Origin of the sequence: Streptomyces monticola, from assembly GCF_042665355.1 — a bacterium.
Taxonomy (GTDB): Bacteria; Actinomycetota; Actinomycetes; order Streptomycetales; family Streptomycetaceae; genus Streptomyces; species Streptomyces monticola.
Map to the genome: position 1 here is coordinate 575,025 of NZ_JBHTCF010000001.1, position 55,240 is coordinate 630,264.

At 70.3% G+C, this 55,240-nt stretch carries 49 protein-coding genes, 1 pseudogene and 1 riboswitch (1 of these 51 running past the window's edge); of the genes and pseudogenes, 20 read left to right on the forward strand and 30 right to left on the reverse strand.

Annotated elements, in window-relative coordinates:
- Both ACFQVC_RS02320 and ACFQVC_RS02325 read right to left on the reverse strand, forming a co-directional pair.
- On the reverse strand, nucleotides 1–1,743 hold the 5' portion of the coding sequence (locus tag ACFQVC_RS02320) for a trypsin-like serine peptidase (protein ID WP_381825833.1). The gene continues 126 nt to the left of window position 1, outside the view; 1,743 of the gene's 1,869 nt are visible here — the first part of the coding sequence; its start codon is at nucleotides 1,741–1,743; its stop codon lies beyond the left edge, outside the window.
- Nucleotides 1,744–1,864: 121 nt separating this feature from the next.
- Nucleotides 1,865–3,457, reverse strand: coding sequence for a S1 family peptidase (locus tag ACFQVC_RS02325; RefSeq protein WP_381825835.1), 1,593 nt, complete (start codon nucleotides 3,455–3,457; stop codon nucleotides 1,865–1,867).
- Nucleotides 3,458–3,766: 309 nt separating this feature from the next.
- On the opposite strand from ACFQVC_RS02325, the gene ACFQVC_RS02330 reads away from it, so the two are divergent.
- Entirely contained in the window at nucleotides 3,767–5,383 is a 1,617-nt protein-coding gene (locus ACFQVC_RS02330) for an AMP-binding protein (protein ID WP_381825837.1), read from the forward strand.
- A gap of 316 nt (nucleotides 5,384–5,699) precedes the next feature.
- Here the strand turns inward: ACFQVC_RS02330 and ACFQVC_RS02335 are convergent, their stop codons facing one another.
- Both ACFQVC_RS02335 and ACFQVC_RS02340 read right to left on the reverse strand, forming a co-directional pair.
- Nucleotides 5,700–6,209, reverse strand: coding sequence for a GNAT family N-acetyltransferase (locus ACFQVC_RS02335; protein WP_381825839.1), 510 nt, complete (start codon nucleotides 6,207–6,209; stop codon nucleotides 5,700–5,702).
- A 60-nt stretch (nucleotides 6,210–6,269) separates the two neighbouring features.
- A complete protein-coding gene (locus tag ACFQVC_RS02340) occupies nucleotides 6,270–6,995 on the reverse strand; it encodes a hypothetical protein (RefSeq protein WP_381825841.1) in 726 nt (241 codons plus the stop codon).
- A gap of 282 nt (nucleotides 6,996–7,277) precedes the next feature.
- On the opposite strand from ACFQVC_RS02340, the gene gcl reads away from it, so the two are divergent.
- Nucleotides 7,278–9,065, forward strand: coding sequence for a glyoxylate carboligase (gene gcl / locus ACFQVC_RS02345; RefSeq protein ID WP_381825843.1), 1,788 nt, complete (start codon nucleotides 7,278–7,280; stop codon nucleotides 9,063–9,065).
- 177 nt (nucleotides 9,066–9,242) lie between these two features.
- Nucleotides 9,243–9,878 carry a Uma2 family endonuclease gene (locus tag ACFQVC_RS02350; RefSeq protein WP_381825845.1) on the forward strand — a complete coding sequence of 212 codons (636 nt, stop codon included), beginning with the start codon at nucleotides 9,243–9,245 and terminating at the stop codon, nucleotides 9,876–9,878.
- Nucleotides 9,879–10,266: 388 nt separating this feature from the next.
- Here the strand turns inward: ACFQVC_RS02350 and ACFQVC_RS02355 are convergent, their stop codons facing one another.
- The 3 genes from ACFQVC_RS02355 to ACFQVC_RS02365 all read right to left on the reverse strand — a co-directional run bounded on the left by ACFQVC_RS02355 (nucleotide 10,267) and on the right by ACFQVC_RS02365 (nucleotide 13,874).
- Nucleotides 10,267–11,724 (reverse strand): catalase, encoded by a 1,458-nt coding sequence (locus ACFQVC_RS02355; RefSeq protein WP_381825847.1) that lies wholly within the window; start codon nucleotides 11,722–11,724, stop codon nucleotides 10,267–10,269.
- 283 nt (nucleotides 11,725–12,007) lie between these two features.
- A complete protein-coding gene (locus tag ACFQVC_RS02360; RefSeq protein WP_381825849.1) occupies nucleotides 12,008–12,901 on the reverse strand; it encodes a 2-hydroxy-3-oxopropionate reductase in 894 nt (297 codons plus the stop codon).
- A 133-nt stretch (nucleotides 12,902–13,034) separates the two neighbouring features.
- Nucleotides 13,035–13,874 (reverse strand): TIM barrel protein, encoded by an 840-nt coding sequence (locus ACFQVC_RS02365; RefSeq protein ID WP_381825851.1) that lies wholly within the window; start codon nucleotides 13,872–13,874, stop codon nucleotides 13,035–13,037.
- Between the two features lie 125 nt (nucleotides 13,875–13,999).
- Here ACFQVC_RS02365 and ACFQVC_RS02370 point away from each other — a divergent pair, with 125 nt between their 5' ends.
- The 7 genes from ACFQVC_RS02370 to ACFQVC_RS02400 all read left to right on the forward strand — a co-directional run bounded on the left by ACFQVC_RS02370 (nucleotide 14,000) and on the right by ACFQVC_RS02400 (nucleotide 20,103).
- On the forward strand, nucleotides 14,000–14,254 hold the full coding sequence (locus ACFQVC_RS02370; protein ID WP_381825853.1) for a YkoF family thiamine-binding protein: 255 nt from the start codon (nucleotides 14,000–14,002) through the stop codon (nucleotides 14,252–14,254).
- Nucleotides 14,251–14,628: a helix-turn-helix domain-containing protein gene (locus ACFQVC_RS02375; RefSeq protein WP_381825855.1), complete on the forward strand. Its 378-nt coding sequence runs from the start codon at nucleotides 14,251–14,253 to the stop codon at nucleotides 14,626–14,628. Before ACFQVC_RS02370 ends, ACFQVC_RS02375 begins: the two co-directional genes overlap by 4 nt.
- Nucleotides 14,629–14,808: 180 nt before the next feature.
- Nucleotides 14,809–15,324 (forward strand): 2-oxo-4-hydroxy-4-carboxy-5-ureidoimidazoline decarboxylase, encoded by a 516-nt coding sequence (gene uraD, locus ACFQVC_RS02380; RefSeq protein ID WP_381825857.1) that lies wholly within the window; start codon nucleotides 14,809–14,811, stop codon nucleotides 15,322–15,324.
- Nucleotides 15,321–15,710 carry a hydroxyisourate hydrolase gene (gene uraH / locus ACFQVC_RS02385; RefSeq protein ID WP_381825859.1) on the forward strand — a complete coding sequence of 130 codons (390 nt, stop codon included), beginning with the start codon at nucleotides 15,321–15,323 and terminating at the stop codon, nucleotides 15,708–15,710. The genes uraD and uraH overlap by 4 nt, the downstream gene beginning before the upstream one ends.
- 5 nt (nucleotides 15,711–15,715) lie before the next feature.
- Nucleotides 15,716–16,639, forward strand: a complete 924-nt coding sequence (gene pucL, locus ACFQVC_RS02390; protein WP_381825861.1) for a factor-independent urate hydroxylase — start codon at nucleotides 15,716–15,718, stop codon at nucleotides 16,637–16,639.
- 251 nt (nucleotides 16,640–16,890) lie between these two features.
- The gene (locus tag ACFQVC_RS02395) at nucleotides 16,891–18,270 is read left to right on the forward strand and encodes an 8-oxoguanine deaminase (RefSeq protein WP_381825863.1); all 1,380 of its coding nucleotides are present in this window, start codon (nucleotides 16,891–16,893) and stop codon (nucleotides 18,268–18,270) included.
- A gap of 432 nt (nucleotides 18,271–18,702) precedes the next feature.
- Nucleotides 18,703–20,103: a nucleobase:cation symporter-2 family protein gene (locus tag ACFQVC_RS02400; protein ID WP_381827056.1), complete on the forward strand. Its 1,401-nt coding sequence runs from the start codon at nucleotides 18,703–18,705 to the stop codon at nucleotides 20,101–20,103.
- 128 nt (nucleotides 20,104–20,231) lie between these two features.
- Here ACFQVC_RS02400 and ACFQVC_RS02405 read toward each other — a convergent pair whose 3' ends face one another.
- Together ACFQVC_RS02405 and ACFQVC_RS02410 are read right to left on the reverse strand one after the other, a co-directional pair.
- On the reverse strand, nucleotides 20,232–21,053 hold the full coding sequence (locus ACFQVC_RS02405; protein ID WP_381825865.1) for a chitosanase: 822 nt from the start codon (nucleotides 21,051–21,053) through the stop codon (nucleotides 20,232–20,234).
- Between the two features lie 144 nt (nucleotides 21,054–21,197).
- Nucleotides 21,198–21,473: a hypothetical protein gene (locus tag ACFQVC_RS02410; protein ID WP_381825867.1), complete on the reverse strand. Its 276-nt coding sequence runs from the start codon at nucleotides 21,471–21,473 to the stop codon at nucleotides 21,198–21,200.
- Nucleotides 21,474–21,561: 88 nt separating this feature from the next.
- Here ACFQVC_RS02410 and ACFQVC_RS02415 point away from each other — a divergent pair, with 88 nt between their 5' ends.
- Complete coding sequence (locus ACFQVC_RS02415; RefSeq protein ID WP_381825869.1) at nucleotides 21,562–21,996, forward strand: SSI family serine proteinase inhibitor; 435 nt, start codon at nucleotides 21,562–21,564, stop codon at nucleotides 21,994–21,996.
- Nucleotides 21,997–22,042: 46 nt separating this feature from the next.
- Here the strand turns inward: ACFQVC_RS02415 and ACFQVC_RS02420 are convergent, their stop codons facing one another.
- From ACFQVC_RS02420 to ACFQVC_RS02430, 3 genes are all read right to left on the reverse strand, one after another.
- Complete coding sequence (locus ACFQVC_RS02420; RefSeq protein ID WP_381825871.1) at nucleotides 22,043–22,549, reverse strand: excalibur calcium-binding domain-containing protein; 507 nt, start codon at nucleotides 22,547–22,549, stop codon at nucleotides 22,043–22,045.
- Between the two features lie 137 nt (nucleotides 22,550–22,686).
- Nucleotides 22,687–23,208 carry a hypothetical protein gene (locus ACFQVC_RS02425; RefSeq protein WP_381825873.1) on the reverse strand — a complete coding sequence of 174 codons (522 nt, stop codon included), beginning with the start codon at nucleotides 23,206–23,208 and terminating at the stop codon, nucleotides 22,687–22,689.
- A 58-nt stretch (nucleotides 23,209–23,266) separates the two neighbouring features.
- Nucleotides 23,267–25,522, reverse strand: coding sequence for an alpha-N-acetylglucosaminidase (locus tag ACFQVC_RS02430; RefSeq protein ID WP_381825875.1), 2,256 nt, complete (start codon nucleotides 25,520–25,522; stop codon nucleotides 23,267–23,269).
- Nucleotides 25,523–25,771: 249 nt separating this feature from the next.
- On the opposite strand from ACFQVC_RS02430, the gene ACFQVC_RS02435 reads away from it, so the two are divergent.
- On the forward strand, nucleotides 25,772–26,884 hold the full coding sequence (locus ACFQVC_RS02435; protein ID WP_381825877.1) for a substrate-binding domain-containing protein: 1,113 nt from the start codon (nucleotides 25,772–25,774) through the stop codon (nucleotides 26,882–26,884).
- A 290-nt stretch (nucleotides 26,885–27,174) separates the two neighbouring features.
- On the opposite strand, the gene ACFQVC_RS02440 is transcribed toward ACFQVC_RS02435, so the two are convergent.
- The 3 genes from ACFQVC_RS02440 to ACFQVC_RS02450 are packed head-to-tail and all read right to left on the reverse strand — an operon-like array spanning nucleotide 27,175 to nucleotide 28,537.
- Nucleotides 27,175–27,558: a peptidase inhibitor family I36 protein gene (locus ACFQVC_RS02440; RefSeq protein WP_381825879.1), complete on the reverse strand. Its 384-nt coding sequence runs from the start codon at nucleotides 27,556–27,558 to the stop codon at nucleotides 27,175–27,177.
- Complete coding sequence (locus ACFQVC_RS02445) at nucleotides 27,555–28,115, reverse strand: hypothetical protein (RefSeq protein ID WP_381825881.1); 561 nt, start codon at nucleotides 28,113–28,115, stop codon at nucleotides 27,555–27,557. The genes ACFQVC_RS02440 and ACFQVC_RS02445 overlap by 4 nt, the downstream gene beginning before the upstream one ends.
- A complete protein-coding gene (locus tag ACFQVC_RS02450; RefSeq protein WP_381825884.1) occupies nucleotides 28,112–28,537 on the reverse strand; it encodes a hypothetical protein in 426 nt (141 codons plus the stop codon). The genes ACFQVC_RS02445 and ACFQVC_RS02450 overlap by 4 nt, the downstream gene beginning before the upstream one ends.
- 371 nt (nucleotides 28,538–28,908) lie before the next feature.
- Between ACFQVC_RS02450 and ACFQVC_RS02455 the strand changes: the two genes are divergently transcribed.
- From ACFQVC_RS02455 to proP, 6 genes and pseudogenes are all read left to right on the forward strand, one after another.
- Nucleotides 28,909–30,204 carry an ABC transporter substrate-binding protein gene (locus tag ACFQVC_RS02455; RefSeq protein ID WP_381825886.1) on the forward strand — a complete coding sequence of 432 codons (1,296 nt, stop codon included), beginning with the start codon at nucleotides 28,909–28,911 and terminating at the stop codon, nucleotides 30,202–30,204.
- 247 nt (nucleotides 30,205–30,451) lie between these two features.
- The gene (locus ACFQVC_RS02460; protein WP_381827058.1) at nucleotides 30,452–31,303 is read left to right on the forward strand and encodes a carbohydrate ABC transporter permease; all 852 of its coding nucleotides are present in this window, start codon (nucleotides 30,452–30,454) and stop codon (nucleotides 31,301–31,303) included.
- Entirely contained in the window at nucleotides 31,300–32,229 is a 930-nt protein-coding gene (locus tag ACFQVC_RS02465; protein WP_381825888.1) for a carbohydrate ABC transporter permease, read from the forward strand. Before ACFQVC_RS02460 ends, ACFQVC_RS02465 begins: the two co-directional genes overlap by 4 nt.
- Nucleotides 32,230–32,264: 35 nt before the next feature.
- Entirely contained in the window at nucleotides 32,265–33,251 is a 987-nt protein-coding gene (locus tag ACFQVC_RS02470; protein WP_381827060.1) for a hydroxyacid dehydrogenase, read from the forward strand.
- 17 nt (nucleotides 33,252–33,268) lie between these two features.
- Nucleotides 33,269–34,138, forward strand: a pseudogene (locus tag ACFQVC_RS02475) (alkaline phosphatase family protein); the annotation flags it as partial.
- Nucleotides 34,139–34,399: 261 nt separating this feature from the next.
- Nucleotides 34,400–35,860: a glycine betaine/L-proline transporter ProP gene (gene proP / locus ACFQVC_RS02480; RefSeq protein WP_381825890.1), complete on the forward strand. Its 1,461-nt coding sequence runs from the start codon at nucleotides 34,400–34,402 to the stop codon at nucleotides 35,858–35,860.
- A gap of 53 nt (nucleotides 35,861–35,913) precedes the next feature.
- Here proP and ACFQVC_RS02485 read toward each other — a convergent pair whose 3' ends face one another.
- The 6 genes from ACFQVC_RS02485 to ACFQVC_RS02510 form a co-directional block, all read right to left on the reverse strand.
- Entirely contained in the window at nucleotides 35,914–36,630 is a 717-nt protein-coding gene (locus ACFQVC_RS02485) for a polysaccharide lyase family protein (protein WP_381825892.1), read from the reverse strand.
- A 63-nt stretch (nucleotides 36,631–36,693) separates the two neighbouring features.
- The gene (locus tag ACFQVC_RS02490) at nucleotides 36,694–37,407 is read right to left on the reverse strand and encodes a heparin lyase I family protein (RefSeq protein WP_381825894.1); all 714 of its coding nucleotides are present in this window, start codon (nucleotides 37,405–37,407) and stop codon (nucleotides 36,694–36,696) included.
- Nucleotides 37,408–37,434: 27 nt separating this feature from the next.
- Nucleotides 37,435–39,867 (reverse strand): polysaccharide lyase 8 family protein, encoded by a 2,433-nt coding sequence (locus ACFQVC_RS02495; protein WP_381825896.1) that lies wholly within the window; start codon nucleotides 39,865–39,867, stop codon nucleotides 37,435–37,437.
- A gap of 242 nt (nucleotides 39,868–40,109) precedes the next feature.
- Nucleotides 40,110–41,795 (reverse strand): hypothetical protein, encoded by a 1,686-nt coding sequence (locus tag ACFQVC_RS02500; protein ID WP_381825898.1) that lies wholly within the window; start codon nucleotides 41,793–41,795, stop codon nucleotides 40,110–40,112.
- Between the two features lie 276 nt (nucleotides 41,796–42,071).
- A complete protein-coding gene (locus ACFQVC_RS02505; RefSeq protein ID WP_381825900.1) occupies nucleotides 42,072–42,494 on the reverse strand; it encodes an RICIN domain-containing protein in 423 nt (140 codons plus the stop codon).
- Between the two features lie 307 nt (nucleotides 42,495–42,801).
- Nucleotides 42,802–43,800, reverse strand: a complete 999-nt coding sequence (locus ACFQVC_RS02510) for a dienelactone hydrolase family protein (protein ID WP_381825902.1) — start codon at nucleotides 43,798–43,800, stop codon at nucleotides 42,802–42,804.
- A gap of 219 nt (nucleotides 43,801–44,019) precedes the next feature.
- On the opposite strand from ACFQVC_RS02510, the gene ACFQVC_RS02515 reads away from it, so the two are divergent.
- Nucleotides 44,020–45,285, forward strand: coding sequence for an FAD-dependent oxidoreductase (locus tag ACFQVC_RS02515; protein ID WP_381825904.1), 1,266 nt, complete (start codon nucleotides 44,020–44,022; stop codon nucleotides 45,283–45,285).
- Between the two features lie 68 nt (nucleotides 45,286–45,353).
- Here ACFQVC_RS02515 and ACFQVC_RS02520 read toward each other — a convergent pair whose 3' ends face one another.
- The 6 genes from ACFQVC_RS02520 to ACFQVC_RS02545 form a co-directional block, all read right to left on the reverse strand.
- Entirely contained in the window at nucleotides 45,354–45,971 is a 618-nt protein-coding gene (locus ACFQVC_RS02520; RefSeq protein WP_381825906.1) for a TetR/AcrR family transcriptional regulator, read from the reverse strand.
- A gap of 255 nt (nucleotides 45,972–46,226) precedes the next feature.
- Nucleotides 46,227–47,111, reverse strand: coding sequence for a bifunctional 5,10-methylenetetrahydrofolate dehydrogenase/5,10-methenyltetrahydrofolate cyclohydrolase (locus ACFQVC_RS02525; protein ID WP_381825908.1), 885 nt, complete (start codon nucleotides 47,109–47,111; stop codon nucleotides 46,227–46,229).
- Nucleotides 47,112–47,172: 61 nt separating this feature from the next.
- Nucleotides 47,173–47,264: riboswitch (ZMP/ZTP riboswitch) on the reverse strand.
- A gap of 61 nt (nucleotides 47,265–47,325) precedes the next feature.
- Entirely contained in the window at nucleotides 47,326–47,748 is a 423-nt protein-coding gene (locus tag ACFQVC_RS02530; protein ID WP_381825910.1) for an acyl-CoA thioesterase, read from the reverse strand.
- Nucleotides 47,745–48,944 (reverse strand): acyltransferase family protein, encoded by a 1,200-nt coding sequence (locus ACFQVC_RS02535; protein WP_381825912.1) that lies wholly within the window; start codon nucleotides 48,942–48,944, stop codon nucleotides 47,745–47,747. The genes ACFQVC_RS02530 and ACFQVC_RS02535 overlap by 4 nt, the downstream gene beginning before the upstream one ends.
- A gap of 94 nt (nucleotides 48,945–49,038) precedes the next feature.
- A complete protein-coding gene (locus ACFQVC_RS02540; RefSeq protein ID WP_381825914.1) occupies nucleotides 49,039–49,710 on the reverse strand; it encodes a hypothetical protein in 672 nt (223 codons plus the stop codon).
- 137 nt (nucleotides 49,711–49,847) lie between these two features.
- A complete protein-coding gene (locus ACFQVC_RS02545) occupies nucleotides 49,848–50,381 on the reverse strand; it encodes an HAD domain-containing protein (protein ID WP_381825916.1) in 534 nt (177 codons plus the stop codon).
- A 145-nt stretch (nucleotides 50,382–50,526) separates the two neighbouring features.
- On the opposite strand from ACFQVC_RS02545, the gene ACFQVC_RS02550 reads away from it, so the two are divergent.
- Nucleotides 50,527–51,132 carry an LppU/SCO3897 family protein gene (locus tag ACFQVC_RS02550; protein ID WP_381825918.1) on the forward strand — a complete coding sequence of 202 codons (606 nt, stop codon included), beginning with the start codon at nucleotides 50,527–50,529 and terminating at the stop codon, nucleotides 51,130–51,132.
- A 19-nt stretch (nucleotides 51,133–51,151) separates the two neighbouring features.
- Here the strand turns inward: ACFQVC_RS02550 and ACFQVC_RS02555 are convergent, their stop codons facing one another.
- From ACFQVC_RS02555 to ACFQVC_RS02565, 3 genes are all read right to left on the reverse strand, one after another.
- Nucleotides 51,152–52,300, reverse strand: coding sequence for a S8 family peptidase (locus tag ACFQVC_RS02555; RefSeq protein ID WP_381825920.1), 1,149 nt, complete (start codon nucleotides 52,298–52,300; stop codon nucleotides 51,152–51,154).
- A gap of 152 nt (nucleotides 52,301–52,452) precedes the next feature.
- The gene (gene aceB / locus ACFQVC_RS02560) at nucleotides 52,453–54,075 is read right to left on the reverse strand and encodes a malate synthase A (protein WP_381825922.1); all 1,623 of its coding nucleotides are present in this window, start codon (nucleotides 54,073–54,075) and stop codon (nucleotides 52,453–52,455) included.
- A 276-nt stretch (nucleotides 54,076–54,351) separates the two neighbouring features.
- The gene (locus ACFQVC_RS02565) at nucleotides 54,352–54,990 is read right to left on the reverse strand and encodes a nucleotidyltransferase family protein (protein WP_381825924.1); all 639 of its coding nucleotides are present in this window, start codon (nucleotides 54,988–54,990) and stop codon (nucleotides 54,352–54,354) included.
- Between the last annotated feature and the right edge of the window lie 250 nt (nucleotides 54,991–55,240).

Consider the following 55,240-nt stretch of genomic DNA (forward strand, 5'->3'; position numbering starts at 1 on the left):
GAAGGCGCCCACCGTCGTCAGCGTGGCCTGCCGCCAGGCGGAGCCCGGGGCGCGGAGCCGGTGCTCGGACTTGAGAGCGCCGGCCCCGATGTCGCCGTAGACCGAGACCTCGCCGTCGGCCCAGCGCACGAACAGGTCCTGCCCGGCGGCGCCCTGGCCGGTCCGGCTCTGCCCGGTGCCGGAGGCGGGTCCGAAGCTGCCCGCCGCGATGTCCCGGGCGTACGTCCAGGTCTTGTTGGGGGCGGCGAGGCGGCGCTCGGAGTGCGTGCCCTTCGTGTCGACGTCGGGGTAGAGGGTGACCTCACCGTCCGACCAGCGGACCACGAGGTCGTCGGCGCGTGTGCCGGCGCCGGTGAAGCGGCCCGCGGTGATGCCCTTCGCGTTCTTCCACAGCCGGTTCGGCGGCAGCAGCCGTATCTCGTTGCGGAGCTTGGTGGTGGCGTCGACGTCCTTGTAGAGGGTCAGTTCACCGTCGTACCAGCGGACGAGGAGATCGGACGTGCCGGTTCCGGTGAAGTCACCCGCGGTGATCACGTCGGCGTACTTCTTCCAGGTCTCGTTGGGCCCGATGAGCCGGATCTCCTTGCCGAAGCCGAACTTTCCGTCGCCCGGATACAGGGAGACCTCGCCGTCGAGCCAGCGCACGACCAGGTCGCTGTGCGGGCCGCCGGCCCCTTCCGGATGGAACCGCCCGGCGGTCATGGCCCTGGCCAGCTGCCAGGTCCTGGCATCGCCGAGCCCGCCGCCCGTGTCCGGCGTCGTATCGGTCACCGCCTGCCGGTAGAGCCGGGACACATCGTCGTCGAACTGCGAGGTGTAGGAGGTGTGGTCGTAGAGCCCGCCGGTCTTGTAGCCGCCGATGACACCGACCAGATCACCGCGACGGCCGTCGAAGTTCTCCAGGAACGGGCCCCCGCTGACGCCCGCACGGAATCCGTCGCACTTGATCTCCATGAACCGCCCCTGGAAGGCGGTCGTGTCGTTCGTGCACTGCAGCGGTGTCTTCTGACCGCCGGGATAGCCGGCGATCGTCACCTTCGCGCGCGCCAGGTGCGCGGAGTCCACGGCGGTGAGCGTGTTGCCCGGCCCGGTCGCCTCCTCCAGGAGCTGCCCACGGGAGTTCGGGCCCACCCGCAGGAAGGCGAAGTCCACGTCGTCGTCGGGCGCCGCGCGCAGATAGCGGCCGTCGATCCAGAGCTTGCCCGGCTTCATCGGGAAGATCCCGTACGGCGTCTCGCCGACCTGGCCCGCCTTCGAGGCACCGGCACGGTAGCCGGGCACGAAGGCGATATCGCGGGCACCACGACCGCCCTTGAGGCAGTGCGCCGCCGTGACCACCAGGCTCTTGGTCGGCGATGCGACGGCGCTCGCGCTGCAGAACTGGTCGGCGGTGGCTTCGCCGTCGCCGCCCCTGATCAGGAACACACCGACCGTGGGGATGCCCTCGGTGGTCGGGTGGCTCGGTGCGCGCAGCGAACGCTTGCCGCGCGCACCGGGCTCGTGGGTCTCCGTGCCAGGCGCCGTCCCCGTCTCCTTCTTGGCCCCGCCGTCCACGGCGTCGACCGAGACGGCACCGCGGATACGCTCCGGCGTCCAGTAGCTCTCCGCCTTCCTGGCCTCGCGGATCTCGTCCCGCGTCGCGCTCCTGCCGTCGGCTGAAGGGGCGGCCGCGGCGGGTGCGGTGCAGGCGATCGAGGCGCAGATGCCGAGGACGACGGCGCGCACCCATGGTGTTCGTCTCATGAGGACTGCTGCTTGCCTTCCTTGAGGTGGGGTGGGGTGGAGTGAGATGAGGTGGAGCGAGATGAGGCGACGGAGACGGAGACGGAGACGGGGACGGAGACGGGGACTGCGGGGTCCCGGGTCAGCCGGTGAGGCGGACCTCGCCGTGCGTACCGGCCGCGTCGACCCCCGGGTACAGCCGGAGCGAGTTGTCGGACCAGCGCACCAGGACGTCGTTCGGCCGCTCGTTGGCGACGAACGCACCGGCGTTCACCACGGTGGCCTTGGACCAGACGGACTTCGCCGGCTTGATCCTGACCTCGCCGTGGAAGCCGCCGCCGTCGACCCCCGGATAGATGGTGGTCTCGCCGTCGACCCAGCGGACCAGGAGGTCCGCGGTCTTCTTGCCGGTGAACTCGCCCGCGGTGACCTGAGTGGCGTACGTCCAGGTCTTGTTGGGCTTCTTCAGGGTCTTCTCGCCGCGCAGGGCGTTGGTGTTCAGGTCGGCGTAGAGCGAGACCTCGCCGTCGGCCCAGGTGACCAGGAGATCGTCGCGCTGGGCGTTGGCCGTGTAGCGGCCCGCGGTGATCTGCTTGGCGTACGTCCAGGTCTTGTTCTTGGCGGGCGCCAGCTTCTTCTCGCCGTGGAAGCCCTTCCGGTCGACGTGGGTGTACTGGGTCAGCTCACCGTCGACCCAGCGCACGACCAGGCCGTCCGAGCCGCCGCCGAAGCTCGCCCCGGTGATCTGCTTGGCGTGCTTGAAGACGCTGTTCGGGGCGGCTATGCGGTACTCGGCCGCGAACGGGTGCCTGGAGTTCTTGTCGTCCGCGCCCTGGTAGAGGGTGACTTCGCCGTCGACCCAGCGCACGATCATGTCCATGTGGCGCTTGCCGCCGGCCGAGCCGCCGGTGAAGTAGCCCGAGGCGATGTGCTCGGCGTACTTCCAGGGTGCCTTGGGGAACTCGGTGCGGTAACTGACCTTCTGCACCCAGGTGCTGAGGTCGTCCACGCGGGTGTCGACGGCGCCGCGCCTGGTCTCCGAGGGGTCGGTGCCCACGCAACCGGCCTGCCCGGAGGTGCTGTTGACGGCGACCAGTTCGGCCCGCCCGGCGCTCTCGCGGAACGCTGGTCCGCCGGTGTCGCCCTTGCAGACGGTCGCCCCGGCGGGGTCGGCGCCGGTCAGGCCGACCGATGAGGCCTGCACCGAGTCCACCGTGAACGCGGCCGTGTGCAGCTTGTCGGGCACCCACTCGGTGTGCGTACGGCCGTAGCCCGCGACCTTCAGCCGCTCACCCTTGGCGGGCGCCGTGGTCGCCACGGCCACCGGGGTGATGCCGGTGACCGGCTTGGCCAGCTTGGCCAGCACCACGTCGCGGCCCTCGTGCGGGACGAGCTCGACGACATCCGCCACGGTCCCGGCCGAACCGTTCAGGTCGGTACGCCCGATGGTCGCCGTCGTCTTCCACTTGGGCGCGCCTTCGGTGACCCCGGCGCCCTTGGCGGGGTCGTCCGCGAAGCAGCTTGCGGCGGTGAGCACCCACTGCTTGTCGACCAGGGCGCCCGAGCAACCGCGGGTGCCGGAACCGATGTCGAGCCGGGCGGTGAAGGCATGGCTCCCGTCCTCGGCGGCGGCGCCCTCGACGGCCTGGGCCGGGGCGGCGGTGAGCGCCCCGGTGGTGACGGCGGCGGCCAGAAGCCCGGTCATCCACGCGGTGCGCGGACGTCTGCTAAACACGTATTTCATTCCCTATCAGGTGCCGTATCAGTGCCCTTGAGGCGGAGTTCGGCTCGGAGAGCCACGGAAACGTAACACCGTAAACCGGCACTGATTTCGCCATAAAAAACCCGGAGAGCCGGTGGAGAGAATCCGGATAGCGCACGGATAGGCGGCTGATAGCGGGCCGATAGGGCGCCGAGAGTTCGGCAAAGAAGCGGACAAGTCGCGCTTCCCGAAGCAACGGTGGGAGCGTCTGTGTCATCCGCTGTGCCGTGCTCCCCTCACTCGGGGGTAGGCACCCGGGTGCCGTCGCGGCATCCTGGCGCCATGCCGCAGACGTCCCCGCTCTCGTACGCACACGGGGTGGTCGACACCCCGCTCATCGGCGACACCATCGGACGCAGCCTCGACCGCGCGATCGAGGCGTTCCCCGACCGGGAGGCCCTGGTCGATCTGCCCTCCGGTGCGCGCTGGACCTATACCGAATTCGGGGACGCCGTCGAGCGTTTGGCGCGCGGACTGCTCGGAATGGGAGTGGCCACGGGCGACCGGGTCGGGATCTGGGCGGTGAACTGCGCCGAGTGGGTTCTCGTGCAGTACGCGACCGCGCGGATCGGCGCGATCCTGGTGAACATCAACCCGGCCTATCGCGCCCATGAATTGGAGTACGTCCTGAACCAGGCGGGGATCTCGCTCCTCGTGGCCTCCCTGACCCACAAGGGCAGCGACTACCGGGCCCTGGTCGAGCAGGTGCGGCCGAACTGCGCCGGCCTGCGCTCCGTGCACTACATCGAGGACGGCTCCTGGGACGCGCTCCTGGACGCCGCGCGGACCGTCACCGATGCCCAACTGGCCGCCGTAGAGGCCGGGTTGAGCTGTAACGACCCGATCAACATCCAGTACACCTCGGGCACCACCGGCTTCCCCAAGGGTGCCACGCTCTCGCACCGCAACATCCTCAACAACGGCCACCGCGTGGGGGAGTTGATCGGCTACACGGAGCAGGACCGGATCTGCGTGCCGGTGCCCTTCTACCACTGTTTCGGCATGGTCATGGGCAATCTGGCGGCCACCGCGCACGGTGCCTGCATCGTGATCCCCGCCCCGTCCTTCGACCCGGAGGCGACCCTCGGGGCCGTCGAGCGGGAGCGCTGCACGTCCCTGTACGGCGTACCGACCATGTTCATCGCGGAGTTGGGCCTGCCGGACTTCGCGGCGTACGACCTCACGTCCCTGCGCACCGGCATCATGGCGGGCTCACCCTGCCCGGTGGAGGTGATGAAGCGGGTCGTCGCCGAGATGCACATGGAGCAGGTCTCCATCTGCTACGGCATGACCGAGACCTCCCCGGTGTCGCTGCAGACCCGGATGTCCGACGACCTGGAACGCCGCACCGGCACCGTCGGCCGCGTCCATCCGCACCTGGAGGTCAAGGTCGTCGACCCGGCCACCGGCGCGACCGTGCCGCGCGGCACCCCGGGCGAGCTGTGCACCCGGGGCTACAGCGTGATGCTCGGCTACTGGAACGAGGCCGCGAGGACGGCCGAGGCGATCGACAGGGGCCGCTGGATGCACACCGGTGACCAGGCGGTCATGCGCGAGGACGGCTATGTCCAGATCGTCGGCCGCATCAAGGACATGATCATCCGTGGCGGCGAGAACATCTATCCCCGCGAGATCGAGGAGTTCCTCTACGGCCACCCGAAGATCGCCGACGTCCAGGTCGTCGGCGTCCCGCACGAGCGCTACGGCGAGGAGGTCCTGGCCTGCGTGATCCTCCGGGAGGGTGCGGGGGATCTGACCCTGGAGGAGCTGCGCGAGTACTGCCGTGACCGGCTCGCCCACTACAAGATTCCGGCCCGGCTCCAGGTCGTGGAGGGCTTTCCGATGACGGTGTCGGGGAAGGTGCGGAAGGTGGAGCTGCGGGCGCGGTACGCGGGTTAGCGGGAGGCTTGCGGAGTTTCGGTCGGCACCGTCGGCCTGCGGGCCGTCACACCGCCCTACGGGCTTGTCCTCAATCGCCGGACGGGCTCTGTAGATGGCCGGACGGGCTCTGTAGATCGCCGGACGAGGTCCGTGGATAGCCGGACGGGCTCCAAGCGGCTCGGGGGAAGTCCAGTGCGGTTCGTCGTGCCCCGAAGGGGCGCGGGGCTGTGTCGATATGCGGCTCCGCCGCGCTGGGGGTACCCCCAGCGGTAGCTGGGGGAGCGACAAGCCACGACGCACCCGCAGATGATGCACCGGACTTCCCGCGGAGCGCTCAGGCGTAGCGGTGCATGCAGACCCGCTCCCAGCGGTCCAGGCCGAGTTCTGCTTCGTAGTCCCTGATTTTTCTCAGCCCGGGGGTGAGTTCCGCCTCGTCGAGGATCCGGAAGCCGATGCGTGCGTAGTACGGGGCGTTCCATGGCACATCGGCGAACGTCGTCAGGGTGAGGGCCGTGAGGCCCTCCGCGCGCGCCCGGTCCTGCGCGTACGCGAGCAGGGCCCGGCCCACGCCCCGGCGTGCGGCCGACGGGTGGACGGAGACCTGCTCGACGTGCAGGGCCTCGTCCACCGGCTCGCAGACGATGTACGCGACCGGCGCCCCGTCGTCGTCCGGGGCCGCCACCCAGGCATGCCCCGCCCGCCGGAAGGCGTCGAGCACGTCGAGCGCGGGCGGCTCGTCCTCGGCGATCTCCGGCATGCCGATCCCGCGGAACGGCTCACCGGCGGCGCGCTCGATGTCCCGCAGGACGGGGAGATCGCGGGGTGTGGCGGGGCGTATGCGCATGGGGACAGTCTTCCCGAAGGCGGCTCTCCGCGAGGGCCCTACGTCCGTGTCCCGCCCGCCCTATGCCCGTGTCCCGCCCTGCGCCCCCGTGCTCACCAGTTCGTCCGCGGGGCTGTTCACGGGCTGCGGGGTGCCCGTCAGATCGAGCACGAAGAGGGGGATGCGGAGCTCGTCCGCGCGGGCGCGGGCCTCGTCCGAGTAACCGGCCAGGGAGAAGTGGACGGCGATCGCGGACTGCGTGAGGGCGCTGAGCCACAGGCACTCCACGTCACGCAGTGAGGCGGGCCGGGTGGACGGCTCGACCTGGGCGACGAGGCCGGGTGCGTGCAGGCCGATGCCCGCCGGCGGGCGCTCCCTGGTGTGGCGGATGTCGCGGTAGCCGAGCCACTTCAGATACAGGGCCGCCGCCGTCACCGCGTCGCGAGCGGTGCGGATGGTCATCGGGTGGAACGCGGGGCGCGGCGTCGGCGCGGTCGGCGGCAGCGGTATGTGCAGGGGAGGGGCTGCGGGCGGCTGCGGCCCCGCCACCGAGCGCACGGGGATCCGCAGGACCGTGCCGCAGGCGCAGCCCAGCTCCGGCTGCGGCCACTGGTCCTGGCGCCCGCACGAGGGGCAGCGCACGCTGACCCAGTCCTCCGACCAGGTGTGATGGGTGATCGGGACGGCGTGCGCACCGCGGATGACGGGCGGGGTCACGGGGGCGCCGCAGGCGCAGGGGAAGGTCGGTGGCGCGTACACATGCTCGCGCCTGCAGACCGGGCAGCGCACCGGAATGCTCTCACCCATCACGGCCACCCCATCTCACGGCCGTCCATGTCCACGGCCGCCCTCTCGGCGTACCTGCGTTCCCCTGCCGCGGTCTCCATGGTCCATCAACCAGCGGCTCCTGTGGAGCCACTTGGCGAGGTTCCTCCCTGACCGGGCGCGGATTGGGCCTTGACGGCCATTGCGACCAGCTCTTACATTGCTTCCGTATCGCAGAACATAACTTTCGCATAGTGGAAACCGAGCGGAAATGGCCGCCGGTGGCCCGCGGGAGTGCCCGACAGGTCGACGCAGGAGTACTCGATGCCTCGAATGACAGCCGCCGCGGCGGCAGTGGAGATCCTCAAGCGCGAGGGCGTTACGAACGCGTTCGGTGTGCCGGGCGCCGCGATCAACCCCTTCTACAAGGCGCTCAAGACGGTCGGCGGTGTCGACCACACGCTGGCCCGGCACGTCGAGGGCGCCACGCACATGGCGGAGGGCTACACCCGCACCAACCCGGGCAACATCGGTGTCGCGATCGGCACCTCGGGCCCCGCGGGCACCGACATGATCACCGGTCTGTACTCCGCGATCGGTGACTCGATCCCGATCCTGTGCATCACCGGTCAGGCCCCGAGCCACCTCCTGTCCAAGGAGGACTTCCAGGCCGTCGACATCGCGTCGATCGCCAAGCCGGTCGCGAAGATGGCCGTCACGGTCCTGGAGGCCGCGCAGGTCCCCGGCGTCTTCCAGCAGGCCTTCCACCTGATGCGCTCCGGCCGTCCGGGCCCGGTCCTGATCGACCTGCCCATCGACGTCCAGATGGCGGAGATCGAGTTCGACCCGGAGACCTACGAGCCGCTGCCGGTCTACAAGCCCGCCGCGACCCGCGCCCAGGTCGAGAAGGCCATCCAGTTCCTGCTGGCCTCCGAGCGTCCGCTGATCATCGCGGGCGGCGGCATCATCAACGCCGACGCCTCCGACCTCCTGGTCGAGTTCGCCGAGATCACCAACACCCCGGTCGTGCCCACCCTGATGGGCTGGGGCACCATCCCGGACGACCACGACCTGAACGCGGGCATGGTCGGCCAGCAGACCGGCCACCGCTACGGCAACGCGACGTTCCTGGAGTCGGACTTCGTCCTCGGCATCGGCAACCGCTGGGCCAACCGTCACACCGGCTACAAGCTGGACGTGTACCGCGAGGGCCGCAAGTTCGTGCACGTCGACATCGAGCCGACCCAGATCGGCAAGATCTTCCCGCCGGACTACGGCATCACGTCCGACGCGCGCAGCGCCCTCGAGCTCTTCGTCGAGGTCGCCAAGGAGCTGAAGGCCGCGGGCAAGCTGCCCGACCGCTCCGAGTGGGTCGCCTCGCACCTGGAGCGCAAGGCCACGCTGCAGCGCCGTACGCACTTCGACGACATCCCGATGAAGCCGCAGCGCGTCTACGAGGAGATGAACAAGGCCTTCGGCCCGGAGACGCGCTACGTCACCACCATCGGCCTCTCCCAGATCGCCGGCGCGCAGATGCTGCACGTCTACAAGCCGCGGCACTGGATCAACTGCGGCCAGGCGGGCCCGCTCGGCTGGACCATCCCGGCCGCGCTCGGTGTCGCCAAGGCCGACCCGGAGACCCCGGTCGTCGCGCTCTCCGGCGACTACGACTTCCAGTTCATGATCGAAGAGCTGGCGGTCGGCGCCCAGCACCGCATCCCGTACGTCCACGTCCTGGTGAACAACGCCTACCTCGGCCTGATCCGCCAGGCCCAGATCGGTCTGGACATCAACTTCCAGGTCAACCTGGAGTTTGAGAACCAGAACTCGCCCGAGCTGGGTGTCTACGGCGTCGACCACGTCAAGGTCGCCGAGGGCCTCGGCTGCAAGGCGATCCGTGTCACCGACCCGAACGAGCTCGGCGACGCCCTGGAGCAGGCGAAGAAGCTCGCGCAGGAGTACCGGGTCCCGGTCGTCGTCGAGGCGATCCTGGAGCGCATCACCAACATCGCGATGAGCCCGACGGCCGACATCTCGGCGGTCAAGGAGTTCGAGGACATCGCCACGGAGTCCTGGCACGCGCCCACGGCCATCAAGACCCTCAAGAGCTGAGGCTCCTGAGTCTCCCTCACCGTAAGGGAGTTGGGGCGGTCCACCCGGAGGGGGGTGGATCGCCCCTTCGTCGTGTGCGGCCGGTGGATCACTCGTTCGGGTGCCCGAGTGGACGGCGGACGCGAGGGGGCGGGCCGTCCCACGGTGATGCTCTCGACACCACCACAGGAGGCCGCCATGTCTGCCGCAGCAGCTGAGCACCCGTTGTGCGACGAGGCACCGCTGACCCTGCTCAAAGAAGCCGACAGGCTCATCGGGCAGAACCCTGGGTACCGCGTCGAGATCATCGGCGGCCTGCTCCTCATGACCCCGCCCCCGGACGGCCCTCACGCCCGAGTGCCGACCAAGCTGATGCGCCCCTTGATCGACGCAGGCCTGGACGACGGGGAGACGGAGGTCCTGCAAGGAGTGGGCGTCCGGCTCCCCGGAGGCCCCGAGGAGTACGCGATCCCGGACCTCGCCGTGGTCGACGCCGACATCGACGAGCACCTCATCGAGTTCAACTGCTATGGCCCCTTGTCCTTCCGGCTCGTCCTGGAGGTCACCTCCAGCAACTACAACCAGGACCTGCGTACCAAGGCCACCGCGTACGCCAGGGCTCAGATCCCCGTATACGTGCTCGTGGACCGCAAGCACCAGCGCGTTCACGTCCTGACCGAACCGGACGGCGAGGCCTACGGCAGCCACCGCGTCCACGCGGCCGGCGAAGTGGCCGTGCTGCCCGACTCCCTGGGCGCCAAGGTCACCCTCGACGTGGAGGCCCTGCTGCGAGCTGGGGCGTTCAAGCCCGAGCCCGCGGCCGAGGACGGCTGAGCAACCGGCAACCGAGTGCACAAAGAACGCCGAGTTCACGGGACCGTCCGTGAACTCGGCGCTCTGGCTGAGGAGTTGGTGCCGTCCGACGGCGCAAGGCTGGCGTGACAGGACGTTCGCGCCGCCGGACGGAGTCTCGGTACTGCGGATACCGCTGGGACCGCGGCGGATGCGATGGAACCCGGACCACCCATCCCTCAGGTCGAGAAGGGCGCCGTGGAACCTTTACCACCGCACTGGCTCGCACACCGCCGCGGCCCAGTCGCTCGTCCGCCGGAGCGGACTGCCCAATCCACGTGACCACCCCTCATCCGGGTCCGTGGTTCGGGCTCTTGCGCCCGGGGCCTGACCTCCCGTCAGACCCCGTACGCAGTCTTGAGGTTGAACCTCAGTCCTCGCGCAGGGCGCGGACCGCTTCCTCGACGCGCTTGCCGTAGTCGGCGTCGGCGGCGTGGAAGTGGGCGAGGTTCTTCTCGATGACGTCGTCGCGGGAGACCTGGGACAGGCCGCCGGCGATGTTCGCCACCAGGCGCTTCTTCTCGTCCTCGGACATCAGCCGGAACAGCTCACCGGCCTGGAAGAAGTCGTCGTCCTTGGTGTGGGCCGGGGCCTCGTGGGTGCCCGTGTAGCCGTTGATGGCCAGCGGGGCCGACAGCGGCTGACCGGTCTCGGCCGGGCCGTCGTACGAGTTCGGCTCGTAGTTCTTGCGGTCACGGCCGTAGGCGTTGGACGCCATGACACCGTCGCGGCCGTAGTTGTCGGCCTTCGTCGCCTTGGGGGCGTTGACCGCGAGCTGGGTGTGGTTGACACCCAGGCGGTAGCGGTGCGCGTCCGCGTAGGCGAACAGACGGCCCTGCAGCATCTTGTCGGGCGAAGGACCGATACCCGGAACGAAGTTGTTCGGGGAGAACGCGGCCTGCTCGACCTCGGCGAAGACGTTGTCGGGGTTGCGGTCGAGGACCAGGCGGCCGACGCGCTGCAGCGGGTAGTCCTTGTGCGGCCACACCTTGGTGAGGTCGAACGGGTTGAAGCGGTAGTCCGCGGCCTCGGCGGCCGGCATCACCTGGACGTACAGGGTCCACGAGGGGTTCACACCGCGCTCGATGGCCTGCAGCAGGTCCGTCTGGTGCGAGTTGGGGTCCTGGCCCGCGAGCTCGGCGCCCTGCTCGGCGGAGAGGCAGCGGATGCCCTGGTTCGTCTTGAAGTGGTACTTGACGAAGAAGGCCTCGCCCTGGGCGTTGGTCCACTGGTACGTGTGGGAGCCGTAGCCGTTCATGTGGCGGTAGGACGCCGGGATACCGCGGTCACCCATCAGCCAGGTGATCTGGTGCGTGGCCTCGGGGGCGTGCGCCCAGAAGTCCCAGACGTTGTCCGGCTCCTGCTTGCCCGTGAACGGGTCACGCTTCTGGGAGTGGATGAAGTCGGGGAACTTCAGCGGGTCCTTGATGAAGAAGACCGGGGTGTTGTTGCCGACGAGGTCGTAGTTGCCCTCTTCGGTGTAGAACTTCACGGCGAAGCCGCGCGGGTCACGGACGGCGTCCGCGCCACCGAGGTTGTCCGCCACGGTCGAGAAGCGCAGGAACAGCTCGGTGCGCTTGCCGATCTCGGAGAGGAAGTCCGCCGACGTGAAGCCGGTGACGTCGTCGGTCACCTCGAAGTGGCCGTAGGCGCCGGAGCCACGGGCGTGCACCACACGCTCCGGGATGCGCTCCCGGTTGAAGCGGGCGAGCTTCTCGAGCAGGTGCTGGTCCTGCAGGAGGAGCGGGCCACCGACGCCGGCGGTGGCGGAGTTCTGATTGTCGGCGACCGGGGCGCCGGACTCGGTCGTAAGCACGCGCTTCGACATGGTGACCTTCCGTGCGGGAGCTACTGAGCGGAAAATCCGCGGATGGGCGGAGCTGGATCCGCGTACTGCGGAAAGACTTTTCCGCTGTGAGGTGGAGCGTAAGTTCGGCCTGAACCGAACGTCAACAGTTTGTTGAAGAAATGCGAACGGGGTTCGCCACAGACGATGTGACCTGCGTCTGAGCAGGAGTGTGACCCGGGCGGCGCCCGCGCCTGGGCGCGACAGGACAGGTGTCAGCGCGGGCGCCACCCGGAGATCAGGGGGCTGCGGCCGGTCAGGGCCGTCAGGCGACCGGCTGGCCCGAGAGGCGCTCGACGGCGCGCAGCAGCGCGGAGTGGTCGAGACCGCCGTCACCCTGCGCACGCAGGGACGCGACCAGCTGGGCCACGACGCCGCCGACCGGCAGCGAGGCACCGACATTGCGGGCGGCGTCGGTGACGATGCCCATGTCCTTGTGGTGCAGGTCGATACGGAAGCCCGGCTTGAAGTCGCGGTTGAGGAAGTTGTCCTTCTTGCGGGTCAGGACGGTCGAACCGGCCAGACCACCGTTGAGGACGTCGAGCGCGGCCTTCAGGTCCACGCCGGACTTCTCCAGGAAGACCACGGCCTCGGCGCAGGCCTGGATGTTGACCGCCACGATCAGCTGGTTGGCGGCCTTCACCGTCTGGCCCGAGCCGTGCGGACCGCACAGCACGATGGTCTTGCCGAGGGCCTCGAGGAGCGGCTTGGCGGCGTCGAAGTCCGCCTGCTCGCCACCGACCATGATGGACAGGACGGCCTCGATCGCGCCGGCCTCACCACCGGAGACGGGGGCGTCCAGAACGCGGATGCCCTTCTCCTTGGCGGCCTTGGCCAGGTCGACCGAGGTCTGCGGGGTGATCGAGGACATGTCGACCAGGAGCGCGCCGGACTTGGCGTTCTCCAGGATGCCGTCGGGGCCGTACGCGATGGCCTCGACCTGCGGGGACGCGGGCACCATCGTGACGACCACATCGGCGTCCTTGACGGCCTCGGCGATCGACTTGGCCGCGGTGCCGCCGGCGGCGGCGAGGCGGTCGAGCTTGTCCTGCTCCAGGGTGAAGCCGGTGACGTCGTAACCCGCCTTGATCAGGTTCTCGGACATGGGGGAGCCCATGATGCCGAGGCCGATCCATGCGATCTTGGGAAGGTTGCTCATGAGGGTGCCTCTCTCAAAGCTTTTGGTACGTCGGTGAGTTGCCGCCCGCCGCACAGCCGGGCGGCAACAGGCGCGTGCGGAACGCGCGGCGCGTACGGGACGCGCCGGGCGTACGGCACACGCCGCGGAAGCCTCAGCGCGCGGCGCGGGCCTCGGCGGGCAGCCAGTCGAAGGACTCGGCGCTCGGCTTGTCGCCGGCCTTGTACTCCAGGCCCACCCAGCCCTCGTAACCGGCCTTCTTCAGCTGGTCGAGCAGGGCTTCCAGGGGCAGGTCGCCGGTGCCCGGGGCGCCACGGCCCGGGTTGTCGGCGATCTGGACATGTCCGGTCTTCTCGGTGTACTGCTCGATCACCGAGGGCAGGTCCTCGCCGTTCATGGACAGGTGGTACAGATCCATGAGGAACTTGGCGTTGCCGAGCCCGGTGGCGGCGTTGACCGCGTCCACGATCTCGATCGCCTTGGGGGCGCTCACGATCGGGCACTTCGGCGACTCGGGCGCGTTCAGCGCCTCGATCAGCAGGATGGCGCCGATGCGGTCGGCCTCGCGGGCGGCGAGGACGAGGTTCTCCAGGGCGAGCTTGTCCTGCTCGGCCGGGTCGACACCGTCGACGCGGTTGCCGTACAGGGCGTTGAGCGCCTTGCAGCCGAGGGAGGCGGCGAAGTCGGCGGCGACCTTGAGGTTCGCGCGGAACTTCTCGGACTCCTCGCCGGGGATGGACAGCGCACCGCGGTCCGGGCCCGGCAGCTGGCCGGCGTAGAAGTTGAGGCCGGTCAGCTGGACGCCGGCGTCCTCGATGGCCTTCTTCAGGGCATCGAGCTCGGCCTGGTCAGGGGTGGGGGCGTCGACCCAGGGCCACCACAGCTCGACCGCGGTGAAGCCCGCCGCGGCAGCGGCCGCGGGGCGCTCCAGGAGCGGGAGTTCCGTGAAGAGGATCGACAGGTTGACGTTGAAGCGCTGGTCCGTGAATCCCATGAGGGGCAGGCGCTCCTTCCGTATTGCGGAAGTTACTTTCTACTTGATGGAAGATTGCCTTCGGCCCTGGTCGGCTGTCAAGTGGGGGCTGCCGAAAAACCGATACGGCTCGGTAGGTTGACCCCGTGCGATTGAGAGTGGAGTTCACGACCGAGCCCTTCGACCTCGACGAGGCGCCCACCCATGCGGTGGTGGCCCGCGAGGTCATCCAGGGGGCCGCGCTCGACGCCGTCGACGTGGGCCCCTTCGGAAACACCGCGGAGGGCGGCGCCGACGAGGTGCTCACCGCGGTCGACGCGCTGCTGCGCAAATCGCTTGCCGCCGGAGCCACCCGTGTCTCGCTGCAGGTGAATGTCGTCAGAGAGGGGGAGGAGCGGTGACCGAGCCCCGCGATCACCCCTTCGTCACCGCGGTCAAACCGCTGGTGGACGCCATGGGCGGCGAGCTGCTCGCCCCCGGCGAGGCCGAGGGCGACGATGTCGTCCTGTCCTGGGAGGGCGAGGACGTCCTCGCCGTACGTCTGCCGCAGCTGGCCGATTCCCTCGAGCACATCCTGGCCGCCCTGCAGCGCAAGCACGGCAGGCCGCTCTCCGAGCTCGACCGCAAGTCGAAGCAGGAGGTCGTACGTCTTCTCGAGGCCCGTGGCGCGTTCTCCGTACGGCATGGCGTGGAGACCGTGGCGGGCGCCATAGGCGTCTCGCGCTTCACCGTGTACAACTACCTGAACAGGCAGAACACCGCCAAGAGCGAGTAGCGGCGCGGGTAGCGCCCCACCTGCCGGTCACCCACCGTGGAGAAACCGTCACCCGAAATGTCGGGTGGCGGTTTCTTTGTTCAAGAGATTTCAACAAAGTGTTGACGCGGTGTTGCCGAAGGTCTTAGCTAATCCCAGCCCGTCCAGCACAAGGCCACTTCCGGCCACCGGAGGCTTCCCGTGACTTCCAGTACGACACCGGGCCTCGCCCGGTTCAACACCTCCGAGGAGACCGCGGCCACCGCGGAACTCCACGAGGTGTGCGCCAGTTCGGCGTGGGGGAGCAAGCTGCTCGCCCAGCGCCCCTTCGCATCCACCGACTCCCTCTTCGCCGCAAGCGACGCCGCCATGGCCGAACTGACCAGCGCGGACCTGGAGGAGGCGATGGCGGGGCACCCGCCGATCGGACGCCCGAAGCCAGGGGATCCGACCTCGGCCCGTGAACAGCGGGGCATGGCCGGAGCCTCCGAGGAGCTCAAGGCCGAACTGCTCGAACTGAACCTGGCCTACCAGGAGAAGTTCGGACATGTCTTCCTCATCTGCGCGACCGGCGCGACGGCCGAATTCATGCTCGGCCAGATCAAGACCCGGATCGAGAACGCGCCCGAGCAGGAGCGGGAGATCGTCCGCGCCGAGCTGGGCAAGATCAACCGCATCCGGCTGACCCGCCTCGTAGAAGAAGGAAGCGACGCATGAGCACCGACACCACTGCTTCGGTGTCCACGCACATCCTGGACACCAGCATCGGACGCCCCGCCGAAGGCGTCGCCATCTCGCTCGCGGCCCGCGCCGGCTCCGGTGCGGACTGGGTGGCACTCGGCGGTTCCAAGACCGATGCGGACGGGCGCTGCAAGGACCTGCCGGCGCTGCCGGAGGGCACCACCCACGTGCGTCTCGACTTCGAGACCGAGGCGTACTTCTCAACCAAGCAAGCCGAAGCCCAGCAGGACGCCCCCGCGAATCGGGACAGCGGTGCGTTTTTCCCGGAGGTGGCGATCACGTTCGCCGTCAAGCCGGGCGAGCACTACCACGTACCGCTGCTGCTCAACCCGTTCGGCTACTCCGTTTACCGAGGGAGCTAGCAGACATGCCCACGATTCTGGGACAGAACCAGTACGGCAAGGCCGAGAACCGCGTCGTGAAGATCACGCGCGACGGCGACACGCACCACATCAAGGACCTGAACGTGTCCGTCGCCCTGTCCGGCGACATGTCCGATGTGCACCTCACCGGCTCCAACGCCAACTGCCTGCCGACCGACACCACCAAGAACACGGTGTACGCGTTCGCCAAGGAATACGGCATCGAGTCCGCCGAGCAGTTCGGCATCCACCTCGCCCGGCACTTCGTGACGAGCCAGGAGCCGATCCACCAGGCGCGGATCCGGATCGAGGAGTACGCCTGGGACCGCATCGCGACCTCGGACGCCAACTCCAAGTTCATCGGCGCCGACGAGGTCAACCACTCCTTCGTCCGCAAGGGCCAGGAGACCCGCGTCACCCAGATCACGTACGACGGTGAGAAGTGGGAGGTCATCTCCGGCCTCAAGGACCTCATCGTCATGAACTCCACCAACTCGGAGTTCTGGGGCTACGTCAAGGACAAGTACACGACGCTGCAGGAGGCGTACGACCGCATCCTGGCGACCCAGGTGTCCGGCCGCTGGCGCTTCAACTGGAGCGACGACGAGCAGCGGATGCCCAACTGGGAGAAGTCCTACGAGCAGGTCAAGAAGAACATGCTCGAGGCATTCGCGGAGACCTACTCCCTGTCGCTGCAGCAGACCCTGTACCAAATGGGTTCGCGCATCATCAACAGCCGTTCGGAGATCGACGAGGTCCGCTTCTCGCTCCCGAACAAGCACCACTTCCTCGTCGACCTGGAGCCGTTCGGCCTCAAGAACGACAACGAGGTCTACTACGCGGCCGACCGTCCCTACGGACTGATCGAGGCCACCATCCTCCGCGATGGCGTCGAGCCGCAGATCCCGGCCGACATGACCAACCTCTGACCGTTCCACGCCAGGAACGCGCCAGGCCCTGAGAACCTCCGACGCGTATGCGCCGGCGTCACCCCCGGGAGCTTCCGCTCCGCGGAAGCACCCGGGGGCCAGGAGGGGAGCGGGGGCATCTGCGCAACACCCGCACGCCGGACGCGACGAAGCGTTCGCACCGTGCACCACGGACTCGGTCGTCACCCCGCTCGACCCCCGGGTCCGTACAAGCCGGGCTGCAAAGCCCGATGTCAGGAAGAGGAACCGCCATGGCGGCTTCGCGCATCGTCATCGAGAACTGCGCCATCGCGACGGTGGACGCCGACGACACCGAGTACGCCTCGGGCCACCTCGTCGTCGCGGACAACCGGATCGAGTCGGTGGGTGCGGGCAGGGCCCCGGAGAACCTGCAGAACGTGATCCGCCGGATCGACGGCACCGGCCATCTGCTCACCCCGGGCCTGATCAACACGCATCACCACTTCTACCAGTGGATCACCCGCGGTCTCGCCACCGACCACAACCTCTTCAACTGGCTCGTCGCCCTCTACCCCACCTGGGCGCGCATCGACGAACCCATGGTCAGGGCCGCCGCGCAGGGCTCCCTCGCGATGATGGCCCGCGGTGGCGTGACCACCGCCATGGACCACCACTACGTCTACCCGAAGGGCTCCGGCGACCTGTCGGGCGCGATCATCGGCGCCGCCCGCGACATGGGGGTGCGCTTCACCCTCGCCCGCGGCTCCATGGACAGCTCCGAGAAGGACGGCGGCCTGCCGCCCGACTTCGCCGTCGAGACCCTCGAAGGCGCGCTCGCCGCGACCGAGGAGACCGTCGGGAAGCACCACGACGCCTCCTTCGACGCGATGACCCAGATCGCCGTCGCACCCTGCTCGCCCTTCTCCGTGACCACCGAACTCCTGCGTGAGGGCGCCGAGTTGGCCCGCCGCCTCGGGGTGCGCCTGCACACGCACGGCTCGGAGACGGTGGAGGAGGAGAAGTTCTGTCACGAGCTCTTCGGCATGGGCCCCACCGACTACTTCGAGTCCACCGGGTTCCTCGGCGAGGACGTATGGATGGCGCACTGCGTCCATATGAACGACTCCGACATCGAGGCCTTCGCCCGTACGAAGACCGGTGTCGCGCACTGCCCCTCCTCCAACGCCCGCCTCGCCGCCGGGATCGCCCGTGTCCCCGACATGCTGGCGGCCGGCGTCCCGGTCGGCCTCGGCGTGGACGGCACCGCCTCCAACGAGTCCGGTGAACTGCACACCGAGCTGCGCAACGCGCTCCTCATCAACCGCCTCAACACCCAGCACCGCGAGGCCGCGCTCAACGCCCGCCAGGCACTGCGCCTCGGCACCCACGGCGGCGCCCAAGTGCTGGGCCGCGCCGCCCAGATCGGCTCACTCGAGGCCGGCAAGCTCGCCGACTTCGTGCTCTGGAAGGTCGACGGACTCGGCCACTCCACGATCGCCGACCCGGTCACCGCCATCGTCTTCGGTGCCGCCGCTCCGGTCACCGCTTCCTTCGTCAACGGCAAGCAGATCGTCGAGAACAACCGGCTGCTCACCGTCGACGAGGAATCCATCGCACGTGACGCCCGCGCGGAAGCACAGCGTCTCGCGCGGATCACGGCCCAGGCCTGATCCGCGTTGATCCAGGGCCCGCGATCCGGGCCGGGATCTCCAGGAGTCCGGCTGAGGGGGACGGCCCTCGGCCGGTAGCCGTGGACCCGAGCGGGGTCCACGGCAGCCGGAGCCGGCGGGCGGGGGCCAAGAGTGCCCGCGCCTGCCGGTGACGGTGAACCGTCGTGCCCGGAAGGGGCCTTGAGCCTCCCTCCGGTGTCCGTACGAAGCACCGCGACCGCACATCGCACCCTTCGGCACCCGCACAACAGGAGACCGAGCAGTACCCGTACGACCGCACCACCGCACCATCGCCGTTTGCACCTCATGTACGACCTCCATGACACCGCGTCGCTGGCGACGCGCATACCGACCGGAGGAACCGCCGTGGCAGCAACGCCCAGGGTTCGAAAAGCAGTCGCCGTGCCAGAGGACGACAACGTCCGCGACCAGATGCCCGAAAAGCACCCGGTCGACGAGAAGTTGCCCCCTCTCAAAATGATGACCAGCGGCCTACAGCACGTGGCCGCCCTGTACGCGGGTGTGGTCGCCCCGCCGCTCATCGTCGGCAAGGCCTGCGGCCTGTCCGCCACCGAGCTCACCTTTCTCACCGGGGCCAGCCTGTTCACGGCCGGTCTCGCCACCCTTCTGCAGACGCTCGGCATCTGGAAGATCGGTGCCCGGCTCCCGTTCGTGAACGGCGTGACCTTCGCGGGTGTCGCCCCCATGGTGGCGATCGCCAACCAGACCAAGGACAAGAGCGATGCGCTGCCGATCATCTTCGGCGCGATCATCGTCGCGGGCCTGCTCGGCTTCATAGCCGCCCCGTACTTCTCCAAACTGGTCCGGTTCTTCCCGCCCGTCGTCACCGGCACCGTGATCACCCTGATCGGTGTCTCGCTGATGCCGGTGGCCTTCGGCTGGGCCCAGGGCCCCGATCCCGCCGCCAAGGACTACGGCGCGGGCAAGTACCTTGCCCTGGCGGGTATTTCGCTGGTCGTGGTGCTGCTGATCCGCCGCTTCACCCATGGCTTCGTCAAGCAGATCGCCGTTCTCCTCGGCCTCGTCGTCGGCACCGTCATCGCCATCCCCTTCGGCGTCGCGGACTTCAGCGCGCTCGGCGACGCGGACCTCATCGGCTTCCCGACACCGTTCCACTTCGGCGCCCCGCAGTTCGCCGCAGCGGCCATCGTGTCCATGTGCGTCGTGATGGTGGTCTCCATGACGGAGTCCACCGCCGACATGCTCGCCCTCGGTGAGATCGTCGAGCGGCCGGCCGACGAGAAGACCATCGCGGCGGGCCTGCGCGCCGACACCCTCGGCTCGGCCATCTCCCCGCTGTTCAACGGCTTCATGGCCAGTGCCTTCGCGCAGAACATCGGCCTGGTCGCGATGACCAAGATCCGCAGCCGTTTCGTGGTCGCGGTCGGCGCCGGCTTCCTGATCCTGATGGGCCTGTGTCCGCTCGCCGCCTCGCTGATCGCCGTGGTGCCGCCGCCGGTGCTCGGCGGCGCGGGCATCGTGCTGTTCGGCTCGGTCGCGGCCAGCGGTATCCAGACCCTCGCCAAGGCGGGCCTGGAGAAGGACAACAACGTCCTCATCGTGGCCGTCTCCATCGCCGTCGGCCTGATCCCGATCGCTGCGCCGACGTTCTACCACGCGTTCCCCGACACCGCGATGATCATCCTGGACTCCGGGATCTCCACGGGCTGTGTCACCGCGGTCGTCCTGAACCTGGTCTTCAACCACATCGGCAAGAGCAAGGACGCTGCCGATGTGACCCACCCGATGGAGGGCGGCGAGGATCTCTCGGGCGGGGTGCCGACGCAGCGCAGTGGCGCGGCAGTGCACTGAGCCTCCGGCGGTTCCAACGGGCGTGGCGCGTACGGCAGTTGTCTGCCGTACGCGCCACGCGCCGTTTGCGCGGCGGCTGTTCGGGGTTCGGGATGCGGGGATCGGGGTGTGGGGATCGGGGTGCGAGGTCAGTCGATGTGGTAACTGTCCCCGTACACCTGCCAGTCGAGCGGCGGGTCCAGGTTCAGATTGCCCGCGTCGAGGAACACCCGCTGCGCGGTGTCCACCCGGCTGGTGTCCTCGTGCGCCTCCTCCTGCTGCATCGCCCACACCCGGGCGTCGAGGAAGGCGTGCAGATAGGTGGTCTCGTCCCCGCCCTGTGACGGCGGCTCGGCCCGGTCGAGCGCACGCTCGCGGATGCTGCTGAAGCTGGTGGCGTCGGAGCCGTCACCGTGCATGACGATGGCGTCGTAGTACGCGAACTGCCCGAGCGTCCCGATTCCGTCGGCCTTTCCCCGCTTGACGGCCGGGTTGAAGTAGACCCGGTCGCGCTCGTCGTTCTGGGCCTGCTGGAACCCGGGGTCCCTGGCCGCCTTCTCCCAGTCGCCGGTGAAGGTGGGGTCGAGCCCCTCGTGGGAGTCGGTGCCGTCGACCTCGCGCAGCGCGGGCAGGTACTTGGCGAGGATGTTGCCGGGCTCGCGGGCGGTGTAGAGCTCGACCAGGTCCAGCATGTCGCCGGTGCCGGAGCAGAAGCCGATGATGCCCGCGGTGTAGCCGCGGCCGTCGCCTATGTCCTCGATGTAGTCGTACTGCTCCTTCCAGTCGAGCGAGGAGTTCTCGGCGCTGGAGACGATCTGCATCGCTATCTCCTTCTTCTCCGGGTCATCGAGCCCGGAGGGCGCCGCGCTCGCGGAGCCCTGTACCTGCAGCACCAGCAGGGCGAGCCCGAGCAGGGCACCGAGGAGAGCGGTGATACGACGCGCTGACGTGCGTTTGTGGGGGGTGTGCACGTGTCCTCCTAGGGGGAGTACGTCCTTCCGCTGTTCTGTTAGGAAGCTTTCCTATCAGGGTTGGAAGTTGACGTATACCCGTCAGGAGGCGGGGAGTTGGGGGTGGGCGAGCGGGCGGGCGAGCCGGAGCGGGCGGTCAGTTGCTCAGGGGAGGGCCCGGTATGCGGCCGAAGGACCATCGAGTTCCGGGTGCGTGACCCGGTAGCGGTCCCCGTGGATGCGCAGCATCGCCCAGTGCCAGGCCTCGTCGTGGAAAACGAGACCGCGATACGGAGCGTCGGCCGGCTCGTAGGGGTAGTCGTCGAGGGCCGCCGCCCCGGCCGCGTCGGGTGTCATTCCCCCGTGCTCCCGCAGCACCCACGCGTAGTTGAGCCGCTCCTGTGCCAGGTAGGCGAGGTACTCGGCTTCGCTCCAGGTCATGGCGGCACCCTGGAGCGGGCGGGTGCGACACGCTTCGGGTGGGTGAGGGTCGCCGTGCGGGCGGCGGTGGGCGGCTACACGTTGGCGTATGACCGTACGTACTTCACGCGTGGGCCTGGCCCTCGCCACCGGCGCCCTGGTGCTTGCCGGTTCGCCCGCCGCCTCCGCCGCCACCACCGCGGCCGTGCCGCCGCCGCCGTCCGAGCCCGGCTCGAAGCTGATCCTCATGCACCACGAGGGCACCGCCGACGAGGTGCCGTCCAAGGCGTCGTTCGCGCTTCTCGCCTGCGATCCGCCCGGCGGCACCCACCCGGCGACCCAGGCCGCGTGCGGCCGGCTGCGCGAGACCAACGGCGACATCGAGGAACTCGACGCCCACCCGGACCGGGTCTGCACCAAGGAGTACCAGCCGGTCACGGTGCACGCCTACGGCCACTGGAAGGGCGCCACCGTCCACCGGTCGAAGACCTTCGGCAACGCGTGCCAGGCCGAAGCGGCCACGGCCGAGGTCTTCGGCTTCTGAGCCGTCGGGTGCCGTGCCCTCGGGTGCCGGATCGCGGATCGTGGGCCTACTCGCAGGCCACGCCGTCGCCGTCCCGGTCCAGGTGCCGGGCGTAACCGGGCTCGCCGCGGTACAGGGGTGCCTTGCCCGCGGCGCGTACGGCCGAGCAGTTCTTGTAGGAGACGCCGCTTCCGCTGCCGCTGTCGCTGTCCGAAGAGCTGCTCCTGCTGCTGTCCGAAGAGCCGGTGCCGCTGCCGGTGCCGCTGCCGACGGGAGCCGCGGTCTCCGTGACCGTGATCGTCTCCGTCACCGTGGGGGTGGCGGTGGGCTCCGCGGTCCTGGTCACCGTGACCGTGGGCGCGGGGGACGGGGTGACGGTCTCGGTCACGGTCGGTGTCGCCGAGGCCTCGCCGGCCGCCGCCGAATCTCCGCCGCCGGAGACCGCGCCGAGGGCGAACATCACCACGGCCCCACCGGCCGCGAACACGGCCCATCCCCGCTTGCCGATGCCGCGCCCGGCCTGGGACGCGGAGCCGCCGTCGTGTCCGTCGCGGTTCCACTGCGGTGCGCTCATGCCGTTGCTGCCCTGTGCTCTCTTGCCTGTAAGGGGGAAGTAAGAAGACCCGCTTCGAACCGTAGAACCGGGCGCCCCCGGGCGGGCAGAGGCCTGTGACTCCTCCGGGCGGGGCGAAGGTCCCGGGCCGAAGACGGTCAGAGCCAGACGTCGCGATGGGAGACGGGCGGCTGGCCGCCGTCGAGATGTCGGTTCGCCGCGGAGACGAAGGCCTCGATGGGGCGGTCGTGCGCGCCGGTCTCCTCCAGGTGCGCGACGGAGTCGAGCAGTCCGGTGTCCTTCGGGTGTCCGGGCGCGAAGGTCGCCTCGTGGAAGGCGTTCTTCGCGCCGCGGACCGCCGCCGCGAGCTCGGCCACGGGCTCGGGTCCCGCCAGGGCGACGCCCCTGACCCAGCGGTCGATGGCCCAGTACGTCTCCTGGTAGCGCTCCCCGAGTTCCCGGGGGGCGACGCCCACGTACCGGCGCATCGCCGCGCGCTGGAAGTCTTCGTAGGCCATCACCAGGGACTGGTACGCGTCCTGCTGGTGCTCGCCGCGCCAGCGAGTCTGCGTGCCCGCCTCCGAGGCCCGCGCGCCGCGGTGCGCGAGAAGCGCCGCGCCCCAGCCGCCCGCGGCGCCCACGCAGGCCGCCACCGCCGAGGATATGACGGCTGGACCCATGCGCAGAGCCTGTCCATGCCGGGAGCGTACGACGCTTCTCTACGCGGCGTGCGCCTCTCTACGCGGTGTGACGCAAGGCCTCACGTACCTCCAACGCCACCTCGTATACGTCTCCTTGAGGGGCCGTCAGCAACCGGCCGGGGCTGCGTGTCCAGGTGTTCTCCAGGGCGAACCAGTCGATGCTCCGCGGCGGTCGCCCCTGCGTCAGGGCGGCCGTCAGCTCGTCGAAGTACGTCTGCCAGCGCAGCCGGTACAGACCGCCCACCAGGCCCGCCCACTCCCGGTTCGCGTAGTCCCGCAGGCCCTCGTCCGCGCCGGCGCGGGTGCCCCACACCGTGAGCAACGACGTGGCGTCATAGGCCAGTCGACCGCGTTCGGCGTCACTCGCGCCCCAGGTCATGGCCTCCTGGCGCCAGCGGCCGAGCAGCTGCGTGGAGTCCGTGGCCGCCAGGCGGTCGAGCAGGTCCATCAGGTCGAGCCAGGTGGCGGTGAGCGTGCCGAAGCGGTCGCGCTCCGCGCCCGCGAAGGCCTTCTTGATCTGCGGGAGCAGGACGCGGCTGCGTTGGGAGAGGCACTGGCGGGCGACGTCGAGGAGGTCGCGACGGTAGGCCGTGCTGGTGCGCAGGCCCGGTGCGACCTCCAAGAGGTGGGCCAGGGCGGGCTCGAACTCCTCCGGTGTGTAACGGAGTTGGCGGGGTGACCAGGACGCCGCCGACCGCACCACCAGATCCGGGCGCGCCCCGAAGAGGCCGTCCGCGCCCTCGCTCCACTCGTCGGCCCGCGTGGTGCCGTACACGGTGCGGCGCAGGGTGTCCCAGGCGGCCTCGGCCCGCCGGTCGCGGCCGCCGTAGCGGGAACGCGACCACGCCTTGAACCAGCCGTCGAGATCGCCGCGTTCACCCGGACCCTCGCTCCAGGCGAGTTCGGAGAACAGCTCGAAGGCCGCCGGGTTGTTGTCCGCGGCCTCCGGCAGCAGGGCGATACCGCGCAGCGCGCTGCCCGGCTTCGTGCGCCACTTCTCGTACAGGGACGCCCAGTCGGGGGTGTTGGCGCCGAGGGCCGAGTGGCCGCCGAAGTTCCAGATCGAGCCGAACGCGTACGGCGTGCCGCCCCAGTCCGCCTCCCGGTCGGTGACCTTCGTGAAGCGGTCCGAGAGGCCGTCGAGCACCAGCATCCGGGACTTGTCGACGGCGTCGACGATCGCCCGCGGCGGATTGTGGCGCCAGCCGAGGATCGCCCAGACGGCATCGGGACGCGCGGTGCGCAGGGCCTTCTCCACGGCCCGCGCGGCCGCGCCGACCGGTACGTCGCCGGGGCTGCCGCCCTCGTGCAGGAGGTCCATCTTGTACATCGACGACGGCCCGAACATCTCCTCCTGGACGCGGTAGAACGCCGCCGCCACCCGCTCGAAGTGCGGGCCGCGCGGATCGAGCCAGTCGGGGCGGCGCAGGCCCATCCAGTCGCCCTGAGGCACCACGCGCGCCCCGGGATTGCGGTCCGCGAAGCCCGGCGGGACCGTACCGAAGCAGCCGGGCAGAACCGGTGTCATGCCGAGCGCGCGCAGCCGGTCCGCGATCCGCCGGCCGAGCGCCGCCCTGGCCCGCAGCACCCCGGCCGGCACGGGATGCGGGGACCCGGGAGTGCCGGACATGTTCTGCAGCAGCCACCACGGCTGGTGCGCGGGCGCCGGGATCCAGCCGCGCAACTCCCGCTCTCCGTAGCCGAACTCCTGGAAGAGGCGGTGGTAGAGGGCGTCCGCGCCGACGGAGACGAAGACCTCGTTGTAGCCGTGCAGGGCGAGCACGTCGAGCTCGTGCTCCCAGTACGTCCAGTCGCGGTACGGGCCCGTGTAGCCGTCGTTGGTGTCGTTCAGGGCGAAGCGGTGCGGGACGTCGGCATGGCGGGTGACCGTCCTGCGGGGAGCCGGGAGACGGGCGGGCAGCGCGTCCGTGCAGCTGCCCGCCCAAGTGATGTTCGCGTGCGTCTCGTGCTTCAAGTACCAGTACAGACCCCGGAGTTGGACCGCTGGTGTGGTGCCCTCGATGGTGATGCGGCCCGGTTCCCCGGAGACGGTGAAGGTGTCCGCCGGGCTGTGTGCTCCGCCCGCCCCGCCCCGCGGATGCGTGCGGAAGGTGAGCTGGCGCCAGTGGTGCGGGAGCAGCCGGCGGGCCGCGGCCGCCGCCGCGCCCGTGTCGGGGCCGGGGCCTTGTGGCGGGGCGCCCGACGCGGCGTCTCCGGCACAGCCGCCGAGGCCGAGCACGGCGGACCCGGCGACGGCGGCGCTGAGGAAGGTACGGCGGCCCAGGGGCGGCATGGCGGCTCCGGTGTGTCCGGTGAGTGGTGACGCGCGTTCCCGCAGGGATACCCGGACCACCCGCGCGGGCAGGCGTCCGCTGGGCCACGTGGAGGTGTCGGACAGCGGAACGGGAACGGCAGGACGGCGCGCAGAGGGCGTCGGCCCGCCGCGTAAGGACGTCATGGAGCCGCGACGGACTGATCGTATTGATCGGACCCGATCGTTATGCTTACGTCGTCGGAGTCACCGGCACGGAGGGGAGAGCCCATGCGGCTGCATGTCGACCAGCGTCACGAGCGCGTCCTGGCACTGGTCAGGGAGCGTGGCAGCGTACGCGTCGCCGAACTCGCCGAAGAGCTGGGGGTCTCGGCCGTGACGCTACGGCGCGACGTCGAGGCGCTGGCCGCGCAGGGACGGGTGCACCGGCTGCACGGCGCGGTGGTGTGGCCGGGGGAGCGGGAGCGGGTGCCGGGACCGCGCACCGCCGCGGACGGCACCGACGGACTGGTGCTCGGCATGGTCGTGCCGACCACCGGCTACTACTACGCCGAGGTCGTGCAGGGCGCCCGCGAGGCGGCCGAGGCGCATGGCGCACGCCTGGTCGTCGGCCTGTCCCACTACCTGCCCGACGAGGACGCCCCGCAGGCCGAGCGGCTGCTCTCCACCGGCGCCGACGGACTGCTCCTGACGCCCAGCTGGGAGCGCAGCGCCCCGGGCCCCGGCGCCGGCGGCTGGGTCGGGGAGCTGAGCGTGCCGACCGTGCTCGTGGAGCGCTGGGCGCCGCACGGCCACCCCGCGGCGGAGCTCGACCGGGTCAGATCGGACCATGCGTACGGAGCGGCGAAGGCGGTGCAGCACCTCGCGGCGCTCGGCCATCGCAAGGTGGCGCTCGCGGCCCAGGAGAGCCCGCACCAGGAGCAGTTGAGGGCGGGGTACGCGGCGGCCGTGGAGAGCCTCGGGCTCGAACCCGCCCCCGTGTCCCCGCTGGATGCCGAGCCGTCGCTCTCGGAGGCCGACCGCTTCGAGCGCACCCTCGCCTATCTGTGCGAGGCGGTGGGCGAACACGGCGTCACGGCCGCCCTGGTGCACAGCGACGCCGACGCCATCGTGCTGATCCCGCGGCTGCAGGCACGCGGGGTGCGGGTGCCGGAGGACCTGGCGGTCATCGCGTACGACGACGAGGTGGCGCCGCTCGCCGACGTACCGCTGACCGCGGTGGCCCCGGCGAAGCGCGCGGTCGGCGCCCAGGCGGCCGAGCTGCTGCTAGCCCGCCTGGCCGACCCGGTCGCGCCGCGCCGCCATGTCGACCTGCTGCCGGAGCTGAAGGTGCGCTCGTCGTGCGGGGAGGACCAGGGCGCAGCCGGGGGTGACCCAATTTGAGCCTGTCCGGCGGCGATTGAGGACGGCCCGGCCGCGCCGCGCCGTCATGTCGGGAGGGCCCGGGCGCGGCCGGGGGGTGACGCAATCCGAGCCCGTCCGGCGATTGAGGACGAGCCCGGAGGGCGATTACGTCAGCCGAGCTGCGGGGTGCGAAGAGCTCTCAGCCGCGCTGCGGGGGTGCGAAGAGCCCTGAGCCGCGCTGCGGGGGTGCGAAGAGCCTTGAGCCGCGCTGCGGGGGTGCGAAGAGCCCTCGGTCACGTGACCAGACCCTCGGCGAGCAGGGCCGGGCTTCAGCAGCCCATGGCCCACACATGCGCGTCGCCGCGGTCGTTGGCGGCGCTGTTGAAGCGGACCTCGTCGCCGGGGCGGAGGCAGATCGTCACGGCGCCGCCTTGCGAGGGGAACTGGATGGCGCTCTCGTGCACCTTCACGTGGTCCTTCACGCCGGGCCCCGAGATGCCGTGGTTGGCCCAGGAGGAGTCCGCGTCGGCGATCCAGCTCTCCCACCATTCGTCGTCGCCCGAGGCGTTCATCCGCTGTCCGCCGTAGTCGGCATCGGTCCATACGCAGAAGTTGCCGCTGGGACAGTCCACGGCCGTGGCGGGCGTGGTGGTGGCCAGGGCGGCGGCCGCGGCCAGCAGTGCGGCGGCGATCAGGGCGATGGGGTGCTTCATGGCAACTGCCTTTCCTTGCAGGTGAGTTGACCCGAGCCGCGGGTGGTGAGCTGACCGCTGTCACCGGTGACGAGTTGAGTGCCGAGCAGGGTCCTGGCCTCGGTGAGTGCGCGGGCGCGCAGCTCGCGGTAGGCGGCCTGGTCGCGCCGTGGCGCCTTCGCCTTGAGGTTGTTGACGTGGGTGGTGGCCCGGAACCAGGCGCGCTGGTCCCCGTAGAGCCGGCGTTCCGCGGCGGCCAGGCAGCCGTCGGTGTGGTGGCCGACGACATGGCCGCCGGGCAGAGTGAGGGTCAGCTCGGCGGGGCCGGTGCCGAACAGGGCGCGTTCCACGTGGCGGGCCTCGGCGGTGCTCCCCGGCGCCGCGCCGGGGCGTGGCGGGGTGAGGCCACGTTCGGTCAAGCAGCGGTCGGTGAGCAGGAGTTGGGCGGCCTTGAGGGTGTCGGCCGGGGTGAGCGAGACGGTGGGTTCACGGGGCCCGGCGCAGCCGGCCAGGACCGTGAGGACGCATACGCAGGCCGCGGCGATGAGCCACCGGCCGGGGGCCCCGGCGCGGTTCACCCGGCCTCGCAGTCGGCATGCCGGTTGGTGTCGACCGCGTCGAGTCTGTTCCACCACTCCCAGTTCCCCGACCAGTCGCCGCCGTGGATGGTGCGTTGCAGGCAGGGCCCCTGGCCGGGGAAGTGCAGGGCGTACACGGTCTTGTCGACCTGTGAGGCGAAGGACTTGGCGTGTCTCAGGACGCGGGCCTCGGGTTCCGCGAAGCCGCCCGGTGTGGGGTTGTAGCACCATCCGCCGCCCGGTCCCGTCTCGCCGGGCTCGGGCCAGAAGCAGACGTATCCGGGCAGGGCGGCCGCACCGGCGGGCGCGGTCGTGGTCACGGCCGAGGCCGGGGGAGCGGTGAGGGTGAGGGCGGTGAGCGCGGCCGTGGCGACTGCGACGGCGGTGACGGCGGTGACGGCGGAGGGGAACGGGCTACGCAAGTGGGCCTCCCAGTGCGGTGGTCGGACTATGCAGGCGCTCCCCTTTCCAGGCGTTGTCGCAGGTAAGCGCGGTGGCCCTGGGCTGTCACCCGCAGTGGTGACGGGGCGCGCCGCAGGTGTCCCTGGCGGCACACGCACCCCGCACAGGGCACGGGATTTGAGCCCGCGCACCACCTGCGGGCGCGACGGGCGCCGACCCTGACGAAGTGTTCCTCAACGATCGGTAGCCGATCGTTTTGATTGAGTTGTTCGTTTGCTCTTGACCGGCGATCGGTCTGGCGCAAATGATGACCCCCGTTCGCCTCTTCTTTCCCAAACTGCCGCGCGCAGTAGCTGCCCTGTGCAGTCCGAGGTCTCGTAGGAGCCGTGCCATGCCCCGCATTTCCCGAATAGCGCTCACCGCATCGCTTGCCTCCCTGACGCTGCTCGCCACCGCGTGCGGCGGTGGCGACGAGGGGTCGGGCAAGGCCGGCGCCGACGGCCCGGTCACGCTCACCTACTGGTCGGCCACCAACGGCGCCAAGGAGACCGTCGAGGCGTTCAACAAGAGCCAGAAGAACATCAAGGTCAGGTTCTCCCTGATCCCGGCCGGGCCCGAAGGTGTCACCAAGCTCTCCAACGCGGTGAAGGGCGGCAACGCCCCCGACGTCGCGACGATGGACTACTCGGCGCTGCCCGAGTACGCGAGCGAGGGCAATCTGGAGGACCTCAGCGAGGTCGCGGGCAGCACCGTGGAGAAGCAGTTCCCGGACAACATCAGGTCCCTGGTGAACCTCGGCGGCAAGACCTGGGCCGTGCCCTTCGACGTGACGCCGATCGAACTCTTCTACCGCAAGGACATCTTCAAGAAGCACGGCGTCGAGGTCCCCAAGACCTGGGACGACTACCGCAAGGCCGCCGAGAAGATCAACAAGGCCGATCCCGAAGTGAAGATCACCAACTTCGGCGGCGGCGACCCGGCGCTGCTCGCCGGCCTCTCCTGGCAGACGGGCGCCAAGTGGTACGGCACATCGGGTGATGCCTGGAAGGTCGACATCGACGGCGCCGCGTCCAAGAAGGTCGCCGCGTACTGGGACGGTCTGCTCAAGGACGGCCTCGCCTCCAAGACCCCGCTGTGGGGCGAGGGCGAGGCCAAGGAACGCGCCACCGGCAAGGTCGCCACGATCGTCGGCGCGGCGTGGAGCGCGGGGAACTTCTCCACCAGCTACCCCGACAGCAAGGGCAAGTGGGGGATCGCCCCCATCCCCACCTGGGACGGCAAGCCCGCCACCGGAATGTACGGCGGTACGTCGTTCGTCGTCCCCAAGGGCAGCGAGAACACCGAGGCCGCGGCCGAGTTCATCAAGTGGGTCACCACCGACCCGGCCGCGATGACGGCCCGTCTCAAGTCGCAGAAGACGCCGAGCAGCGCGCTGCCCGCGAACGAGGCCATGCGGGCCGTCGCCGCCAAGGAGTTCGACGGCTCGTACTTCCCCGGCCAGGACGTCTACAAGCTGGCCGGCGAGGCCGCCGACTCGATCGTGCCCGGCTGGACCTGGGGCCCGGTGCAGGCCAAGGTCATCCAGGCGCAGACGACCACCGGCGCGAACCACACGCGGGCCCTCACCGACGGGCAGAGCGCGGGCGAGAAGGCGGTCAAGGAGCGCGGCCTGAAGCTCACGAAGTGAGCACCACGCCCTCCTAGAGCCAGTCAGACCCGGAGGGCCCGGCGTCCGTGGGGGAAGTCCGGGCCCTCCGTATCTCCCGTCGACGGCCCAGGTCTCCCGTAGACGACCCAGGTCTCCCGTCAAGCGAAGGAGCCCATCGGTGGCCATACCGCTCACCAGCCATGCCAAGTCCCGTACCGCAGCGGGCGGTTCAGGCGGCGCCAGGTCGGCGCGGCGCCGCAAGGAACACGGGGCCGCCGCCCTGTTCATGGTCCCGTTCTTCGTCCTGTTCGCCGCCGTGACGCTCGCCCCGCTCGGCTACGCCGCCTGGATGAGCCTGTTCCGCGAGGAGTCGTCGGGGCTCGGATTCGGCGGCACGGAAAGGGTGTTCGCGGGGATCGGCAACTTCACCGAGGCGCTCACCGACCCGGCGTTCCTCGCCTCCTTCGGGCATATCGCCGTCTACTGCGTCCTCTACATCCCGGTGATGATCGGCGGCGCGCTCGCCCTGGCGCTCCTGGTGGACTCGGCCCTCGCGCGGGCCAAGCGGTTCTTCCAGATCGCCTACTTCATGCCGCACGCGGTGCCCGGCCTGATCGCCTCGCTGATCTGGCTCTACCTCTACACCCCGGGCCTGAGCCCGGTCACCGAAGCCCTGCAGGCCCTCGGCGCCGAATGGAACTTCTTCGGCACCGACGAGGCGCTGTTCTCCATCGTCAACGTCTCGGCCTGGCAGTGGATCGGGTACAACATGATCATTTTCTACGCGGGGCTCCAGGCCATCCCGCGCGAGACCCTGGAGGCGGCCACCGTCGACGGCGCGGGCGGTATCCGTACCGCCCTGAAGATCAAGGTGCCGATGATCCGCTCGACGGTCGTGCTGACCCTGCTCTTCACCTGCGTCGGCGCCATCCAGCTCTTCGACGCCCCCAAGCTGATCCAGCTGCGCGCCACGGAGCTCGGCGAGGAGTGGTCGCCCACCATGTACATCTTCTCGCAGGCCTTCCAGGGCCACGACTACGGCCTGGCCGCCGCCGCGTCCCTGCTGCTCGCCCTCTTCGCCGGCCTGCTCTCCTTCGTCGTCACCAAGCTCGGCAACCGGTGGAAGGCGGCCGCATGAGCATCCAGACCGCACCGAAGCCGGCCTCCGCACCGGAGACCGCCGAGCGCGGCACCGCCCTGGCCGCGCCGCAGCAACGCCCGCGCACGCCACGGCAGTTCACCTCGAAGGCCGTCGTCCACGGGATCCTGATCGTCTTCGCCCTCTACACCCTGATGCCGCTGACCTGGCTGCTCGTCGCGGCCACCAAGAACTACCGGGATCTGTTCGCCACCAACCCGTTCGCGCTCGGCGACTTCAACCTGTGGCACAACCTCACCGAGCTGTTCGCGCACAACGACGGCATCTACCTCCGCTGGATGGGCAACAGCCTGCTCTACACCGTCGTGGGCTCCCTGCTCTCCACGCTCATCTCGGTGGCCTGCGGCTACGCCTTCGACAAGTACCACTTCCGCGGCAAGGAGAAGCTGTTCGGGCTCGTCCTGGTCGGGGTGCTCATCCCCGCCACCGTCACCCAGCTGCCGCTGTATCTGCTCGCCTCCGAAGCCGGTCTCGTCAACACCTACTGGGCCGTCCTGATCCCCAGCCTGGTCAACCCCTTCGGCGTCTATCTGGCCCGGGTCTTCTCCGAGGGCTACGTGCCGGGCGAGGTCCTGGAGGCGGCGCGCGTCGACGGCGCGGGTGAGCTGCGGACCTTCGCCTCGGTGTCCCTGCCGATGCTCGCACCGGGCTTCATGACGATCTTCCTGTTCTCCTTCACCTCGGTCTGGAACAACTTCTACGGCGCCCTGATGATGCTCAACGACGAGCAGCTCTACCCCGTCAACCTCGGCCTGTACGCCTGGCAGAAGAGCGTCTACCAGCAGCCCGAGCTGTATCCGCTGGTGATCGTCGGATCCCTTGTCGCCGTTCTGCCGCTGATCGTCGCCTTCCTGTGCCTGCAGCGCTTCTGGCGCTCCGGCCTGACCGCCGGAGCCGTCAAGTGAGCCTCCCCGCACCGCGCCCCCGCACCGTGCTCGCCATGAGCGCGGAGACCAGGGACGCGGTGTTCGACGCCGTCGCCCTGCGCAGGCTCACCGAGATCGCCCAGGTGGACACCGGCCTGCTCGTCACCGACTTCGGTGTCCAAGTGCCCGTGCAGACAAGGCAGTTGCGCGAGGCCGACGTGCTGCTCACGGGGTGGGGCTGCCCGCCCCTCGACCGGGCCGCGCTGCGCCTCATGCCGCACCTGAAGGCCGTGGTGCACGCGGCCGGAAGCGTCAAGGGCCATGTGACAGAAGCCTGTTGGCGCCGCGGGATCGCCGTCACCACAGCCGCCGCCGCCAACGCCCTGCCCGTCGCCGAGTACACCGTCGCCGCGATCCTCTTCGCCAACAAACGGGTCCTTGACGGCGCCCACGCCTACCGCACCGCCCGCTCCCGGGTGAACCTCATCGAGCGCTTCCCCGGCGTCGGCAACTACCGGCGCACCGTCGGCCTGGTCGGCGCCTCCCGGATCGGCCGCCGTGTCATCGAACTCCTCGCCCCCTTCGACCTGCGGGTCCTCCTCCACGACCCCTATGTCACCGACGCCGAGGCCCGCGCCCTGGGCGCCGAACCCTGCGGCCTCGACGAACTCGTCCTGCGCAGCGACGTCGTATCGATCCACGCGCCCGAACTGCCCGCCACACGGCATCTGTTCGACGCCGCGCGGCTCTCCCTCATGCCGGACGGCGCCACCCTGGTCAACACCGCCCGCGGCTCCCTCGTCGACACCGCGGCGCTCACCAAGGAACTGCAGGCAGGGCGCCTGCACGCCGTGCTCGACCACACCGAACCGGAGGTGCTTCCGGCCGGCTCGCCCCTCTTCGATCTGCCGAACGTGCTGCTCACCCCGCACCTCGCGGGCTCCATCGGCGGCGAGCTGCACCGCCTCGCGGACACGGCCATCGACGAACTCGCGCGCTACGCCCAGGGGCTGCCGTTCCAGTACCCGGTCGACCCGCAGACGCTGTCCCACTCCGCCTGACCTCAAGGAGGGCTGCCGTGCCCCTGTCCGCATCCGAACGCCGCCGCCGTGTCCTCGTCGCAGGCATCGACGGAGTACGTCTCGACACCCTGCGGTCGGCGCCGACCCCGCATCTGGACGCCCTGGCCGCCGACGGCTTCCTCGCGCCCGTCACCGTCGAAGCGGGCACCCCCACCATGTCCGGGCCCTGCTGGGCGACCGTCGTCACCGGCGTGGGCATCGACAAGCACGCCGTGTGGAGCAATGACTTCACCGGCCACCGCCTGGCCGTCTTCCCCGACTTCTGCACCCGCCTGCACCGGCAGGACGGCCGCCGCACCTATGTCGCCGCGGGCTGGCAGCCGCTCCTCACCGTCGCGGACGGCGGCCCGCTGTTCCGCGAGCCGGCCCGGTCCTCCTTCGCCGCTGCCCGCGCCGACACCCCTGAGGCCTGGGAGGCGGCGGACGAGCAGATCACCGCCCAGGCGGCATGGGTGCTCGGTGAGGACGACCCGGAGGTCTCCTTCGTCTACCTCGGCGCGGTCGACGAGACCGGTCACGTCCTGGGCTGCGGCGCCGCGTACGAAGAGGCGGTCACCCGGGCCGACACACGGCTCGGGCGCCTGCTCGAAGCGATCCGCGGCCGGGACACATACGACCGTGAGGAGTGGACGGTCATCGTCGTCACCGACCACGGCCACCGCGACGAGGGCGGTCACGGCGGCCGCTCCGCCGCCGAGACCACCGCCTGGATCGCCTGCGCGGGCCCCGGCATCCCCGCGGGCGGCGAGCCGCTCGGCCCGCTGCGGCACCAGGACGTCGCCGCCCACGTGTACGCCGCGCTCGGCCGGGAACCGGACTCGCACTGGACCCTGGACGGACGCCCGTTCACCTGCGCGCCCAGAGCGGCGGCAGCCATCGGATAGCGGCCGGGGCGCTCGGTCAGGGAGCCGCGGGCGCTCGTGGTCAGGCGGCCGGGACGGCCCTCAGGCCGGGGACTTTGGTCCGTCTTTGCGGCGGAACGGGACGTAAGTCCTGAGGAAAACGGGCCGAATGCGCCGGACGACTGGGGACTTGCGGCAGCGCACGGCGCATGATCCGCTGCGGTATTTCTGGATCTCTGTACCTCTGTACAAACCTTTACATCCGTACGAGCCAGAGAGTCCGCCGTGCAGCAAGAAGAAGAGGTCGCCTACCCCGACCGCGAAGCGATCGGCCGCCACCGCGCCCTGTTCCGCGCAGTCCACCGGCGCAAGAACCCCCGGCTGCGCCAGAGCGACATCACCGTCACCGAGGAGCAGGCGGTCAAGCGGGCGGTGAAGGCGACCGCGCTCGGCAACGCCATGGAGTGGTTCGACTTCGGCGTCTACGCCTATCTCGCCGTCATCATCGGTCAGGTCTTCTTCCCCTCCGGCAACCCCACCGCGCAGACCCTCTCCTCGCTCGCGACCTTCGCCGCCGCCTTCCTGGTCCGGCCCATCGGCGGCATGGTCTTCGGACCGCTCGGCGACAAGGTCGGCCGTAAGAAGATCCTCGCGCTCACCATGATCATGATGGCCAGCGCGACCCTCGCGATCGGCCTCATACCCGGCTACGCCACCATCGGCATGTGGGCACCGGCCCTGCTGATCCTGTGCCGCATGGTGCAGGGCTTCTCCACCGGCGGCGAGTACGGCGGCGCGGCCACCTTCATCGCCGAGTACGCACCCGACAAGCGCCGTGGGTTCTGGGGCTCCTTCCTGGAGTTCGGCACCCTGATCGGCTACACGGCCGCGGCGACCCTGGTCACCGTCCTCACCATGACCCTCAGCTCCGACCAGATGCACTCCTGGGGCTGGCGCATCCCGTTCCTGGTCGCGGGCCCGCTCGGCCTGATCGGCCTGTATCTGCGGATGAAGCTCGACGAGTCCCCGGCGTTCCAGAAGCTGGAGGAGGGCGGCGGCCCCGGCGACGCCCGCGAGAAGAAGTCCTTCAAGGACTCCTTCCTCGGCCAGTGGCGCGCGATGCTGCTCTGCATCGCCCTGGTCGCGGCCTTCAACATCACCGACTACATGCTGCTGTCGTACATGCCGACCTACCTCACCGAGCTGGGCTTCGGCGAGACCGGCGGCCTGATGTCCATCGTCGTCGTGATGGTGATCCTGATGGCCCTGATCAACTCGGTGGGCCGGCTCTCCGACCGCGTGGGCCGCAAGCCGGTCCTGATGACGGGCTCCCTCGGCTTCGTCGTCCTCGCCATCCCGAGCTTCCTGCTCATCAAGCACGGCGGCACCTTCCCGGTCTTCGCCGGGCTGCTGCTCCTGGGCCTCGCCCTGGTCTGCTACCTGGGCGCGATGTCCTCCTCGCTGCCGGCGCTCTTCCCCACGGATGTGCGCTACAGCTCGCTGTCGATCGGCTTCAACATCTCGGTCTCGCTCTTCGGCGGTACGACCCCGCTGGTGGTCGCGGCCCTGATCAGCAAGACCGGCAACGACCTGATGCCGGCGTACTACACGATGCTCGCCGGACTCATCGGCTTCATCGCGGTCCTCGCGATGAAGGAGACGGCCCGCCAGCCGCTCGAAGGCTCCCCGCCCTCGGTGGCCACCGACGAGGAGGCCCGCGAACTGGTGGAGGCGCAGCGCGGCTGACCACCGCGCCACGCCCCTTCCCCTGCCCCTTCCTTCGGCGGGTTCCGGGCCGGTCAGTCCACGTCCCCGTAGGTCGTGCCGACCCTGAGCCCGTCGATCCAGTTGATGACGCGCTTGTCCTTGACCTCCGCGCCGTACGTGCCGAACCGGGTGTCATTGCCCAGGTCGTCCCAGGTACGGCCGGAGAACTCGGCGACCTTCGTCCCGTTGTAGAAGGCGGCGACCCACCCGCTCGACGCGTCGTCCGAGGTGTGTATCCCGAGCACGATCCGCTTGTACGTGCTGGTGGCCACGGGAGTGGACCACTTCAGGTGCCAGTTCTCGCCGGTGGTGATGTGGAACAGCTTGAGCTGCCCGCCCTCGACCTTCATGAGGACGGGGTAGTTCTGCTGGTGCTGGTCGTTGGTCCCGTAGGACTTCCACTGGAAGATCGTCCCGGCGTCCGGGGTGTTGGTCGAGGTGTCCCAGCCGATCCAGTACGTCGAGTCGTTCTTGAAGGTGTACCGGGACCCGCCGACGCTGATCCCGTGAGCCTCGCAACGCTCAAGACCCAGCGGCTTGTTGAACTTGAAGACCTGCCCGCGCCCGTCGTTGTTGTCCTGTGCGCTGACGCTGCCGGGCGAGTCGCAGAGCGTCGAGGAGAACACCCCGGTCCCGCCGGACGCGTCCCCGTCCCAGATGACGGAGGCTTCGGCGGGCGAGGCGGTGAGCAGGGCCAGGGCGGCCAGGGCGGGAGTGGCGCTCAGTGCGGTGGCTGTGCGGTTGCGCATGAGGGGACTCCTTTGGGGAGGAGGGAGGAGGGGCTCCGGTGTGGGGAGGGGCTCCGGTGCGCGCTACGGCGCCACGTCGGCGTAGGACGTGCCGACCTTCAGGTCGTCCACCCAGTTGATGGCCCGTGAGCCCTCGATCTCCGCTCCGTAGGTGCCCCACTTGGGCTTGTTGAGGGTGTCCCAGGTGCGTCCGGTGAAGCGGGTGGAGCCGTTGGCGAAGGTCTGCTTGGCGCCGTTGTAGGAGAACTCGATCCAGCCGCCGCTCGCCGAGTCGGAGGTGTGGATGCCGAGGGCGAGATGCTTCCAGGAGTCGGTGGCGACCGGCTTGGACCAGATCAGCTGCCAGACCTGGCCCTGCTTGATGTGGAACAGCTTCAGGACACCGCCCTCGATCTTCATCAGGACCGGGTAGTTCTGCTCGCTGTTGGGATACGACTTCCACTGGAAGACGGTCCCCGCGTCCGGGGTGTTGGTCGAGGTGGACCAGCCGAGCCAGTACGTCGAGTCGTTGGCGAACTTGTACTCGTAGCCGCCGGAGGTGCGGATGCCGCGCGCCTCGCAGCGCTTGAGGCCGATGGGCTTGTTGAACTTGAAGACCTTGCCGCGCGGGTGGTCCTCGGCCGTGAGGCTGCCGGGCGCTTCGCACTCGGTGCCGCCGAAGACGCCCGTGCCGCCGTCGGCGTCGCCGTTCCAGATGACGGCGGCGGAGGCCGGGGACGCGGCCAGGAAGCCGAGCGAGAAGACGATCGCGGGGAGGGTGCAGAGGCGTTTGCGCATGGGGGGATGGGGTCCTTTCAGGAGCCTTCAGGAGAGCCTGACCGTGACCTTGTGCGTCGTGCCGTTGCTGCCGCTGAGATCGCCGAAGGTGAGGGCGAGGGAGGAGCCCGGCGTGGCCGCCGTCACCGAAGAGGGCTTCGACAGGACCGACTTGACCGGGCGCTTCCACACCAGCTTCAGGCCCTTGACCGCGCGGTTCGGGTCGCTGACCGTGAGGACCGCCGTGCCGTCCCGCTTCTCCACGATCTGCACGCTCACCGGCGCGTCCGCACTGACCTTGCCGACCGTGCCGGGCTCCCAGAAGTTGACCCCTGTGAAGCCGAGCGACGGCACGCGCACGCCCTGCGCCTTCGTCGAGTTGGCGAGCGTCACCAGCCAGCCGGAGTCCAACGCCCTTGCCGCGGTGCGCAGTTCACTCGCGCCGGGCATGAGGATGTAGGAGTACGCGGCGTCCGACGGGTCCTTGCCGTGGTCGGCGGTGAGCGTCACGTAGCGCCGCTTGACCTCTTCGTCCGATCCGCCGCCGTTGATCGCCTTCCAGGTGCCGGTGCGCTCCTCGCGCAGGGTGGTGAGCTCGGTGCCGCCCGGGAAGACATAGCCCGCATGGCCCTTGAGGTGCGCCCACTTGGCGTCCACGGTGCCGTTCGCCTCGCGCACCCGGCCGTTGACGGTGAGCTGGGCCGTGCCGTCCTTGCCGAGGTTGCGGTTGTCGACCACCGTCTCGACGCCGGTGCCGTCGGCGGACGTGATGCCCGCGCCGAGGCAGACGACCGCGTCGTCCAGGAAGAACCAGGACTTCCTGGCCTCCATCGTCGAGGAGAGCCCCTTGAGGTACTGGGCGATCGTCGCGTACGTACCGTCGCTGGTGCCGCCCACCCAGGTCGAGTCGGGAGTGGCCGCGCCCCAGATGCCGCCCTCGCCGTCCGCGAGCTTCTTGAGCGACGCGGTGGTGCCGGGCAGCCGGTACGGGTCGACCGTGGGCCAGAAGCCGTCGCTGTACTGGCCGCCGTTCCCGTCCCCGGCCCACCAGTAGAGCATTCCCGAACCGGTGTGCCAGGCGCGGACGTTCTCGCCGTTGCCGTTCTCGTAGTACGTGATGCGCTTCGACGCCATCGAGACCGAGGCCGTGAAGGACTTGGTGCGGTGCACGGCGCGGTCCATGCCGGGGAACACCTTGTGGCCGAGCGGTTCGGACGCGGCCTTGACCGAGTCGTCGGCGAGCAGCGCGGTGGCGCGGGAGAGCGCGGGGACGGCGAGGGTGCGGCCCGACGACACCTGCGCATACCGGTCGCGCGCGAGCCAGCCCTTCGCCAGGCCCTTCCAGCGCGCGGCCTCCGCGTCACTCGCGCCCTGGGCGAGGACGAGGATCGAGCCGATGATGGCGTGGCCGCGCAGATGGTCGTCCTGCTGGATCTTGAGTACGTCGGTGGCGACGAGGCCCCTGCTGATGGCGCGGCCCGAGACGCCGTCCATCATCAGGCCGTCGTGCAGGAAGGGCGCGTACGCCGCTTCGACCGCGTCCAGGAACAACTGCCGCTTGGGGTCCGTCACTTGCCAGCTGGAGTCGCCGAGCAGACCGAGCAGCTTGCCGGTGCCGTCGATGAGGACGGCGCCGTAGGAACCGGTGTAGGGCACGTTGGTGTGCTGGATCAGGGAGCCGTCGGCGTACAGGCCGTCGCCGGTCGTGACATACGGGAAGGTGGGCGAGATGGCGTCGCGGGCGAGCGCCACCTTCGCGGCCGTGCCGTCGAGGATGCCGCGCAGGGCGAGCACCCGGCACAGGTCGATACGGTTGGCGCCGGTGCTGGTGCCGGTGTACTTCGCGACCTTGGAGTCCGGCACGAAGTGGTCGACCGCCTTGACCGTGGCGGAGATCTGCTCGGCGGAGAGGTGCTCGTGCATCAGGACCGCCACGTCGAGCAGCGACTGCGGGGCGCCTATCTCCCAGCTGTACCAGTTGCCGTAGGGCGCCTGGTTCTCGTTGTACACATCCTTGATGAGGTGGTCGTACGCCGTCAGGATCTTGTCCTTGACCGCGGCGTCGCCGGTGAGTCCCGTGCCGGGCTGGCAGTACGCCTCGGCCATGGTCCTCAGACGGGCGTAACTCTCCTGGATCTTCCCGGAGAAGGCATACGACTCCGGGTCCTTGTCGGGTTCCGGGTCCGCGTACACCGCGTCCGGCCATACGGAGCCCGCCGCCGGGGCCATCGAGTCGAGCCAGCGCTTGGCGGTGGTGCCGAGCGTGGCCAGCTTGGACTTGAACGGCTCGGCGGTGGGGCTGAAGCCTTCGCCGAGTATCAGCTTCCGCCACTTGGCGCGCAGGGCGGCGAACTCGTCGGCGGCCGCGGCCGGTTGGGAGGAGAGCGTGGCGGCGGTGACCGTGCCGGTGAGACCGAGGGCGAGCGCGGTGGCACCGGAGGTGGCGAGGAAGCCGCGGCGTGACCAGCGGGTCGTCGTCATGAGGGCTCCGAGGGCGTGGGAGGCGAAAGGGAGGTGGAGGGGAGGAGCAGGGAGGGGCGGGGAGGGGTGGGGGAGGAGTAGGGGCGTGCTCCTGGGGACTGCTGGGAGTAAGCGGTTTCTAACATGGAGGCGCTCAAACGCTCAACGGATTGAACCAAGTTGAGCGTTTCGATCGGTTCGAGGGGCGAGATGGGCCCTCTTTGAAGCCAGGTGGTCCCGCTTTGTGCGGAGAGGCGGCGCGGTCAGGGGCAGGTGCCGCGTCGTGCGGGCAGCAGCTCGATGTCCTCCGCGCGCAGCCGCACCGCGTGCCGCGTCGCGTCGCGGCCGCGTGCCGGGTCCGGGTCCCAGACCCACACCGTGTCGCCCTCGGGCTTGAAGGTCAGCACCGGGTGGCCCACGGGCGCCGGGCCGCCGTGGACCGGCAGTGCCTTGCCCTTCTCCAGCGGCCGTACGCACACCAACTCGCCCTGCAGGCCGTAGTAGGAGCCGGGCCGCTGCCCCGAGCGGGTGTCCCGCGCGGCGCGCTCGGCCGCGTCCGCCACCTCGTCGAGGGTGCTGGAGCCCAGCGTCACGGCGAAGACCGCGATGAGCAGCGGCGCGCTCCACGGTATGAGTCCGCCCGCGCCCATCTGCCAGTCGAAGTAGCGTGCCCAGCCCGTGCAGGCGACGAAGACGAGCGCGAGGCCCGCCGCGGTGGCGAGGGGTTCGAGCGCCGCGGCGTAGTGCCAGTAGAAGGCGATGTGCACGGAGTTCGCCGGTATGCCGAGGCCGTCCTCCAGATAGACGGAGTGCAGGAACGACCCGGCCCAGGGCAGCACGAACGGCAGCGGCGCCACGAGGACCGGGAGCAGCCAGTGCACATTGCGGCTGAACCACGAGTGCGCCACCGCGTGCCAGACGCCCAGGACCGTGAACACCACGAGCAGCGCCGGCAGCAGCGCCACCAGCTGGGCCGAGAGGCCGCCGGGACGTCTGCTGTGCCACAGGAAGCCGAGGAAGACGATGCTGCCGGTGAGGACGAGTCCGACCGAGAGCCGGAAGACCCAGGGCCTGGGTTCGTTCGACGTGGTCCAGCGGCCCACCGGCCAGACGAGGGCGGCGGCGGGCAGCAGCACGGCGAACCGCCACGGCGACGCACCCGCCGCGAGCACCATCCCGCACCCCGCCATGGCCACGACGAACGCCACCGTGAGCAGCAGATGCGTGATCAGCCGGCGCTGCGAGGTGTGCACGGCGGGCCGCGGCCCCACGGAGAGCCGCACATCGTGCGTGGCCGGGTCGAAGGGCTCGGCGCCGATGACATCGCGGCCGACGAGCTCGGCCCTGGCCCGCCGCTTGTCGACCTCCGGGTCGGGGTCGGGCGGCCCCGGCAGGAGCAGGGTGTGATGAGTGTCCGCGCCCCCGACGGCGATCCACTGCCGCCAGAGCCAGGAGCGCAGCGGGCCCGCTCCGGCGGGGGTGGTGCGGTGCACATGGACGACGGTGACATCCGGGGCGCGGACCGGCAGATGGAGCCAGGCGCGGCGCACCCACATCGCGATCTTGCGCTGCTCGGCGAGCCGGGCGGCCTTCTCGCGCACGGACCCGACCGCCGTCCGCTTCGCCCCGCGGGCGGCCACGTCGACGACGAGCACCGTGCACCGCGTCTGCGGTGTCACGCCGTCGCGCTCCTCGGCGGGCCGCACCGTCCAGCCGGGCTGCGCCGCGAGGGCCTCGGTGGCGCGGGCCACCTCGTCCGGGTCGTCGAGCACCTCGACGACCAGGCGCACACGACGGTTGGTGGGGACCGGGCGGGCGGCGTCAGCGGGCGGTGCCTGGCCGGTGTCCGGCGGCTGCGGTCCGTGCCCACCGCCGTCGGGCCGCCTCGGGGGCGGGGGCACGCCCCGGGTGCGCGCACGCAGGGACGACCAAGGGAAAGGACCCGCCATCCGCCCCTCCTCGAACCCCCGTCGAGACCCCCGTGACCTCGACGACAACATCGTGGCACGACCCACTGACAGAGGCACGGGTCGTGCCTGCCGTACGAGGACGGGGCGCGGGGCGTGCCTGCCGTACGAGGACGGGGCGTGGGGCGTGCCTGCCGTACGGGTGTGGGTACGCAACAGCCGCTGCCGCGCCCGGGTTTGGCGCGACAGCGGCTGTCGTACGAAGGCTCGCTCCACGGAGGGGTTGCTACGCGGAGGGTTCGCTGGACACAGGGTTCGCTACGCGGACTCGAAGGTCCACTTCTGCAGCTCGTCCCCGCGCCAGGGTTCCAGGGCGAGTTGGGCTCCCTGGGCGGGGCGCTGCAGGGTGAGCGTGCCGTCCATGTAGGGGAAGGCGAGGCGGAACATGTTCTCGCCGACCGGTTCGACGGACCACTTCACCGGCATGGGCTCGGACGCGATGAGCGGCGGGAAGATCCGCAGCAGGCTCAGGCCCATATAGGCCTCGCCCGCCTTGGACTTCAGGGTGAACTCGTTGACGCCGTTGACCGTGGTGATCTTCCACTTCTGGTTGTCACCCTTGGTCAGCTGCCAGCCGACGATGGGGGTGTTGGGCTCCGGGTTGGCCCCGTACAGGTCGATGTAGAGATCTTCTGCGGCGACGTTCTTGATCAGGTACTCGCCGTCGGGCAGGAGAGCCATGAAACCTCCAGGGAAGACGGTGATCCGTGATCCGCGATCCGCGATCCGTGATCTGCGTTCTGCGATCCGTGATCTGCGATCCGTGATCTGCGATGCGCGGGTGATCGCGGCTGATCGTGCGTCCTCACCTTAGGAGCGACCCGGCTTGTCCGGTAAGGAGAGGTTCAAGACGGAATCTCCCCCTCGATGTTGGCCGGTCCCGGTGCCTCAGCGTGCCCCGGCACCCCGTGCGGCACGGCACCCTGCTCCGACCCCGGCCGCGCGGCGCGAAGTCACGCCGTGCGGCCGGGTGAAAGGTGGGCGGAACCTAACCGTTGGGGCAGGTGTCGCGGTACTCACCGATCGCCGGGGACGGCTTCGGCGGCGGGCACAGGAACTGGTCGTAGCGGGTGTCGTCGTCCACGAACCGCTTGAGCCAGGCGATGCCGTACTTCGCCGTGGTGACGTTGGCGAGCGCGGGCGCCATGTGGTCGGCGCCCTTCATCTCCAAGTACGCCTTTTCGGGCGCGGACTTGAGGTTCTCGTAGAACGGCTCGGCGTGCATGGCCACCGGGGCGATGAAATCGGATTCGGCCCCGATGATCATCGTGGGGACCTTGTTCTGGTCCCACGCGCTGGTGGTGTGCCAGGGTGCGAGCGGGACGGCGGCCTGGATCTGCGGCCGTTTCGCGGAGGCGCGCAGGCTCGCGCCGCCGCCCATGGAGTGGCCCATCACGGCGAGCCGCTGCGGGTCGATGCGGTCCTTCACCGCGCTCTTGGTCGTCAAGTAGTCGAGCGCGGCGAGGAGTTGGTCGGCGCGGGCGTCGGGAAAGTCGAACGGCGTGTTGGTGTCGATGGTGATGACCACGAAACCCTGGGACGCGAGCCGTGGCCCGAGCCAGCTGATGAACGCCTCCGGTGACACGAAGCCCGGACTGACGGCCACGGCCCCGAAGGTGCCCTCGCTGGTGTCGGTGGGATAGGTGATCGTGCCCCGGTTGAAGCCCTGCCCGCTGCCCGCGGGTACGTCGACCTTCTGGACGGCGAACGGGCCGCGCTCGGCGGTGATGCTCTCCTCGGTGGGATCGGGGCCCCGTTCGTACGGGTTGGCCGCGTCGGCCCGGACCTGCGGCGGGCCCGCCAGGGCCGGCTGCGGAACGAGGACGGTCGCGGTGATCACGGCTGCCGCGGCGGTCCATAACCGGAGGCGGCCGTGGGCCCGGCTGCGTATTCGGCTGTGTGCCGGACCGGATGTCCGGCTCGGTATTCGGCTGTGTGCGCGGTGGCTGCTGCTACGGGAGCGCGCGCCGGTGTGGATGTGTCTCATGGCGCCACAGCGTGGCCTGCCGCCCGCGCGGACGCTGCTGCCTGAGCTGCCAACTCGGCTTGCGCTGATTGTTAGTTGGCGCGGGTGCGGGGCCGATGCCCACGGTGCCTGACCGATCGGTTAGATTGCTTACCACTCGGTCAGACAGGTGCTCGCCCACGGGTGAGTGATGAACAGCTGCTCGCCCGTGGGTGAGCGGTGAAGCGGGGAGGCCACGGCATGGCGCCGGAAGAACGCAAGAGCACGACGTGCTGCATCGTGGGCGGCGGGCCCGCGGGAATGATGCTCGGTCTGCTCCTCGCGCGCGCGGGTGTCGACGTCACCGTCCTGGAGAAGCACAAGGACTTCCTGCGCGACTTCCGGGGCGACACCGTGCATCCGTCGACCCTGCGGCTCCTCGACGAGCTGGGCCTCGGCGCGGAGTTCGCCCGGCTGCCCGCGCGGCGCCTGGAGGAGATGCGGATGCACATCGGCTCCGCCGTCGTCACCATGGCGGACTTCCGGCGGATGCCGGGGCGCGGCCGCCACAAGTACATCGCCATGGTCCCGCAGTGGGACTTCCTCACGCTCCTCGCCGGAACGGCCGCCGCCGAGCCCGCGTTCACCCTCCGCATGAGCACCGCCGTCACCGGTCTGACCACCGCGTCCGACGGCCGGGTCACGGGTGTGCGGTACGTCGACGAGAACGGCGCACCGGGCGAACTCGCCGCAGGCCTCACCGTCGCCTGCGACGGCCGTGACTCCGTGGCGGCGCGGGCGGCGGGCCTGCGCCAGAACCCGTTCCAAGTCCCCATGGACGTATGGCAGGTCAGGGTGCCCGCACCCGACCCGGGGGCCGCGGGCAGCGGCCGGGTCTTCGGCCACTTCGGCGCCGGACAGGTCGCCGTCACCATGGACCGCGGCGACTACTACCAGACCTCCTACCTGATCAAGAAGGGCACGGACGCCGCGCTGCGCCGCAACGACGTGCGCTGGCTGCGCGAGCGGCTCGGCCAACTCTTCGGCTGGGGCGAGGAGGTCACCGCCGCCGTCGGGTCCTGGGACGACGTGAAGCTGCTCGACGTCACGATGGGGCGGCTGCCGCGCTGGTACGCCGACGGGCTGCTGTGCATCGGCGACGCCGCGCACACCATGTCGCCGGTCGGCGGAGTCGGAGTGAACCTCGCCGTGCAGGACGCCGTCGCCGCGGCCCGGCTGCTCGCGCAGCCGCTGCTGAGCCGCGGCCGCGCCGGTGAGGACGTACTCGCGCGGGTACAGAAGCGGCGCACCCTGCCCACCGCCGTGACACAGAAGTCACAGCTCGCCGAGCACGAGATGCTGCTCCGTCCCGCCCTGGAGGGCACCCTCGACGGCCACCGGCTGCCGTTCCCCCTGCGCCTGGTGCGCCGCTCCCCGCTCCTGCAGGGGCTCGCGGCGTACGCGGGCGGCATGGGCGTACGACCGGAACACGCACCGGAGTTCGCGCGGCGGCGGGTGCAGGGGTAGGCACGGGCACGCGCGCGTGGGGCCGGCCCGGGCGCGTATGGGGGTGCGCATAGAGGGCGCCTGCCGCCTCAGCGGTCGATCGCGCGCAGCGTGAACTCCACCAGTTCCTCCACCGCCGCGTCCAGATCGAGGCCGGGGTGCGCGAGCCAGTGCGCGATCACGCCGTCGATCGCGCCGCCCACGGCCAGGGCGACCGTGCGGGGCTCGAACTCCCGGAGCAGGCCCGCGCGTTGGCCCGCCGCGAGAAGCTCGGCGAGCCCGTCCACACGGCCGCCGGTGTCATGCCGGCCGGGCGTCTTCAGGCGGGTGCCGTCCGCGTCGTCGAGCAGCACTTCGGTGATGACGCGGACGTGGTTCCGGTTGGCCTGCTGATAGCCCACCATGGCGCGCACATACGCGATCACCGCCGCCCGAGGATCGGGTGCCGCCTCCACCCGCTCCCGCACATACGCGGTGAACCGGCTGATGACGTGCTCGAACGCGGCCCGGGTCAGATTGTCCTTGGAGGAGAAGTGGTAGAGCACGGCGGCCTTGGAGAGGCCGGCCCGCTCGGCGATCGCCGCGAGCGAGGTGGCCGGATAGCCGCGGGTGGCGATCAGCTCGATCGTGCACGCGACGAGCTGCTCGCGGCGGGCGCGCTCGGTGAAGGTCGGCTCCGCGGACTGCGTGGCCCGGCGCGGGCTCATCGTGACTCATCTCCCCTGGTGCGGCCGGTTCCCGGCCGGGCATCCCCTGGGGGGAGCCACGGCCGGGACCGACCGTACACCGGAAGTCCCGGCCGCCCGAGGCCACGTCCGGCTGCCGTCCGGGGCCGGGGGACCGGCTCGCCGGGCTGCCGGAAGCACGGCCTTGGTCGAAGCCTTACGCCTCCGGTCCCGATCCCGGTTCTGGTCCTGGCCCCGGTCCCGTGCCCGGTCCCGGTCCCGGTCCCGGTCGAAGCCTTACGCTCCCGCGGTCACGCCCAGCTGCCGCTCCGCCGCGTCCAGGGTCTGCTCCAGGAGGACCGCGATGGTCATCGGACCGACGCCGCCGGGCACCGGTGTGATCAGGCTCGCGCGTTCGGCGGCCGCCGTGAACTCCACGTCGCCCACATTGCCCGGGTTGTAGCCGGCGTCGACCACCACGGCGCCCGGCTTGATGTCCGCGCCCTTGATGAACTCGGGCCGCCCCACCGCCGCGACCAGGATGTCCGCCTCGCGGACGAGCGACGACAGGTCCTGCGTGCGCGAGTGGCAGTACGTGACCGTCGCGTCCCGCGCGAGCAGCATCATGCCGACCGGCTTGCCGAGGATCGCGCTGCGGCCGACGACCACCGCGCGCTTGCCGGTGGGGTCCACGTCGTAGGCGTCGAGCAGGCGCATGATGCCGCCCGGCGTGCAGGACGCGAAGCCGGGCAGCGCGAAGCCCATCGCCGCGAACGACCGCATCGTCACGCCGTCGACATCCTTCTCCGGCGCGATCGCCTCGAACGCGGCCCGCTCGTCGATGTGCGGCCCCGCCGGGTGCTGCAGCAGGATGCCGTGCACCTCGGGGTCGGCCGACAGCGCGGTGAGGGTCGCGATCAGTTCCTCGGTGGTCGTCGCGGCGGGCAGCGGCACATGACGGGAACGGATCCCGGCCTTCTCGCACCGGTTCCGCTTCATTCGTACGTACGTCACCGACGCCGGGTCCTCGCCGACCAGGACGGTCGCCAGACAGGGGGTGGCGCCGGTGCGCTCGGTGAGGGCGGCGGCGCGGGCCGCGGTGCGCTCCGCTATCCGGCGGGCGACGGCGGTGCCGTCCATCAGCCGGGCGGAAAGGGCTGAGTCGGTCATGGGCTGCGTCATGGGCTGCTCCCGGGGTGATCGGCACATCGGCACATCGGCTGCAGCTTCGGCTGCTGCGGATGGTGATCGCCCAGGCGCGCGGCGGTGCGGACGGCGGACCGTCGGGCCGCTCCCCGGTGGTGCTCCACCTCAGCGCCAGTCACGGCCCGAGTCCAGGGTAGACGACGGCCGCCGGGGAGCGTCCGGAGGCCTGGTGGCCCCCGGAACCGGACGGCTACAGGCCGAAGAGCTCGGGGTTCGAGGCCAGCGCCCGGAAATACTCTCTCGGGTCGGCCACCAGCTTGCGCTGCTTCAGGTCGAGCAGCCCGCCGACCGCGGCTATCTCCGCCGAGACCGTTCCGTCCGCCTTGCGGACCGTCTGCTCGATCCGGAACGTCTTGCCCTCGCCCCACAGGAACGCGCAGTCCACCGTGACCTCGTCCCCGGCGAGCAGCTCGCGCCGGAAGCGGATCGTGGTCTCCAGGGCGACCGGGCCGACACCCTTGCCGACGAGCACGCTCTGGGTGACACCGGCGGCATGCAGCAGGGACCAGCGGGCGTGCTCGGCGTACTGCAGATACACGCTCTGGTTGAGATGGCCCTGAGTGTCCGTCTCATAGCCACGGACGGTCACGGGCACGGTGTAGGGCTTGGTCACGGTCTGCCTTTCGAAGCGGGCGTACGACCCGGGGCCGGGTCATCATGCCCAACCTCCTTCGCGGGGGCGGAATTCCGGAAGGCCCACTGCACCCGCGGCTCGACCAGCGGACGGAAGATCTTCCGCACCGGGAGCGTGCAGAGCAGGGCGATCACGGAGACCGCGGTGACCGTCACGGCGACCGCGCCGAGCGGGGTGTGCAGCCACGGGTGGTCGTACCAGTCCCAGAAACGGGCGGACTTGATCAGGAAACCGTGCAGCAGATAGCCGTACAGAGTGCCCGTGCCCAGGGCCGTGAACCAGTGGCGGCCGCCCGGCACCCAGGCCAGGAAGCAGGCGGTGAGCAGCATCGCGAGCACGAACAGGGCGGGGGTGGTGAGCAGACCGGCCCACGCGGGTACGCCGCGCCCGGTGACGTCGCCGCGGTGGTACAGCCAGCCCGCGTCGAACCACGGCGCCGCCCAGTACGCGGCCACGAGCGCGACGGCGGCCACGGGCAGCGCGGCGAGGCGCACCGCGCGGGTGCGCAGACGCTCGAAGTGCTCGGGTTTCAGGACCAGCCCGAGGACGAAGCAGGGCAGGAAGCCGAGGACGCGCTGCAGTGCCAGGTCGCCGCCGAGTGCCGGTGAGGCGGAGGCGACCACGGCCACGGCCAGGGCGACGGCCACCGGCCACCGGATCAGGAGCCACAGCGGGGTGGTGAGCCGCCAGATGAACAGGGCGAGCAGAAACCACATCACGTACCACGGGTCGAGCAGGCTGATCGGATAGCCCGGATCGTCCTGCGCCCAGCGGTAGAAGAGGGTGTACGCGACCTCGAAGACGACATACGGCACGGCCACGCTGGAGATGAGCCGTCGCACCCGGCCCGGGCCGAGGTCGAAACTCCGGGAGAAATAGCCGGAGATGAGGGCGAAGGCCGGCATGTGGAAGGCGTAGACGAGGAGATAGAGCGCGGTGGTGGCACGGCTGCCGTAGGTGAGCGGCTCCCAGGCGTGCCCGCAGGCCACGAGCACGATGGTCAGGTACTTGGCGTTGTCGAAGTAGGGATTGCGCGCGCCCTGTGCCGTCGCGGGCGCCGCCCCGGCCTCAGTGCTCTGCCCTGATTCCTTCCCTAACTTCCGCGCTGACTGCTGTCCCGTTCCCTGCTCCGTTCCCTGCTCCGATTTCTGGTCCGTGTTCTGCTCTGCCGGCATCTGTTCGCCGCCCCCGTTCGCCACGTGCCTTCTTCTGCTGCCCCCTCGGCTGCCCAGGGCGCGCGCGTGCATGCGGGCGCCGGTGTCACATGCTTCACACCCGTCTCGGTGAGGCCAGCAGGGAGCGTCCGCCGCCGCGCTCCCCGTACTCACCGACCTGCCAGCCGGCCTGCTCCAGGGCTGCGGCGCAGGTCTTGAGGTCCGTGCCGTGGGTGTCGGAACCGGCAGCGGGGTGCGCACCGGTGCGCGATACGACGCGTACCCCCACCGCCTCGGGCTGTGGGGTCGCGAAGACCTGGTACCCCGGGTTGCCGGGGGACGCGGGGTGGCAGTCGGCGGCCTCCAGGGCGAGGGCCGCGGCCTGCACCAAGTGGCCGCGCTCCCAGGCACAGGGGCGGTCCGTCGCCCCGTCAGGGTTGGTCATACGGCGCAGCTCGACGAGGCCCTGCCAGGCGCTGTGCACCTCGCGCCGGCGCACGGGACCGGAGGCGGGTCCGTCCGTCTCGGTGCCGGTGCGGGCGGCGAAGACACCGGCGCCGGTGTCGGTGGCGGGCGCGGCCGGTGGCGGCGCGGCGGTGCGGAGTTCGGCGCGCACCCGGTGTCCTGCCGGTGTCAGGAAGTGCGCACGCGGCGGCCGCGCGTGCCGGAACGCGAGCCCGAGCCGCACCAGACCCGCGAGCTGTGCCTCGGATCCGGTGACCCGCCCGGTCACGTCGTCCGCGGCGCCGATGATCCGCCGCTGCCCCGCAGTCAGCCGCCCACTCATCGCGCGCACCCCTTCCTGTGCCGCTCGTCCGCGCGTCTTCCCTGCCGCTCATCGCTGCTCTGTGCGCCCGCTTCGCCCGCCCGCCGTCGCGTCTCCTCCATCGTGCCCGGCGCCACTGACAACGGCGCGCCGGAGTCTCAGAGGTCCCGCGCCCACCCCACGAGACGGTCGAAGTCCCGCTGCCGCAGTCCCTTGCGCGGGTCGATACGCAGGAGCAGGGAGCGGGCGTCGTAGTGCTGGGCGGCGTGGCGCAGATCGAGGTCGGTGATCATGTCGTCGACCCAGGCGAAGGGGCGGCCGTCGGCCCACTCGAGTACGTGGCGGGTCTTCCAGTACAGGCCGTCGGGGTCCCGGGCGAACAGCTCTGGCCACTCGATCACCGGCAGGTCGCGGCGGAGGCCGATCACGGGGGCGATCAGCTCGTTGGCCTCGTGCATCCAGGTGGTGGCCCAGGCCAGTTCGAGGGGGAGCGCGGTGAGTCGCGCACCGTGTCCCGGGTGCAGCCACACCCGCAGCCCGCGGCGGAGCCTGCGAGAGCCGGGGCGCTGGCGGGCCGACCAGTTGGCGGGGTGGAAGCGGTGGGTGGTGTAGCCGCGGGGGCGCAACGGGCGGGCCGCGTACGGATTGAGGGGGCCGTCGACGTCTATGAGCAGCAGTGGGGGCTTTGTCATGGGGAGTTGATACCCGGCGAGCGCCGCCGGGTGCCCTGCCCGTTGCAGAAGTGACAGGAGGGGCTAACTTACCTGGGTGCGCCAGCAGATGAGCCGCTGCCATCGGCCGGCCGACGACACCACAACTGACGGGGAAACGCCCACGATGTCCACGCCTCCTCCGCCCCAGGGCGGCTACAACAACCCCTACGGTCAGCAGGGCCAGCCGCAGCAGTCTCCGTACGGATACCAGCAGCAGGGCCAGCCGCAGCAGCCCCAACAGCCGCAGTACGGCTACCCCCAGCAGGGCCAGGCCCCGTACCCGCCGCAGCAACAGCAGCCGTTCCAGGGCCAGCAGCAGCCGTTCCAGGGCCAGCCGCAGCCGCGGCCCCCGCGGCGGCGGGGGATCAACAAGAACGTCCTGCAGGTCGTGACCTTCGTCATCGCGGCCATAGCCGTCGGCGTGTACTACCTCGTCACCGGCGGGCCCGGCTCCGACAGCAACGCCGTGGAGGACGCCAAGCGGGCCGCCGAGAAGGACACTTCGGCCCATGGCGCCGAGACCGGCGAGTGCGTGGAACAGACCGGTACCACCGACGAGCCGGACGTCCGGGTCGTCGACTGCTCCGACCCCAAGGCCGAGTTCAAGGTGGCGAAGGAGGGCATCAGCGCCAGCACCCTGGAGTGCGCGGCGGGCCAGTCCAAGTTCACCATCACGTACACGCGCGGCCCGTCCGACGTCGCGCTGTGCCTGGAGGCGCTGAAGAAGTAGGAGCCGGCGGGCCGTCCGGTCAACGTCCCACTCGTAGCAGCAGGTTGGGCGAGCCGGTGCCCGGCTGCTTCACCACCCCGGCGCTCGCCGCCGCCGTGAGTGCCGCGGCGAGCCGCGCCGGGGTGTCGGCCGGTGACTCGCCCAGGCGCAGGGCGGCGGCGCCGGTGGTGTGGGCGGCGGCCATCGACGTACCGGAGAGCGTGGCGGTGGCGGTGTCGGAGCCGTTCCAGGCGGCGGTGATCCCGCGGCCCGGTGCGAACAGGTCCAGTGCCGGTCCGTAGTTGGCCGAACCCGACCGTGCGTCGCTCTGGTCCGTCGCGCTGGTGGTGAGCGCCTCGGCGACACGGGCGGGCGAGAACTTGCCCGCATCCGTGTTGGAGCTGCCCGCGGCCGTGGAGTAACTCACGCCTGCGGCAATGGAATTGCGTACCGCCTCGTCCAGGGCCTCGTTGGCCGCTCCGCCCAGGCTGAGGTTGGCCACGGCGGGGCCCTTTGCGGCGTGTTCGGTGACCCACTCGATGCCCGCGATGACGGTCGACGTGGAGCCGCCGCCGCTGTCGCCGAGCACCCGGACCGCCACCACGCGGGCCTTCTTGGCGACGCCGTACCTGGCGCCCGCGATGACCGACGCGACATGGGTGCCGTGCCCGTTGCCGTCCTGTGCGACGTCGTCGCCGTCGACCAGGTCACGGCCGTGGGCGGCGCGCCCGCCGAACTCGCGATGGCCGATGCGCACCCCGGTGTCCAGGACATACGCGGTGACACCCGTGCCCGCCGAGTCCGGGTAGCGGTAGACGCCGTCCAGGGGCGGCTTCTCCTGGTCGATCCGGTCCAGATTCCAGGTGGGGTCCCGCTGTTCGGCGCTCGCCCGCACCGGGGTGTCCGGAACGACGGCCCGCACCCCCGGCTGCGCGGCCAGCTGCCGGGCCTGCCGCGCGGTGGCGGTCACGGCGTATCCGTCGAGGACGGTGTCGTACGTGCGCCGGATATGCGCACCCGCGGTCTCGACCGCCGAACGAGCGGTGGCCTGCGGGGAGTTGTCGAGCAGCACGACATAGCCGGCGGGTGCGGTCTGTTCGGCCCCGGCGGCCCCGGTGGCCCAGGTGGGGGCGGCGCCGAGGGCGAGGGCGACGAGGGCGGTCAGTGTGGCCGTACGCGTCCGGAGCATGGTGGGGCCTCCTCGTGCGGTGGTGCGCCGGTGGGGGAGGAGCCCCGTGAGTGTGCAAGGGGCGAGGGGCCCGCACAAGACGAAAGCCGGACATGGCTGTGCCCCGTGGCGCCGCAAGGGCACCACGGGGCACAGCACTGCTCAGGCGGCGGTCAGCCCACCAGCTGCTCGTACGCGGGCAGCGTCAGGAAGTCCGCGTAGTCCGCGTCGAGCGAGACCTGGAGCAGAAGGTCGTGCGCCTGCTGCCAGTTGCCGGCCTGGAAGGCCTCCTCGCCGATCTCCTCGCGGATCTTGGCGAGCTCCTCGGCGGCGACCTTGCGGACCAGGTCCGCGGTGGCCGTCTCGCCGTTCTCGAAGACGACACCGGCGTTGATCCACTGCCAGATCTGGGAGCGCGAGATCTCGGCGGTGGCCGCGTCCTCCATGAGGTTGAAGATCGCGACGGCGCCGAGGCCGCGCAGCCAGGCCTCGATGTAACGGGTGCCGACCTGGACGGCGTTGCGCAGTCCGTCGTAGGTGGGCTTGGCCTCCAGCGAGTCGATGGCGATCAGATCGGCGGCCTTGACGTCGACGTCCTCGCGGAGCCGGTCCTTCTGGTTCGGCTTCTCGCCGAGAACCTTGTCGAAGGACTCCATGGCGATCGGGACGAGGTCGGGGTGCGCGACCCAGGAGCCGTCGAAGCCGTCGCCGGCCTCGCGGTCCTTGTCGTTCTTGACCTTCTCGAAGGCGACCTTGTTGACCTCGGCGTCGCGCCGGGACGGGATGAAGGCCGCCATGCCGCCGATGGCGTGTGCGCCGCGCTTGTGGCAGGTGCGCACGAGCAGCTCGGTGTAGGCGCGCATGAACGGGGCGGTCATCGTCACCGCGTTGCGGTCCGGCAGCACGAACTTGGCGCCGCCGTCACGGAAGTTCTTGACGATGGAGAAGAGGTAGTCCCAGCGGCCCGCGTTCAGGCCCGAGGCGTGGTCGCGCAGCTCGTAGAGGATCTCCTCCATCTCGTACGCGGCCGTGATCGTCTCGATCAGGACGGTGGCGCGCACGGTGCCCTGCGGGATGCCGACGTAGTCCTGGGCGAAGACGAAGATGTCGTTCCAGAGGCGGGCCTCGAGGTGCGACTCGGTCTTCGGCAGATAGAAGTACGGGCCCTTGCCGAGCTCGATCAGCCGCTTGGCGTTGTGGAAGAAGTACAGGCCGAAGTCGACCAGGGCGCCGGGAACCGGACGGCCGTCGAACTTCAGGTGACGCTCCTCCAGGTGCCAGCCGCGCGGGCGCATCACGACGGTGGCCAGCTCGCCGGCGTCCTTGAGGGCGTACGACTTGCCGGACTTCGGGTCCGTGAAGTCGATGTTCCGCTCGTAGGCGTCCATCAGGTTGAGCTGACCGAGGACGACGTTCTCCCAGGTGGGGGCGGAGGCGTCCTCGAAGTCGGCGAGCCAGACCTTGGCGCCCGAGTTGAGGGCGTTGATGGTCATCTTCCGGTCGGTGGGACCGGTGATCTCCACGCGGCGGTCGTTCAGGGCCGCGGGCGCGGGGGCCACACGCCAGGAGTCGTCCTCGCGGATCCGAGCGGTCTCCGGGAGGAAGTCGAGAGTTGAGGTGCGGGCGATCTCGGCGCGGCGCTCGGCGCGGCGGGTGAGGAGCTCGTCACGCCGGGGCGTGAACAGCCGGTGCAGCTCCGCCACGAAGGCGAGGGCCGCGTCGGTGAGGACCTCTTCCTGCCGAGGCAGGGGCTCGGCGTCGACGATGGCCAGCGGGGACGGCGCTGGTGCGGACATGAGCTGTCACTTCCTTCAGCGGGCGGAGCCTTTACTCGGCACTGAGTGCCGCATGGGCCGGAGACCGGTCCCAGGGGCCGCCAGGGGTACGAGGTACTTCTGACCAGTGGAGAATAGTTTTCTCATGGTGGAACTTCAATGGTTTGTTGATGTCGAGATTCTCTGAGTCGACAGACCATGTCGCTGAGTGCCACCTCCGTCACTCAAGGTGCCGCACATGGCCGTTCGAGTCGAGCCGGGGCGTTGCCGGAGTCCTGCCCGTGCGGCCCCATGACCTCACTCGAGGCGCGCCAGGTCGGCCTCGACGTCGATGTCGTACGCCTCCGCGACATCCCCGCACTCCACGAGTGTGATCTCCGCCTCGTGGGCTCTCAGATAGGCCCGCGCCCCGCGGTCGCCGGCCGCGCTCGCCGCGACGTCCGCCCAGCGGTCCGCCCCTAAGAGGACGGGATGCCCGCGCTTTCCGTCGTACGCGGCCGCCGTCAGGGACACGGCCGAGACGCCCGCGCCCGCCACGCGCCGCATCGCGGCCGCGCCGATGCCCGGCTGGTCGACGAGCGACACGAGCACGGCCCGCGGGGCCGTTCCTGCCGCTCCGGCCGTTCGTGCCGCTCCGGCCGCTCCGGTGAGGGAGGCGAGCCCGGCTCGCAGTGAGGATCCCATGCCCTCCTCCCAGTCGGGGTTGTCCACCAGTACGCACCCGTCGAGCGCGGCCCTCTCCCGTACGAGTGCGGACGCCGCACCGAGTACCACGTGCACCTCGCCGCAACCTCCCTCACGCAGCACCCGCACCGCGTGTTCCACCAGAGGCCGCCCCCGATGGCAGAGCAGAGCCTTGGGCCGCCCCCCGAGCCGCCGCCCGCCGCCCGCCGCGAGCAGAAGCCCGGCAAACAGCGGCTTCTCGTCGTCGCTCATGCGGCAAGCCTACGAACGGCCATGCCCTGGCACGGCCGGGCAGAGCCGCGCGGTGCGGGCCGGCCGTCCCGAATCACGTCCGGGGAGTGGCGTGCGGTACAAGGCGTGGCGTTTACTGTCCCGCGTCCCGGCGGCCGACCATCGCAGCACGGGGCCGGTGACGAGAGCCATGAAGCGAGCGGGGCAGGCGCAAGGCGCGCGTAGTGCACACGTAGGGCAGACGTGAGGCACGCGTAAGGCAGACGTGACG

What these genes read in the sequence shown, in the direction of transcription:
- ACFQVC_RS02470 (WP_381827060.1), top strand. Translation starts at nt 32,265, where the DNA reads ATGAGCGCGGAGACCAGGGACGCGGTGTTCGACGCCGTCGCCCTGCGC.
- ACFQVC_RS02490 (WP_381825894.1), bottom strand. Translation starts at nt 37,407, where the DNA reads ATGCGCAAACGCCTCTGCACCCTCCCCGCGATCGTCTTCTCGCTCGGC.
- ACFQVC_RS02465 (WP_381825888.1), top strand. Translation starts at nt 31,300, where the DNA reads ATGAGCATCCAGACCGCACCGAAGCCGGCCTCCGCACCGGAGACCGCC.
- ACFQVC_RS02355 (WP_381825847.1), bottom strand. Translation starts at nt 11,724, where the DNA reads ATGTCGAAGCGCGTGCTTACGACCGAGTCCGGCGCCCCGGTCGCCGAC.
- ACFQVC_RS02460 (WP_381827058.1), top strand. Translation starts at nt 30,452, where the DNA reads ATGGTCCCGTTCTTCGTCCTGTTCGCCGCCGTGACGCTCGCCCCGCTC.
- ACFQVC_RS02440 (WP_381825879.1), bottom strand. Translation starts at nt 27,558, where the DNA reads ATGAAGCACCCCATCGCCCTGATCGCCGCCGCACTGCTGGCCGCGGCC.
- ACFQVC_RS02485 (WP_381825892.1), bottom strand. Translation starts at nt 36,630, where the DNA reads ATGCGCAACCGCACAGCCACCGCACTGAGCGCCACTCCCGCCCTGGCC.
- ACFQVC_RS02550 (WP_381825918.1), top strand. Translation starts at nt 50,527, where the DNA reads ATGTCCACGCCTCCTCCGCCCCAGGGCGGCTACAACAACCCCTACGGT.
- ACFQVC_RS02415 (WP_381825869.1), top strand. Translation starts at nt 21,562, where the DNA reads ATGACCGTACGTACTTCACGCGTGGGCCTGGCCCTCGCCACCGGCGCC.
- ACFQVC_RS02515 (WP_381825904.1), top strand. Translation starts at nt 44,020, where the DNA reads ATGGCGCCGGAAGAACGCAAGAGCACGACGTGCTGCATCGTGGGCGGC.
- ACFQVC_RS02330 (WP_381825837.1), top strand. Translation starts at nt 3,767, where the DNA reads ATGCCGCAGACGTCCCCGCTCTCGTACGCACACGGGGTGGTCGACACC.
- ACFQVC_RS02540 (WP_381825914.1), bottom strand. Translation starts at nt 49,710, where the DNA reads ATGAGTGGGCGGCTGACTGCGGGGCAGCGGCGGATCATCGGCGCCGCG.
- ACFQVC_RS02420 (WP_381825871.1), bottom strand. Translation starts at nt 22,549, where the DNA reads ATGAGCGCACCGCAGTGGAACCGCGACGGACACGACGGCGGCTCCGCG.
- ACFQVC_RS02335 (WP_381825839.1), bottom strand. Translation starts at nt 6,209, where the DNA reads ATGCGCATACGCCCCGCCACACCCCGCGATCTCCCCGTCCTGCGGGAC.
- pucL (WP_381825861.1), top strand. Translation starts at nt 15,716, where the DNA reads ATGCCCACGATTCTGGGACAGAACCAGTACGGCAAGGCCGAGAACCGC.
- ACFQVC_RS02360 (WP_381825849.1), bottom strand. Translation starts at nt 12,901, where the DNA reads ATGAGCAACCTTCCCAAGATCGCATGGATCGGCCTCGGCATCATGGGC.
- ACFQVC_RS02500 (WP_381825898.1), bottom strand. Translation starts at nt 41,795, where the DNA reads ATGGCGGGTCCTTTCCCTTGGTCGTCCCTGCGTGCGCGCACCCGGGGC.
- uraH (WP_381825859.1), top strand. Translation starts at nt 15,321, where the DNA reads ATGAGCACCGACACCACTGCTTCGGTGTCCACGCACATCCTGGACACC.
- ACFQVC_RS02350 (WP_381825845.1), top strand. Translation starts at nt 9,243, where the DNA reads ATGTCTGCCGCAGCAGCTGAGCACCCGTTGTGCGACGAGGCACCGCTG.
- ACFQVC_RS02425 (WP_381825873.1), bottom strand. Translation starts at nt 23,208, where the DNA reads ATGGGTCCAGCCGTCATATCCTCGGCGGTGGCGGCCTGCGTGGGCGCC.
- ACFQVC_RS02410 (WP_381825867.1), bottom strand. Translation starts at nt 21,473, where the DNA reads ATGACCTGGAGCGAAGCCGAGTACCTCGCCTACCTGGCACAGGAGCGG.
- ACFQVC_RS02455 (WP_381825886.1), top strand. Translation starts at nt 28,909, where the DNA reads ATGCCCCGCATTTCCCGAATAGCGCTCACCGCATCGCTTGCCTCCCTG.
- ACFQVC_RS02430 (WP_381825875.1), bottom strand. Translation starts at nt 25,522, where the DNA reads ATGCCGCCCCTGGGCCGCCGTACCTTCCTCAGCGCCGCCGTCGCCGGG.
- ACFQVC_RS02365 (WP_381825851.1), bottom strand. Translation starts at nt 13,874, where the DNA reads ATGGGATTCACGGACCAGCGCTTCAACGTCAACCTGTCGATCCTCTTC.
- ACFQVC_RS02545 (WP_381825916.1), bottom strand. Translation starts at nt 50,381, where the DNA reads ATGACAAAGCCCCCACTGCTGCTCATAGACGTCGACGGCCCCCTCAAT.
- ACFQVC_RS02535 (WP_381825912.1), bottom strand. Translation starts at nt 48,944, where the DNA reads ATGCCGGCAGAGCAGAACACGGACCAGAAATCGGAGCAGGGAACGGAG.
- ACFQVC_RS02505 (WP_381825900.1), bottom strand. Translation starts at nt 42,494, where the DNA reads ATGGCTCTCCTGCCCGACGGCGAGTACCTGATCAAGAACGTCGCCGCA.
- ACFQVC_RS02435 (WP_381825877.1), top strand. Translation starts at nt 25,772, where the DNA reads ATGCGGCTGCATGTCGACCAGCGTCACGAGCGCGTCCTGGCACTGGTC.
- ACFQVC_RS02495 (WP_381825896.1), bottom strand. Translation starts at nt 39,867, where the DNA reads ATGACGACGACCCGCTGGTCACGCCGCGGCTTCCTCGCCACCTCCGGT.
- ACFQVC_RS02520 (WP_381825906.1), bottom strand. Translation starts at nt 45,971, where the DNA reads ATGAGCCCGCGCCGGGCCACGCAGTCCGCGGAGCCGACCTTCACCGAG.
- ACFQVC_RS02400 (WP_381827056.1), top strand. Translation starts at nt 18,703, where the DNA reads ATGCCCGAAAAGCACCCGGTCGACGAGAAGTTGCCCCCTCTCAAAATG.
- ACFQVC_RS02525 (WP_381825908.1), bottom strand. Translation starts at nt 47,111, where the DNA reads ATGACGCAGCCCATGACCGACTCAGCCCTTTCCGCCCGGCTGATGGAC.
- ACFQVC_RS02565 (WP_381825924.1), bottom strand. Translation starts at nt 54,990, where the DNA reads ATGAGCGACGACGAGAAGCCGCTGTTTGCCGGGCTTCTGCTCGCGGCG.
- ACFQVC_RS02395 (WP_381825863.1), top strand. Translation starts at nt 16,891, where the DNA reads ATGGCGGCTTCGCGCATCGTCATCGAGAACTGCGCCATCGCGACGGTG.
- ACFQVC_RS02510 (WP_381825902.1), bottom strand. Translation starts at nt 43,800, where the DNA reads ATGAGACACATCCACACCGGCGCGCGCTCCCGTAGCAGCAGCCACCGC.
- ACFQVC_RS02555 (WP_381825920.1), bottom strand. Translation starts at nt 52,300, where the DNA reads ATGCTCCGGACGCGTACGGCCACACTGACCGCCCTCGTCGCCCTCGCC.
- aceB (WP_381825922.1), bottom strand. Translation starts at nt 54,075, where the DNA reads ATGTCCGCACCAGCGCCGTCCCCGCTGGCCATCGTCGACGCCGAGCCC.
- ACFQVC_RS02340 (WP_381825841.1), bottom strand. Translation starts at nt 6,995, where the DNA reads ATGGGTGAGAGCATTCCGGTGCGCTGCCCGGTCTGCAGGCGCGAGCAT.
- gcl (WP_381825843.1), top strand. Translation starts at nt 7,278, where the DNA reads ATGCCTCGAATGACAGCCGCCGCGGCGGCAGTGGAGATCCTCAAGCGC.